Annotated in this window: 50 protein-coding genes, 1 tRNA gene, 1 pseudogene and 1 CRISPR repeat array (1 of these 53 running past the window's edge); of the genes and pseudogenes, 31 read left to right on the plus strand and 21 right to left on the minus strand. The window is 69.3% G+C overall.

Annotated features, from left to right (window positions below; all coding sequences use genetic code 11):
• Positions 1-236 precede the first annotated feature (236 nt).
• Positions 237-5,454: direct repeats of the CRISPR family, unit length 31 nt; unit sequence GTTTCAATCCACGCCCCCGTGAAGGGGCGAC.
• A gap of 189 nt (positions 5,455-5,643) precedes the next feature.
• From cas2 to DK368_RS06545, 8 genes are read right to left on the minus strand one after another with little or no spacing between them, the layout of a single operon-like run.
• Positions 5,644-5,934, minus strand: coding sequence for a CRISPR-associated endonuclease Cas2 (cas2, locus tag DK368_RS06510; RefSeq protein ID WP_114393141.1), 291 nt, complete (start codon positions 5,932-5,934; stop codon positions 5,644-5,646).
• A gap of 12 nt (positions 5,935-5,946) precedes the next feature.
• Positions 5,947-6,987, minus strand: coding sequence for a type I-C CRISPR-associated endonuclease Cas1c (gene cas1c / locus DK368_RS06515; protein WP_114393142.1), 1,041 nt, complete (start codon positions 6,985-6,987; stop codon positions 5,947-5,949).
• Between the two features lie 4 nt (positions 6,988-6,991).
• A complete protein-coding gene (gene cas4, locus DK368_RS06520) occupies positions 6,992-7,609 on the minus strand; it encodes a CRISPR-associated protein Cas4 (protein ID WP_114393143.1) in 618 nt (205 codons plus the stop codon).
• Positions 7,606-9,861 (minus strand): CRISPR-associated helicase/endonuclease Cas3, encoded by a 2,256-nt coding sequence (locus tag DK368_RS06525; RefSeq protein WP_155524499.1) that lies wholly within the window; start codon positions 9,859-9,861, stop codon positions 7,606-7,608. The genes cas4 and DK368_RS06525 overlap by 4 nt, the downstream gene beginning before the upstream one ends.
• Positions 9,858-10,739: a type I CRISPR-associated protein Cas7 gene (locus DK368_RS06530; RefSeq protein ID WP_114393145.1), complete on the minus strand. Its 882-nt coding sequence runs from the start codon at positions 10,737-10,739 to the stop codon at positions 9,858-9,860. Before DK368_RS06530 ends, DK368_RS06525 begins: the two co-directional genes overlap by 4 nt.
• A 3-nt stretch (positions 10,740-10,742) precedes the next feature.
• On the minus strand, positions 10,743-12,749 hold the full coding sequence (locus tag DK368_RS06535; RefSeq protein WP_114393146.1) for a hypothetical protein: 2,007 nt from the start codon (positions 12,747-12,749) through the stop codon (positions 10,743-10,745).
• Entirely contained in the window at positions 12,739-13,383 is a 645-nt protein-coding gene (gene cas5 / locus DK368_RS06540) for a CRISPR-associated protein Cas5 (RefSeq protein WP_114393147.1), read from the minus strand. Before cas5 ends, DK368_RS06535 begins: the two co-directional genes overlap by 11 nt.
• Positions 13,380-14,621 (minus strand): CRISPR-associated endonuclease Cas3'', encoded by a 1,242-nt coding sequence (locus tag DK368_RS06545; RefSeq protein ID WP_114393148.1) that lies wholly within the window; start codon positions 14,619-14,621, stop codon positions 13,380-13,382. The genes cas5 and DK368_RS06545 overlap by 4 nt, the downstream gene beginning before the upstream one ends.
• Positions 14,622-14,915: 294 nt before the next feature.
• On the opposite strand from DK368_RS06545, the gene DK368_RS06550 reads away from it, so the two are divergent.
• Complete coding sequence (locus DK368_RS06550; protein WP_114393149.1) at positions 14,916-15,620, plus strand: hypothetical protein; 705 nt, start codon at positions 14,916-14,918, stop codon at positions 15,618-15,620.
• 21 nt (positions 15,621-15,641) lie between these two features.
• The gene (locus DK368_RS06555) at positions 15,642-16,007 is read left to right on the plus strand and encodes a hypothetical protein (protein ID WP_114393150.1); all 366 of its coding nucleotides are present in this window, start codon (positions 15,642-15,644) and stop codon (positions 16,005-16,007) included.
• Between the two features lie 159 nt (positions 16,008-16,166).
• Here DK368_RS06555 and DK368_RS06565 read toward each other — a convergent pair whose 3' ends face one another.
• The 3 genes and pseudogenes from DK368_RS06565 to DK368_RS06575 all read right to left on the minus strand — a co-directional run bounded on the left by DK368_RS06565 (position 16,167) and on the right by DK368_RS06575 (position 17,103).
• Positions 16,167-16,376 (minus strand): type 2 periplasmic-binding domain-containing protein, encoded by a 210-nt coding sequence (locus DK368_RS06565; RefSeq protein WP_114393152.1) that lies wholly within the window; start codon positions 16,374-16,376, stop codon positions 16,167-16,169.
• 218 nt (positions 16,377-16,594) lie between these two features.
• Positions 16,595-16,747: pseudogene (locus tag DK368_RS22380) on the minus strand (LysR family transcriptional regulator); the annotation flags it as partial.
• Between the two features lie 279 nt (positions 16,748-17,026).
• A tRNA-Arg gene (locus tag DK368_RS06575) sits at positions 17,027-17,103 on the minus strand.
• A 475-nt stretch (positions 17,104-17,578) separates the two neighbouring features.
• Here DK368_RS06575 and DK368_RS06580 point away from each other — a divergent pair.
• Positions 17,579-18,436: a hypothetical protein gene (locus tag DK368_RS06580; RefSeq protein WP_114393153.1), complete on the plus strand. Its 858-nt coding sequence runs from the start codon at positions 17,579-17,581 to the stop codon at positions 18,434-18,436.
• 55 nt (positions 18,437-18,491) lie between these two features.
• Here the strand turns inward: DK368_RS06580 and DK368_RS06585 are convergent, their stop codons facing one another.
• Positions 18,492-19,019 (minus strand): GNAT family N-acetyltransferase, encoded by a 528-nt coding sequence (locus DK368_RS06585; protein ID WP_162305916.1) that lies wholly within the window; start codon positions 19,017-19,019, stop codon positions 18,492-18,494.
• Between the two features lie 64 nt (positions 19,020-19,083).
• On the minus strand, positions 19,084-19,755 hold the full coding sequence (gene mtgA / locus DK368_RS06590; protein WP_114393155.1) for a monofunctional biosynthetic peptidoglycan transglycosylase: 672 nt from the start codon (positions 19,753-19,755) through the stop codon (positions 19,084-19,086).
• 222 nt (positions 19,756-19,977) lie between these two features.
• On the opposite strand from mtgA, the gene DK368_RS06595 reads away from it, so the two are divergent.
• On the plus strand, positions 19,978-22,776 hold the full coding sequence (locus DK368_RS06595) for an ATP-dependent DNA helicase (RefSeq protein ID WP_114393156.1): 2,799 nt from the start codon (positions 19,978-19,980) through the stop codon (positions 22,774-22,776).
• Positions 22,777-22,792: 16 nt separating this feature from the next.
• Here the strand turns inward: DK368_RS06595 and DK368_RS06600 are convergent, their stop codons facing one another.
• Positions 22,793-23,758 (minus strand): AEC family transporter, encoded by a 966-nt coding sequence (locus tag DK368_RS06600; RefSeq protein ID WP_114393157.1) that lies wholly within the window; start codon positions 23,756-23,758, stop codon positions 22,793-22,795.
• Between the two features lie 233 nt (positions 23,759-23,991).
• Between DK368_RS06600 and DK368_RS06605 the strand changes: the two genes are divergently transcribed.
• Complete coding sequence (locus DK368_RS06605; protein ID WP_240002369.1) at positions 23,992-24,420, plus strand: tellurite resistance TerB family protein; 429 nt, start codon at positions 23,992-23,994, stop codon at positions 24,418-24,420.
• Between the two features lie 171 nt (positions 24,421-24,591).
• Here the strand turns inward: DK368_RS06605 and DK368_RS06610 are convergent, their stop codons facing one another.
• Positions 24,592-25,239, minus strand: a complete 648-nt coding sequence (locus DK368_RS06610; RefSeq protein WP_114393158.1) for a S24 family peptidase — start codon at positions 25,237-25,239, stop codon at positions 24,592-24,594.
• Positions 25,240-25,371: 132 nt separating this feature from the next.
• Between DK368_RS06610 and DK368_RS06615 the strand changes: the two genes are divergently transcribed.
• The 8 genes from DK368_RS06615 (at position 25,372) to DK368_RS06650 (ending at position 30,321) form a co-directional block, all read left to right on the plus strand.
• Complete coding sequence (locus tag DK368_RS06615; protein ID WP_114393159.1) at positions 25,372-25,737, plus strand: hypothetical protein; 366 nt, start codon at positions 25,372-25,374, stop codon at positions 25,735-25,737.
• Positions 25,734-26,144 carry a hypothetical protein gene (locus DK368_RS06620; RefSeq protein ID WP_114393160.1) on the plus strand — a complete coding sequence of 137 codons (411 nt, stop codon included), beginning with the start codon at positions 25,734-25,736 and terminating at the stop codon, positions 26,142-26,144. Before DK368_RS06615 ends, DK368_RS06620 begins: the two co-directional genes overlap by 4 nt.
• A gap of 56 nt (positions 26,145-26,200) precedes the next feature.
• Complete coding sequence (locus DK368_RS06625; protein ID WP_114393161.1) at positions 26,201-26,464, plus strand: hypothetical protein; 264 nt, start codon at positions 26,201-26,203, stop codon at positions 26,462-26,464.
• 3 nt (positions 26,465-26,467) lie between these two features.
• Entirely contained in the window at positions 26,468-27,928 is a 1,461-nt protein-coding gene (locus DK368_RS06630) for a portal protein (RefSeq protein WP_114393162.1), read from the plus strand.
• Positions 27,921-28,175: a Bbp19 family protein gene (locus DK368_RS06635; protein WP_114393163.1), complete on the plus strand. Its 255-nt coding sequence runs from the start codon at positions 27,921-27,923 to the stop codon at positions 28,173-28,175. The genes DK368_RS06630 and DK368_RS06635 overlap by 8 nt, the downstream gene beginning before the upstream one ends.
• 45 nt (positions 28,176-28,220) lie before the next feature.
• Positions 28,221-28,991 carry a capsid assembly protein gene (locus DK368_RS06640; RefSeq protein ID WP_114393164.1) on the plus strand — a complete coding sequence of 257 codons (771 nt, stop codon included), beginning with the start codon at positions 28,221-28,223 and terminating at the stop codon, positions 28,989-28,991.
• A 240-nt stretch (positions 28,992-29,231) separates the two neighbouring features.
• Positions 29,232-29,585, plus strand: coding sequence for an MbcA/ParS/Xre antitoxin family protein (locus tag DK368_RS06645; RefSeq protein ID WP_114393165.1), 354 nt, complete (start codon positions 29,232-29,234; stop codon positions 29,583-29,585).
• Positions 29,586-29,616: 31 nt separating this feature from the next.
• A complete protein-coding gene (locus tag DK368_RS06650; RefSeq protein WP_240002370.1) occupies positions 29,617-30,321 on the plus strand; it encodes an RES family NAD+ phosphorylase in 705 nt (234 codons plus the stop codon).
• Here DK368_RS06650 and DK368_RS06655 read toward each other — a convergent pair.
• On the minus strand, positions 30,263-30,982 hold the full coding sequence (locus DK368_RS06655) for a helix-turn-helix transcriptional regulator (protein ID WP_114393166.1): 720 nt from the start codon (positions 30,980-30,982) through the stop codon (positions 30,263-30,265). The genes DK368_RS06650 and DK368_RS06655 overlap by 59 nt on opposite strands.
• A 70-nt stretch (positions 30,983-31,052) precedes the next feature.
• Between DK368_RS06655 and DK368_RS06660 the strand changes: the two genes are divergently transcribed.
• Entirely contained in the window at positions 31,053-31,790 is a 738-nt protein-coding gene (locus DK368_RS06660; RefSeq protein ID WP_162305918.1) for a glutathione S-transferase family protein, read from the plus strand.
• A 54-nt stretch (positions 31,791-31,844) separates the two neighbouring features.
• On the opposite strand, the gene DK368_RS06665 is transcribed toward DK368_RS06660, so the two are convergent.
• Positions 31,845-32,642 (minus strand): hypothetical protein, encoded by a 798-nt coding sequence (locus DK368_RS06665; RefSeq protein WP_240002371.1) that lies wholly within the window; start codon positions 32,640-32,642, stop codon positions 31,845-31,847.
• 366 nt (positions 32,643-33,008) lie between these two features.
• Between DK368_RS06665 and DK368_RS06670 the strand changes: the two genes are divergently transcribed.
• The 8 genes from DK368_RS06670 to DK368_RS06705 all read left to right on the plus strand — a co-directional run bounded on the left by DK368_RS06670 (position 33,009) and on the right by DK368_RS06705 (position 41,643).
• A complete protein-coding gene (locus tag DK368_RS06670; protein WP_114393168.1) occupies positions 33,009-33,824 on the plus strand; it encodes a phage capsid protein in 816 nt (271 codons plus the stop codon).
• 49 nt (positions 33,825-33,873) lie between these two features.
• Complete coding sequence (locus DK368_RS06675) at positions 33,874-34,146, plus strand: hypothetical protein (RefSeq protein ID WP_114393169.1); 273 nt, start codon at positions 33,874-33,876, stop codon at positions 34,144-34,146.
• A gap of 105 nt (positions 34,147-34,251) precedes the next feature.
• Positions 34,252-34,824, plus strand: coding sequence for a phage connector family protein (locus tag DK368_RS06680; protein ID WP_114393170.1), 573 nt, complete (start codon positions 34,252-34,254; stop codon positions 34,822-34,824).
• Entirely contained in the window at positions 34,821-36,716 is a 1,896-nt protein-coding gene (locus tag DK368_RS06685) for a phage tail protein (protein WP_114393171.1), read from the plus strand. The genes DK368_RS06680 and DK368_RS06685 overlap by 4 nt, the downstream gene beginning before the upstream one ends.
• A complete protein-coding gene (locus DK368_RS06690) occupies positions 36,716-37,237 on the plus strand; it encodes a hypothetical protein (RefSeq protein WP_114393172.1) in 522 nt (173 codons plus the stop codon). The genes DK368_RS06685 and DK368_RS06690 overlap by 1 nt, the downstream gene beginning before the upstream one ends.
• Positions 37,238-37,326: 89 nt before the next feature.
• Complete coding sequence (locus DK368_RS06695) at positions 37,327-39,702, plus strand: glycosyl hydrolase family 28-related protein (RefSeq protein WP_114393173.1); 2,376 nt, start codon at positions 37,327-37,329, stop codon at positions 39,700-39,702.
• A 5-nt stretch (positions 39,703-39,707) separates the two neighbouring features.
• A complete protein-coding gene (gene terL, locus DK368_RS06700) occupies positions 39,708-41,186 on the plus strand; it encodes a phage terminase large subunit (RefSeq protein WP_114393174.1) in 1,479 nt (492 codons plus the stop codon).
• Positions 41,187-41,244: 58 nt separating this feature from the next.
• Positions 41,245-41,643, plus strand: a complete 399-nt coding sequence (locus tag DK368_RS06705; RefSeq protein WP_114393175.1) for a cell wall hydrolase — start codon at positions 41,245-41,247, stop codon at positions 41,641-41,643.
• Positions 41,644-41,659: 16 nt separating this feature from the next.
• Here the strand turns inward: DK368_RS06705 and DK368_RS06710 are convergent, their stop codons facing one another.
• The gene (locus DK368_RS06710) at positions 41,660-41,878 is read right to left on the minus strand and encodes a hypothetical protein (RefSeq protein ID WP_155524500.1); all 219 of its coding nucleotides are present in this window, start codon (positions 41,876-41,878) and stop codon (positions 41,660-41,662) included.
• Between the two features lie 197 nt (positions 41,879-42,075).
• On the opposite strand from DK368_RS06710, the gene DK368_RS06715 reads away from it, so the two are divergent.
• The 3 genes from DK368_RS06715 to DK368_RS06725 all read left to right on the plus strand — a co-directional run bounded on the left by DK368_RS06715 (position 42,076) and on the right by DK368_RS06725 (position 44,537).
• Positions 42,076-42,483 (plus strand): DUF952 domain-containing protein, encoded by a 408-nt coding sequence (locus tag DK368_RS06715; RefSeq protein ID WP_114393177.1) that lies wholly within the window; start codon positions 42,076-42,078, stop codon positions 42,481-42,483.
• The gene (locus DK368_RS06720) at positions 42,480-43,544 is read left to right on the plus strand and encodes a quinone-dependent dihydroorotate dehydrogenase (RefSeq protein ID WP_114393178.1); all 1,065 of its coding nucleotides are present in this window, start codon (positions 42,480-42,482) and stop codon (positions 43,542-43,544) included. The genes DK368_RS06715 and DK368_RS06720 overlap by 4 nt, the downstream gene beginning before the upstream one ends.
• Before the next feature lie 111 nt (positions 43,545-43,655).
• Entirely contained in the window at positions 43,656-44,537 is an 882-nt protein-coding gene (locus tag DK368_RS06725) for a TIGR01459 family HAD-type hydrolase (protein WP_114393179.1), read from the plus strand.
• Positions 44,538-44,601: 64 nt separating this feature from the next.
• On the opposite strand, the gene DK368_RS06730 is transcribed toward DK368_RS06725, so the two are convergent.
• Positions 44,602-45,000 carry a ribbon-helix-helix domain-containing protein gene (locus DK368_RS06730; protein WP_338045693.1) on the minus strand — a complete coding sequence of 133 codons (399 nt, stop codon included), beginning with the start codon at positions 44,998-45,000 and terminating at the stop codon, positions 44,602-44,604.
• A 280-nt stretch (positions 45,001-45,280) separates the two neighbouring features.
• Between DK368_RS06730 and DK368_RS06735 the strand changes: the two genes are divergently transcribed.
• From DK368_RS06735 to DK368_RS06750, 4 genes are all read left to right on the plus strand, one after another.
• Positions 45,281-46,441, plus strand: coding sequence for a hypothetical protein (locus DK368_RS06735; RefSeq protein WP_114393181.1), 1,161 nt, complete (start codon positions 45,281-45,283; stop codon positions 46,439-46,441).
• Positions 46,442-46,625: 184 nt separating this feature from the next.
• Positions 46,626-47,270, plus strand: coding sequence for an RNA polymerase sigma factor (locus DK368_RS06740; RefSeq protein ID WP_114393182.1), 645 nt, complete (start codon positions 46,626-46,628; stop codon positions 47,268-47,270).
• Positions 47,267-47,764 carry a hypothetical protein gene (locus DK368_RS06745; RefSeq protein WP_155524501.1) on the plus strand — a complete coding sequence of 166 codons (498 nt, stop codon included), beginning with the start codon at positions 47,267-47,269 and terminating at the stop codon, positions 47,762-47,764. The genes DK368_RS06740 and DK368_RS06745 overlap by 4 nt, the downstream gene beginning before the upstream one ends.
• On the plus strand, positions 47,761-48,414 hold the full coding sequence (locus DK368_RS06750) for a periplasmic heavy metal sensor (RefSeq protein WP_114393184.1): 654 nt from the start codon (positions 47,761-47,763) through the stop codon (positions 48,412-48,414). The genes DK368_RS06745 and DK368_RS06750 overlap by 4 nt, the downstream gene beginning before the upstream one ends.
• A 94-nt stretch (positions 48,415-48,508) precedes the next feature.
• Here the strand turns inward: DK368_RS06750 and DK368_RS06755 are convergent, their stop codons facing one another.
• The gene (locus DK368_RS06755; protein ID WP_114393185.1) at positions 48,509-50,662 is read right to left on the minus strand and encodes an ATP-binding protein; all 2,154 of its coding nucleotides are present in this window, start codon (positions 50,660-50,662) and stop codon (positions 48,509-48,511) included.
• A 141-nt stretch (positions 50,663-50,803) separates the two neighbouring features.
• Positions 50,804-53,440: an EAL domain-containing protein gene (locus DK368_RS06760; RefSeq protein WP_114393186.1), complete on the minus strand. Its 2,637-nt coding sequence runs from the start codon at positions 53,438-53,440 to the stop codon at positions 50,804-50,806.
• Positions 53,441-53,912: 472 nt separating this feature from the next.
• On the opposite strand from DK368_RS06760, the gene DK368_RS06765 reads away from it, so the two are divergent.
• A complete protein-coding gene (locus DK368_RS06765; protein WP_114393187.1) occupies positions 53,913-54,671 on the plus strand; it encodes a hypothetical protein in 759 nt (252 codons plus the stop codon).
• Positions 54,668-55,847: the 5' portion of a hypothetical protein gene (locus DK368_RS06770; RefSeq protein WP_114393188.1), read on the plus strand. The gene runs 101 nt beyond the window's last position; only the first 1,180 of its 1,281 coding nucleotides appear in the window; its start codon is at positions 54,668-54,670; the stop codon falls past the right edge of the window. Before DK368_RS06765 ends, DK368_RS06770 begins: the two co-directional genes overlap by 4 nt.

Below are 55,847 nucleotides of genomic sequence, written 5' to 3' on the forward strand. Positions count from 1 at the left end.
CACCAGCGGATCGCGGTCGACGGCGCGATCCCGAACCGGGACGCAGCGCCCCGGCAACTCATTCCCTCGTCCAGCACCGCCGCAACCACCCGACGGCGCAGATCCATCGAAAGCCCAAGACCCATGCAGGCTGGCCTCCATACCCAGCCAGCAGCATGAATCACAAAATCAGGCCCCTGGGAATCCCTAACGACTCCTGTCGCCCGGAAACCGCTCTAAAGGGGCGCGGTGTCAAAGTTTCAATCCACGCCCCCGTGAAGGGGCGACACGCCGGTCAGGTAATGGCGCAGCGTGCCTTCGCGGTTTCAATCCACGCCCCCGTGAAGGGGCGACATGACCAAAGCCCAAGAGGCCAAATACGCAAAGCTGTTTCAATCCACGCCCCCGTGAAGGGGCGACCTGGGCGGGGAAAGCGACACGGTGAGAGTCGTCCGTGTTTCAATCCACGCCTCCGTGAAGGGGCGACGCAAGCGCTAGCTACCGGGAGCGCGAATCTGTCCGTTTCAATCCACGCCCCCGTGAAGGGGCGACTTGGCTGCTACCACGCAGAGTTTTGCTCCCACCCTGTTTCAATCCACGCCCCCGTGAAGGGGCGACTTAGCGCAGGGCGATGCCGGTGCGGCGGACCGTGCGTTTCAATCCACGCCCCCGTGAAGGGGCGACCGTCGCATCCCAATAGCGGGCAAGAGACAGCGTGTTTCAATCCACGCCCCCGTGAAGGGGCGACTCGTTGACTTGCTGACAACGCGCAACGCTGCGGGGGTTTCAATCCACGCCCCCGTGAAGGGGCGACATGGTGACGTGCATAGTTGGTTCCCTTCGATGGGGGTTTCAATCCACGCCCCCGTGAAGGGGCGACACATAGATGCGTTCCTCCAGTTCCTGGTGGGACAGGTTTCAATCCACGCCCCCGTGAAGGGGCGACCTTCGCGGTCGCCATGGGCCGGGTGCTGGACGTGGTGTTTCAATCCACGCCCCCGTGAAGGGGCGACCCAGACCACGGCGGATGGTCTGGTCACCGTGGCCGTTTCAATCCACGCCCCCGTGAAGGGGCGACTTCTCGGTATCGCTGTCCTGCGGCGTAGACCGGGTTGTTTCAATCCACGCCCCCGTGAAGGGGCGACGCGCCACCCACCCCGGCGTCAAGCGCCCGTCGCCGTTTCAATCCACGCCCCCGTGAAGGGGCGACTATGCTTGCCGTTGCCCGCGCATCGCAGGAGGGGGTTTCAATCCACGCCCCCGTGAAGGGGCGACCAGGGTGGCGCTGTGGCAGAGGTATTGGCCGGCGTTTCAATCCACGCCCCCGTGAAGGGGCGACGCGCTGGCTTTCCCATGGTCAGCGCTCCACTTTGTTTCAATCCACGCCCCCGTGAAGGGGCGACCTTGCCCAAGGGGCGGACAGGGCAGTCATCGGGCAGTTTCAATCCACGCCCCCGTGAAGGGGCGACGCGTGGGGCTGGCCGGATAACCGCATCGGCGCCGTTTCAATCCACGCCCCCGTGAAGGGGCGACGCAGCGCGTCCGTCGGCGCCGCCAGAGCGTCGGTGTTTCAATCCACGCCCCCGTGAAGGGGCGACCCCAGCGCGTAGCGGCCGCCGAGGGCCGGCAGCTTGTTTCAATCCACGCCCCCGTGAAGGGGCGACCCCAGATGCGCTTCACCATCCTGCTTTTTTCGCAGTTTCAATCCACGCCCCCGTGAAGGGGCGACCGAGGCGACGCCCGTTACCCCGCCGGATGAGATTGTTTCAATCCACGCCCCCGTGAAGGGGCGACCGTCCGTTATAGGCCGTTTTCAGTTCGTCCCAGTCGTTTCAATCCACGCCCCCGTGAAGGGGCGACCGCTGTCGCGGTGCGTGATTTTCCGCACATGCTCCTGTTTCAATCCACGCCCCCGTGAAGGGGCGACCCCTGACTGAGGAGGGGGACGAGCTGCGCGGCGAGGTTTCAATCCACGCCCCCGTGAAGGGGCGACCTTCGGCTGCGGCTGCGGGGTCACCGCCCGCGCAGGTGTTTCAATCCACGCCCCCGTGAAGGGGCGACCAGGACAGCGCCTTGCTGTAGGCCTGCCAGACGTGGTTTCAATCCACGCCCCCGTGAAGGGGCGACCCCTGTACCCCAACCGCTCCGGGCAGGGCCGCAGAGTTTCAATCCACGCCCCCGTGAAGGGGCGACCGGGTGCAGACCACGGCGGACGGCATGCAGCTGCTGTTTCAATCCACGCCCCCGTGAAGGGGCGACCTCCGACGCTCTGCGGGAGGATATCAACAAGCTGGTTTCAATCCACGCCCCCGTGAAGGGGCGACCCGTCTCGCTCCCGCATCAGGCGGTTGACGTCCTGGTTTCAATCCACGCCCCCGTGAAGGGGCGACCTCAGCATCCACCACATCAGAAGCTCACCTCCATGGTTTCAATCCACGCCCCCGTGAAGGGGCGACCGTGACGCGGCTGACCGGCCAGTGGGACCCGATGGAGTTTCAATCCACGCCCCCGTGAAGGGGCGACCTTTCGCGGCGGTACAGACGCGGGTGACCAATACGGTTTCAATCCACGCCCCCGTGAAGGGGCGACCCGAGGCGATCCTACGCACGGCCCTGATGGCGGAAGTTTCAATCCACGCCCCCGTGAAGGGGCGACCCCCAGCAGGGCCGCGCCCAGATCGACACCCCATGGTTTCAATCCACGCCCCCGTGAAGGGGCGACCAGTTGGGCGGCGCCCACGTGGTGCCGGTGGCGCTGTTTCAATCCACGCCCCCGTGAAGGGGCGACGCAGTTCACAAAGCAAGCCACGCAGCTTGCGCAGGTTTCAATCCACGCCCCCGTGAAGGGGCGACCTGGGAGGATGGCGCATTCAACGACTGCTGGGAAAGTTTCAATCCACGCCCCCGTGAAGGGGCGACATCAGCCTGCGCCCAGCCAAGCTGGCCTTGCTGTTGTTTCAATCCACGCCCCCGTGAAGGGGCGACGAGGACGGCATGCAGCTGCTGCGCGGCCAACAGGTTTCAATCCACGCCCCCGTGAAGGGGCGACGGGTGGTACGGCGTAGTGGTGCGGTCCGTGGCACAGTTTCAATCCACGCCCCCGTGAAGGGGCGACCCGGCAAGATCGTCATCATGGGCCGCACGATCTGGTTTCAATCCACGCCCCCGTGAAGGGGCGACCTGTCGACCTGATCCGGCCGATGCTGGCCGGCATGTTTCAATCCACGCCCCCGTGAAGGGGCGACGCCGCCCCCCCTCCCCGCCGATGTCGGCCCAATGGTTTCAATCCACGCCCCCGTGAAGGGGCGACCCGTCGCCTTGTCGATGACGCTGATGACGGCCTGGTTTCAATCCACGCCCCCGTGAAGGGGCGACGTAGCCGGCCTGGCTGTTGTCGATCTCTGCGTAGTTTCAATCCACGCCCCCGTGAAGGGGCGACCCCGACCTGGCGTGTGCATGTCCAGATCTCGGCAGTTTCAATCCACGCCCCCGTGAAGGGGCGACAATGCGTTTGCTGCCCATGCCGCGAACATAGGCGGTTTCAATCCACGCCCCCGTGAAGGGGCGACGCGCCGCTATTGTAATCACAACAAACGGTGTTGCCGTTTCAATCCACGCCCCCGTGAAGGGGCGACGTGCTGGCTGACATGTCGTGCAGGGGCGGACCGGTTTCAATCCACGCCCCCGTGAAGGGGCGACCGCAGCTTTTCCCTGCTGTGACTGCTGTTCCGAGGGTTTCAATCCACGCCCCCGTGAAGGGGCGACCCAAACAGGAGGCCGCGTCCAAGGCTGCCGAGACGGTTTCAATCCACGCCCCCGTGAAGGGGCGACAGCATTGCTTGCAGATCACCAACGACGCGAGACAGTTTCAATCCACGCCCCCGTGAAGGGGCGACTACCGGCGCCATCATCGACGAGGCCGGCTATGACGTTTCAATCCACGCCCCCGTGAAGGGGCGACCAGGACGGGGCCGGTGAGGTCCTTTTTAATGGCAGTTTCAATCCACGCCCCCGTGAAGGGGCGACCGATCTTGGCGTTAATCTCCGTCTCCTGACGGAGGTTTCAATCCACGCCCCCGTGAAGGGGCGACCAGTGGCCGGCCCAGGGCCGGCCCAGATCATGGAAGTTTCAATCCACGCCCCCGTGAAGGGGCGACATGCACCATCCGCACTAGCGCGATTGCAGGGGTCGTTTCAATCCACGCCCCCGTGAAGGGGCGACGACGGGTCAGCAGGCGACGCAGCTGAGCTATCAGTTGTTTCAATCCACGCCCCCGTGAAGGGGCGACTTGGATGGCCCGCCTGGCAAGGCGCCGATCAGACGTTTCAATCCACGCCCCCGTGAAGGGGCGACTCTCTGGCCGTCGATGTCCGAAAGGGCCGCGAAAAGGTTTCAATCCACGCCCCCGTGAAGGGGCGACCCGCGAACGTCGTTCGCCGCCCACCGACGCGGGGTTTCAATCCACGCCCCCGTGAAGGGGCGACGTTGACGGTAGACACCGGATCGGGCGCGCTCAAGTTTCAATCCACGCCCCCGTGAAGGGGCGACGCTGGCTATGAGTCCGCCACGGCTCTGGTGCAGATGTTTCAATCCACGCCCCCGTGAAGGGGCGACCGCCGCGCAGGTGGCGGGGCATCAGGGTGTTGGTGGCGTTTCAATCCACGCCCCCGTGAAGGGGCGACATAACGATCTCTTCGCCGACCACACGGACAATCGGTTTCAATCCACGCCCCCGTGAAGGGGCGACGACCGCCTGCTGTCCAAGCTGGCCCTGGTGGATGCAGTTTCAATCCACGCCCCCGTGAAGGGGCGACTCCGTGTGGTCGGCGAAGAGATCGTTATCGACAGGTTTCAATCCACGCCCCCGTGAAGGGGCGACCGTGTCGTTCCAGATCCATGCCTTGTGCGCTTTGGTTTCAATCCACGCCCCCGTGAAGGGGCGACAATGGCGATGACGCTGCGGACCCGCTGGATCGAAGTGTTTCAATCCACGCCCCCGTGAAGGGGCGACGGCACGAACAACGACCCGACCTTCGTCCAGTCGCTGTTTCAATCCACGCCCCCGTGAAGGGGCGACGATCCAGCACCGCAAGGTTCTCAATGCCGGAAGCGTTTCAATCCACGCCCCCGTGAAGGGGCGACTCGTCGGATCAGGCCCGCGCTTGTACATGGTGGTGTTTCAATCCACGCCCCCGTGAAGGGGCGACCGGGCCGGCCGCGCTGGCTGTAGGCGTATTTAGCGTGTTTCAATCCACGCCCCCGTGAAGGGGCGACTGCGGCTATGTCTGCGCCCAGTATCTGGCCAGCGAGGTTTCAATCCACGCCCCCGTGAAGGGGCGACTCCCGTGGCGAGGGGACCTGCTGCGCCGCCATCGTGTTTCAATCCACGCCCCCGTGAAGGGGCGACAAGGCGCTGCGGCGCAGCAATGCCTGGACGGCATCGTGTTTCAATCCACGCCCCCGTGAAGGGGCGACTGCCTCAACATATACACTTGTCCAAGAATGCAAAACCGCCTGTCTGGCGCGACCTGCCGTCGGCGGGCAGCAAGGGTGGCCGCTGGGGCTGGGGGCTTTAAATAGGGGATTGTTCCTTAAGGATAATTCCCGGCGCGAACCGCATGGCATTTTCCTGCCCGCTTGGGGTTCGCGACCGGGTGGGATGGTTTAGAAGATCAGCGGGGCCTCGAAATCCTGGGCCGGTTTGGCGCCCACATGTTCAATACGCCGGGCCGCGTTGGCGCCCAGGTGATAGAAGCGCAGGCTGTCCACCGCCGGATCTATCTCCCCGATCAGGCGCGCGCGCAGGGCGATCCATTGGGCCGGATCGACCTCGCATTCGAAGACGGAGAACTGCACCCGTTGGCCGAAATCCTGGCATGCCCGTGCCACACGGCGCAAGCGGCGGCGGCCGGCGGAGTCCTCGGTCTTCACATCGTATGTGATCAGCATCAGCATTGCAGCCGATCCCTATTTCCAGAGAAAGGGCGGATAGCGGTCCAGATCGCCGCGCAGATGCCGGGCCAGAAGGCGGGCCTGGATATGGGCGATCAGCCCAACCGTCACCTTTTCCTCAAGGAACGGATGGGTCAGGTCCTCCCTTTTCCGGTCCTGATAGGCGGTCAGCACCGTTTTGCGCGCATCCTCGCGCAGCAGCACGGCCCCGCCTTCATGCTGTTCAAAATCCCGCCCGGTCAGTTGTCCCCGGTTCAGCAGGCTGAGTGCCACACGGTCGGCCAGCAGGGGGCGCAGTTCTTCCATCAGGTCCAGGGCCAGACCGGCGCGGCCGGGGCGGTCGCGGTGCAGGAAGCCCACCTGCGGGTCCAGCCCCACCACCTCCAGCGCCGCCCGGCAATCATGCCCCAGAATGGCGTACAGGAAGGAGAGCAAGGCGTTGGGCGCATCCAGCGGCGGCCGGCGGCTGCGGCCGCGGAAGGCAAGGCCGGGGTCCGCCGACCGGATCAGGTGGTTGAACACGCCGAAATAGGCATTGGCCCCCTCCCCTTCCAATCCGCGCACCCGGTCCAGGTCGTCGGCCTCGGCAGCGTGGCGGGCGGCATCGCCGAGCCGGCGTTGGGCATCATCAAGGGCGGCCACCCTGTCGGGGGCCAGCCCGTCGCCATGATCCCGCAGGGCACGGCGCAGAACGGCCCGCTGGTTGGCCAGCTTCCCCGCCGCCATGGCACCGCCAATTCTGGCGGATGCGGCGGGGTCGTCGGCCTGCCGGTACTGGCGGCGGCGCAGCAGCACATTGCCGCTTTGTGCGCCCTCCACCCGCGCGACGAATCGTCCATGTTCCGTCAGGAAGCTGACACCGATCCCCTGTTCGGCGCAAAAGCCCATCAGCGCCGGCGACATGCCGACCCGGCCGAAACAGACCACGCCCCCCATCATGTGGGCGGGCACGCGACCGCGTTCCTGGCCCTCCACCTCCACCACCATATTGGCGCCATCCTTGCGCAGCCAGGCGCCCTCCGTGGTGACAAACAGGGTGTTCAGGTGCTGGCGCATGGGGTCAATCCCGTAAGTGCCGGCGTAGCCAGCCGGCCACATCGTGATGGGTGGAAAGCGGGCGGGGCTGGCACAGGTCCGCCAGGGAACATTGCCCGCACAGCCGCGCAGCGTAAGCGGGCGGTGGGGTGACACCACCCGCCAGCATGGCCGCGACCTCTGCGGCCACCCGTTCGGTCAGCGCGCGCAGATCGGCATCGAAGGCGATGTCGGTGCGCCGCCGCGTCTCGCCATAAAACAGGGCGCCATCGGGGACGGGCTGGCCGAACATCTCCTCCAGGCACAGGGCCTGGGCGCAAAGCTGCACCTCGTCGGCGCGGTGGGATTTGGGACGGCCCCGCTTATATTCCACCGGAAAGGGGATGCCGCCCCGCATCTCCACCACATCGGCGATGCCGGCCAGGTTGAGGCGGCGGCAAAAAAGCGGCAGGGCGCGCAGCGTGCGCACCGGCCCCCGCCGGGCTTTGCCCGGCTGGTCCGCGCGTTCATGCAGGATACGGCCTTCCGCCGTGGCCGCATTCTCCGCCCATTGCCGCTCCAGATGGATCAGCGCGCATTGCCGGGGACAATAGAGCCAGTGCTGAAGGGCCGATAGCGGGATCGGTTCGTCATCGCCGCTCATAAGAAGCAGGCTCCGGTCATCTCAATATCGAGATGGTCAAGCACACCCTTCATATAGCCAAAAATCTCGGGATCATAGGCGTAATGCCACTGGTATATTCCAGGACGGGTACGGATTTCCTGTAACCTATTAAGAAATATCTTGTTTGCCCACATCTGGACGCTGCCGTCGAGCAGATCGCGGAAGTTGACCTTTTCAAAATTTTCGAGTTTGCCAAGCAGCTCCTTGTCGACCACCACCAGCCGGGTATCCGCGGCGATGACACGGCCATATTGGGCGACGGCGGGATAATCATAGCTGCGTTCCGCCTTGACCAGCGCGTCAGCGGATCCTTTTAGTGTCGTGGGATTTTCACGCAGTTCCTGCTCCATCGCTTGCGTCACCAGATCGGCCGGCAGGCGGTCGATCTGGTCGAAGGAGCCTCGACACAACAGCTTGCGCAGAACCGGGGCGGAGCCGGCGGCGGCCGGATGGCGGAGAATGCCGTCGCCGGCGGGGATGGCAAAATCGACGACGTGCCCACCGCCGACGGCATTGAATTCGCCGTGGCGATTGACCCGTCCGGCCACCTGCAACAGGCTGGATGTCGAAAAGCGCTCCCGAAAGCCGGTGCGAAAAGAGATGTCCACCCCCGCTTCAACACAACTGGTGGCAACCAACACCCACTCTTCGATGCCCATATCCAGCCGCCCCTTCACCTTGTCGAGGCTCACGGCGCGGTCGCGCGGGCACAGGGCGGTGGACAGGTGCAGCGTGTCGAGGCCGGCCTGTTGCATCGCGCGGGCGACCACCGCCGCGCTCTGCACGGTATTGAGAATGACCAGACGCGGTCCTGGTTCATTGCCAACGCGATCCACCAGTGCTTTCACCGAGGATAGATCACCGGCCTGAACAAAACGGACGCGCCGTCGCTCGGCGGCATTTGCAAGGTGGGCCAGCGTGTCCGGCATCAGTTGAGGGATGGTGGTGCAGACCTCCTCAACCACCTCCTTCTTTTCCCAGAACCGCGCCAGCGAACCACTGGCCAGCACGAAGCGGCATCCCCACTTTTCTGCCAGTTCGCGGACCCATGCCCAGTTCTGCCACCACAGGGCCACCGGCAGCGCGGCGTGGGCCTCATCAATGCATATCGCTGAGCCGGGAACCCGGTGCAGCTTGCGTAAACTGCCGGGGTCACAGGCGGCCAGCGTCTCAAAGAACTGCACCGCGGTGGTGACGATGATCGGTGCCTGCCAACTGGCGGCAAGATCACGACTGGCCCGGGCGGAGAAATCGGCGCGGTGGTGATGTTCGATAACGACATCGTCGGGATCTTCGCCCGGCAAGGTCAGCGCCTCACGCAGGACTGCAGCGGTCTGGGAGACGATATTGGTGAAGGGCGCCACCAGGATGAGGCGGCGCAGTTCTTTGCGGCTTGCCACCTGCAGCAGATAGGCGGCAATGCCGGTGGTCTTGCCGATGCCAACGGAGCCCTCGCAGGCAACGATAGGCGCGTCAACGGGGGAAGCCCGGCAGGCATTAAAGAAGTCGCTGCGCAGTCGGTTGCGCGCCGGATCACCCTTCGCTTCCGTCGATTTTCTTGCGACATACGCCTCAAGGCTTGCCAGACGTTCCGGCCAGCGCGGTGCCGGCGGGTCGGGCAACGGCTCGCCGCGGTCGAAGGCGGCGGTGTCCGTATGATCGGCATCCACCAGACAGGACAACGCCAGGCGCAAGGCAAGACCGTGGAACTCTTTGACCGGCGGCACCTCGATTTTGCCAAGCAACGCCGCGTGCAGGCTCAGATAGCCGTCGAGCTTGCCGTCGGTACGGGCTACTTGCTTTTCGTTGGGTAACTCCAGATCGGTGCGCCGGCCCCGCAGCTTAGCCCCCAGATCATCCCGATTAAAATGGTCCTGGTATCTCGGCAGACCTGGCGCATGGTGGGCCCGCACGAGAAACGCCCCCGGTCGATTGCCACTGGCCACCAGATGGGCGCAGCCGGCATCGATATGGTCCCAGGTGAGACTGGCGGAACGGCCTTGGCGGAACGCCTTCTGGATGTCGGGATCGAGCTTGCCGAGATCGTGGAAATAGGCCCCCATCCGGACGGCGTGGAGAAAACCATCCGGCGGGGCCGCCGCATGGCGAAGGACCGCCGCAGCGTTGGCCGTGGCGTCCTCGACGACCCCCTGGACGTGCTCGGCGAATAACTGACCGGAACTCCGCCCTTTCGGGGCGGAGTGGGCCAGGTACGCGTTCGGATCGATCATCCCCAGTCCTTGAGGCACAGATCCTCGAAAGATCCCAGCCGGCCGGAAATCTCGCCCGGCAGGTCGACCGGGATCTGGTAATCGTCGATGGAGTTGGACGGCGTCTCCTTGTCTCCATCCTTCTTAATCGGCGTCATCGCTTCGATGATCAGGTAATCGGGGCAGGAGCCTAACGGGTCTTTGTGCTCGGCGTACCAGGCGTGGCGGATATCGACAAACGGCCGTACTGCCGAGGCGGTCGCCCGATAGGCATGCGGGATCAGGAACTTCAGCAAGTCAATGTCACTGGCCGAACATCCGGTCTTGCGGGCGGCGCTGGGGTTGACGAAGAACGGCATCGCATACAGGCCGTGCCGGACGACCCGCCAGCCGAGGGGGGCCATGCCGCGATCCTTGTCCTCTTCGACTCCGGCCTTGTTGGTCATGGTCAGCCGCTCGACGTCGATGGCGGCGATGCTGACGCCGGGGCCGAATTGCACGACACCGGTGTTGATGAAGTGAGCGCGGGAAGTCTTTTTAGAGTCCTTCATTGATTCCAGAAAGGTGTTGCCGAAGACGCGGGCATCCCAGTATTCGTGCTGAAAGGTGCTGGCGTCGAGCCTGCCGATCTCCTCACGGTTGCGGCCGCGGCTTTCCAGGATCTTGTGCTTCTGCGCGGTGCCGATCAGGCGTGGCGTGGACGCGGCCTTCTGCCAGACCGGTCCCTCGTGATCCTCGACAATGTCGCGCAGCTTGCGTTTGAACGACACCGGCGAAATCAGCCCACGGCGGTCGGCAGCAAAGGTGCGCGGATCGCTTTCCTGATCCGGGTCGCCATTCGGGTTGGAGCAGCGCGCTTCGATGATCAGCAGACCGGTGCCGCGATTGAAATCGACCATGTTTTATTCCCCTTGCGTCGTGGACGGATCGTTGTGGCTGGCATTGTTGCTTTGGACCGGCTCCAATCCGGCGATGTAGCCGAGCAGCAGTTCGGCACGGAACGCGTCGTCGGCACTGTGCATCGTCAGAATGCCCTTCAAATCTTCGACCAGATGCTTGGCGCGCCGGACCTGGGAAACTGCCGTACGGATCGCCAGCCCCTTTTGTGATTTCCGATCGCGGGCAAGTAGATCATCGGCCAGTTTCGCCGTTTGTGGCAGTTGCGCCCATGAGGCGTAGGGCTTCCAGCGCTGACACAGCAATGCCAAGGCCCGCAGCGGGTTGGCCTGTGCCATCGCCAATACCGAACTGCCCAGCAGGGTCGGCGGGGTGGCGCCACCGCGCACATCCTCGCAATACCCAAGGTGCAACCGATCGGCGACGCTGAGGAACTGACCCAGTTTGAAGGCAGCATCCTTCATGTATTCTTCCCCTTCGGATCGAATGATTTTCAGCAGGATGCCGAACAGGGTGAGCCCCTGCAGGGCCGCAATCCGATGCTTTTCAATTGCCTTGGCCGCGTCGCTCCCATCCTGTCGACGCGAATGGTCGCGACGCAGCGAATGGGCAATTCCGCCAATGAGCGGACCGTAGCGCGCCAGCACCAGACGCAGGATGCCGACGGCACGGAGACGATTGTTTCCGTCACCAAGAAACAGCGCCAATGCTTCCGCCGCCGGGACACCAACGATGTCGGCGCGCCCCTTACCTCCGCGAATGAAAGCGACCCGGGTCAGGCGTGGCAGATCAAGTGGGTCAATGTGGGGCGGTTTCTGGGCGAGTGGCGGCTGTCTGGCTTTTTGCCAGACCGGCAGGCTCAGCCAGTGCGGAAGGTTGCCTTCCCCGGCGGCCCAACGGTCGCGGGCATCCTTCAGATTCCGGACCGTGACGGCGCGGTGGAGGACCGTCTTGTGATTGCCGGGATCGACCTTGCGCAATACGCAGACCTGGACGGGTGTCCTGGAAAAGTCGACGCCGGGTTTACCCGCCAGAGCCTCGAAAATGCGGTCGGTTCGCCGGAGATAGTCGGCCTCCTCCATCGGTTCATCACCATCGGGGGCCAGCACCGGGACGATGGGTTGATCGGGGGCGGCAGTGACAAACGCGATCAACAGGTCGGACTGCTTCGGCTTTTCTCCGGGGATGGGGTGCCAGGTCTTGCCCTGGCGCCAGTCGGCGGTAATCGTCTCGATGGCGCCTTGCAACCGTCCAATGGTATCGCGGCCGACCGGCATGGCGAAGGCATCCGTCAGGCCATAACGGTTGACCGCCGGCAGGTCGGAATTCTTTGAAAATAAATATGTCTGACCGAGGATCGGCAAATTCGGCTGGGGAAACTTGTCGGCCAGTTCCATCTCGCCGCCGGTCAAAGCACAGACGCCCCGGCGGTTTGTTTTTTCGGCGGCAAACAGGGCGGCACTGATGGCTGGAGCCTGGTCGAGACTGCGGGCATCGCGGTTGAAACCATCCTCGGCCACGTCGAAATACAGCGTGCCGCCTTCATTGATCAGCTTGTCTGCGGTGCTGTTGTCGGCATTGCCAGCCGTCACCAGCCCAGCGACGGCGTCGGCGATTTGCCGCCACAGCGCCTCGGGGTCTTCCGTCGCGGTCAGGAAGCGGCTGAAGGTGGCCGGCACCGATGCCGTATCGGGACTGTCGGCGAGTACGGCCAGCATATCCCGCCGCTCGCCGACCCGCCGCCGCAGCGTTTCACTGCACCAGTCCGCCCCTTTGGCACCGGTGCGTTTTACCGCCGGAAAGCTGTTCTGCTGGCCGTCGCGCAGGGTCCACAACGCCGCGATTTCCTCGGGCGGCAGGAAGGCGACGCCGGCGACCGATCCGGTTTCGGTCAGGCGAACCCGCAGGACGATGCCTTTTCCCACGCCCTTGATGTCGGGATGGCGGCCATCGCCGGTGGCAATGCTGGAGATGGCAAGGCCGCGCTCAATGGCGCGCAATTCATTCAGCATACCGCAATACTCCCTCGACAACCTGGGCATCCTGGACAAAGCGCGGCGCAAGCGCTCCGCATTGCGGCGCGTCCCACATGTCGATCAACATTGACGGGATGGTGATATTGAGGGCGGTGTCGACCTCATAGCGCTCGGGGCGGAACGGACCCCAATAGGTGCAGGTAAATTCCTTCCAGCCCAGTGCCGGGGTCTGATGACAACGCCCCTGACGAAGCCGGCGATAAAACAAATCATGCAGATAATGGGCGGGGTTGGTTCCGCCGCCGGCGCGGCCGCGCACCTCGGCGTAAATACGGTAGCAGACATCGGCCAGCACAGTGGCGAAGAACTGGAAACCAGACCCGCTGGCCCGCTGATTTCCCTTGCGCAACGGGCCACCATAGTTGGTGGCATAACCTTGGTACTGGACCGCACCGCCGGTGGTGCCCACCGGCCGGCAAATTTCCACATGAGTCGGGCAAATGATGGCGCCTTGGTCGAGATAAGCAATGGCTTCCAGCACCCCCTTAGCCGCCGACCGGGTCGGCGCCGGATAACTCGTCGGGGCCGCCCCACCGTCAGGACGGGCAAACATCGCAAGTGGAGCGCTGACCTCCATACATATGGAATATGATTGTATGTGGTTTTTCATTGATGTTCCTTTGCGATTGAGTACCGACGTCGTTGTCGCGATATGTAGGATGACGCTGTGTCGGGGCGCAGCAGCGGCTGTGGCAGGGTCTGTGCCTCATCCAGGATGATGACGCTGCCGGCAATGTTATGCAGCTTGCGGCATTTGCCCGGCCGGTTGGAAAACAGGCTTTCGAAGAACTGCACTGCCGTGGTCACCACCACCGGCCGGTCCCAGTTTTCCGCCGCCAGACGCGCCTTGGCCGCGCCATCCGGACCCTCGGCATCGTTTGTGCCGGTTGCCGTTTTGGCGCTCGGCGCAGCGGCGTCAAAGCCGCTGTGATGTTCAAGGATGGCGTCATCCTCCCCCAGTGCCCGGCGGAACACATCGGCCGTCTGTTCCACGATGCTGGTGAAGGGAATGACATAGATGACCCGCCGCTTGCCCCAATGGACAGCATGGTTCAGCGCGAAGGCCAGGGATGCCAGCGTCTTCCCCCCGCCAGTAGGCACTGTCAGGCTGAACAGGCCCGGTTCCCGGTCTGCCTGGGCCAGCACATGCGTCAGAACGCGGGCGCGCAGATCATTGACGGGGCCGAGCGACGGGTCGGCCTCCACGTCCGCCCGCGCCTTGGCGGCGACCGCGTCCAGATGGGCCGTCAGGCGGTCGCGCAACAGGGGAAGGCCGATGTCGCAGCCGCGCTCGACCGTTTGACCGTTCAGGTCTGTATAGAAGGCCTCCGTTGCCAGCCGGTCGGCATCGATCAGGGCAGAGAACAGCATCCGGCCGAGCAAGGAGCGACGGAAGCCGTTCAGATGCTTCATGGAGGTGCGCACCAGCGCCGGATCGGGCAATGCCACCCCATCCGGCAGCGCCGGCACGTTTTTGACCCGCGCCAACCTATCTTCCAGGCTTGTCAGCCCGTCTTTCAGGCCACTTCCTTCCCCGTCGGCCAGCCCCGCATGGTGTCCGGCGATGCAGGCCGCCAGCAGCGTACCCCAGTGCTTCCCATACCGCTCCCGGGCGATTACGGCCCCTGCGGTGGAATGGTCGGGACTGGGTCCCTTCTTCTGGATATAGAGTTGATAAGCGTCGGTTGCCTTGCCGGCATCATGCAGCAGACCCAGCACCCGGCCCACAATCGGCTGGTCGAACCGGCTGGCCAGCCCGCCGGCCCGGTCTGCAACCTCCTGGAGGTGCTTGGCCAGCAATTCCCACGTCGCAAAATCGCCATCTTTGCCGGAATGGGCATAGAACATGCTTTGCCTATTGCGATATCAACGCATGAATGATTTATACTCGGAAATCGCGGCCGCCAATATATGGTTGCGCAGAATTGAGACAACTCAATTTTATTGGCATCTCGCAGCCCCTGACCTCGCCCCTTCAAACGTTTCCGGCCTGAGCGCGAGGTGCCCGGATAAGGGCCGCGGCTCACGCCTACAGGTCAAGAATCACGGCTTTAAGGACTTCTACGCCCCATCACACCTCCTGCCCGGTGAAGGTACTTAGCTTCTGCCGTAGCATGGGCGCCCAGGCACCGGGGGGCGGTCATGCTGGACTTTTCGGTCTGGGACGACGGGTTTGACGCGCTGTCGCGGCATTTGCCGTGGGACTGTCTGGTGGCGCCCGATGTGGTGCTGCTGGCCGAGGATGCCGCCCTTCTGGCGGTGGTGGAGTATCGCGGCCCGGACCCCGGGACGGCCGGTGTGGAAGCACAGGCCCGGGCCGCGGCGGGGGTGGCGACCATCCTGCAGGCCTTCACCGGTGGCTGGTGCCTGCATTTCGAGCTGCAACGGCGCTGGGCCGCGGACTACCCGCCCAGCACAGGCCCCCATGCGGCCAGTCTGCTGATCGATGCGGAACGTCGCGACCGGTTGGGCGCGGCCAGGGCCGGGCTGGAAAGCCGCACCTTCATCGCCATCACCTGGACGCCGGCCACGGCGCCGGTGCGGCGCACGGTGGCCTGGTTCACCCGCGGCGATCCGGGCCGGCAGGTGGCGGATGTGTACCGGGACCATGTGGAGCCGTTCCGCCGGCTGGTTGAACAATTCGCCTCGCTGCTGGGACGCGTCCTGGGCACGGCTTGGGTGCTGACGAGGGAGGCCCTGTTGGGCTTCCTGCATGCGTGCGTCTCCCCACGGCCGCTGGACCGCGTGGCGGTGCCGCTGGTGCCCGGCTTTCCCATTCCGGCTTGCCTGACCGATACCGGCTTCGTCCCGGGGTCCTTCCCCTGCTGGACCAACGGCACTGCCTGATGGCCGATCCGGCTTGTCGGTGTGCTGGGCTATCCCTCCCACGCCCATCCGGGGCTGCTGGATGGGCTGTTGGCGCTGCCTTTTCCCTTCCGCTGGTTGCTGCGCTTCGAATGCATGGACCAGATCCAGGCCCGGGGCGTGTTCGCCGCCCTGTGGCGCCGGCATGATGACAGCGCTTACGACTGGCGCTCGGTGTTGCTGCGCGCTGTGGGCGGGGTGCAGGCGTTGCGCCATGACGCTGTCGGCGTGCTGGAGGCCATGGAAGCCGAGGCCGCGCGGCTGGATGCGGCCCAGGCCGGCGCCTCGGCCGGCTGGCGGTGCCCTGGCTGGAAACCGGGGTTCTGGTGGCCGCCAGCACCGCCGTGGATGTCGGTGTGGCCGCCCTGACCGACGGCGGGTCGCTGCTGGGTGCCCTGCTGGGCCGGAATGCCGAGCGGCCTCTGGACCGGGCGGCCCGGGATCAGTTGGAGCGGCTGCCGGCGATCACGCTGGAACCGGGCGCGCCATTGTTGCTGTTGCTGGCCACGCCGTTGACCACCAGTCCGGTCACGAGCCGCGCCGCTGCAGCTGCACCCGGCTGAAGCTGAGGAAGCGACGCAGGACCGGGTTCGGATTGGACGGGACCCAAGCGGCGGCCAGTTGCAGCAGCGACTCCGGCCCGGCCATGGGGCGGAAGACGATGCCGGGGAAGGCGATGGCGGTGCTGGCGGCGGACGTGATACCGATGCCGAAGCCGGCTGCCACCAGCCCCAGCATGGCTTCGCGGCTGATGTCCTGTGTCTGCAGGCGGGCGGCGGTATCGCCATTGCCGAGCCGGGCCGCGACCCAGCTGTAGAACAGCCGGTCGGCCGGGCAGCCCGCACGGTCTCATCCGCCTCGGCGATGATGCGGTGCGCGTGCTGCAGCAGATGCGCACCGGCCGTAGTCAGGCGCACGCCGCCACGGTGGCGTTCGAACAGACTGACACCCAGTTCCTCTTCCAGGCGATAGAGGGCGGTGCTGAGCGAAGGCTGCGAGATCCCGATTGTGCGGGCGGCCCGACCGATATTCAGCTGCTCTGCGGCAGTGACGAACAGTCGAAGTTGGCGCAGCTCCATCACCGCTCCCCGACATTGCCGGTCGAGCATAGGTCGGGATCCGCCGCCTGCTAACCCCTTCGATCGAGCGCGGGCGTTTGGCTCGCAACGCTGGACCGGATTGATCCCGGCGATAGGCGGCGATCCTGTCGGAGGGGCCGGCCATTCCAGGCGGGGTGCTGGCGGGTCGGGGGTGATGTGGCGAAATGGAGGGAGATTACCCCCTCGGGCATCGTCATAGCCCTGTGGACAGTTGCTTACAGGGTGCTTACATGGCGCCAAACCAGGGGCACGGGCCTATGAAAAAGCTCTATAAGTCTTTGGAAAGATTGGCGGACCCGATACGATTCGAACGTACGACCTCTGCCTTCGGAGGGCAGCGCTCTATCCAGCTGAGCTACGGGTCCAGCGCAGCGTCGTCGGCCGGGGCCGACGCGATTGGTGCCGGACCATAGCGCAAGGTTCCGGCGGATGCAAATGGTCTGGTGAGGATGAGTGCGGGTTCCGCTTGGGGGAGGCGTCGGCGGGGAACCGTCCCCCAATCCACCCGGCCAGCCGCCGCCGGAGGTCGTATCAGGGGACGGGATTATTCCGGTCGGGCCGGCCACGCAACCGCATATCCGCCACAGTGGGCGGTTAGGGGTCGGGGGAGCCGGCCGTTGCCCCTGGCCCGATCGGCGGGTCGGACGGCAGGCCACACAGCGGCAGGCCACACAGCAGGCTACACAGCCGGCCAGCACAGCTGCCCCGCACAGCCGGCGCGCGCTATTGTCGGTGCCGCCGAGCCGTGCCGGCCGCGGGGCGACCCGGCCTTGTACGGTCCGGCCGTTTACGCTCCCGTTCGTTCATCCCGGTCTCCCCCTGTTCAGGATCGTTCCGCCCATGTCCGTTTTCGCGCGTTTTCCGGCCTTGCGCACCCGTACCGCCGCCACCTTGCTGCTGCTGCTGGCCGCCCTGGCGGGCGGGCTGGGGCTGTTCGACCGGATCGAGCGCGGCGTGCTGCCGGTCACCCTGGCGGGCAAGGCCGAACAGGCGCTGGAGACCAATCTGACGCGGGCGGCGGCACTGTTCGCCTCGGCCCGGGCGCTGAACGCCGTGATCTCCGTGGCCCAGTCGACCCAGGTCTCGGCCGGGGTCGGGGTGCAGGGCACGCTGGGGCCGGGGCAGGTTCTGGACCCGCTCAACGATCTGGTCGAGCGCTTCTCCGCCGTCATGCTGACGGCCACGGTGGCCCTGGGCGGCAGCGTGCTGCTGGTCCAGGCCGGCGACCTGTTCGGATTGGGCACGCTGCTGCCGGCCGGGCTGGTGCTGGTGACCCTGGCCCAATGGCTGCCCGGCAGCGTGGGTGGCGGGGCGCGGCGGGCCGGGCTGATCCTGCTGGTGGCGGCGCTGGTGGCCAAGCTGGGCCTGCCGCTGACGGTGCTGGCCACCGAGAGCGTGGCCGAGCGGCTGGTGGAACCGCAGATCGCCGCGGCGGAGACGCGGCTGCAGGGGCTGGAGGTGCCGGCGGCACCGGGGCTGGGTCCCGATGCCGGCTGGGCCGAGCGGCTGAAGGCGGCGGGGGACATCACCGCCCAGATCGAGCGGCTGGCGTCGGCCGCCGGCGGGCTGGCCGATACGGTCATCGACCTGACCGTGGCCTATGCGCTGAAGATCGTGGTGCTGCCGCTGATCACCCTGTGGCTGGTGGCGCGGCTGGCGGAGGTGCTGATCGCCGGGCTGGTGCCGCGGCGGGAATGAGGGCGGCGGGAATGAGGGCGACCGGGGCGGGCGGCGGTCCCCGCCGGCCCCCGCTTCAGTCCAGGTCGCGGCGCATGACGATGCGGCGCTGCATCGGCAGACCGGCGTCGGCCTGGCGCTGCCATTCCGCCCGATGCTCCGGCCCCAGGCCGGCCAGGTCCACCGGCGCGAAGCCCAGCTTGGCGTAATAAGGGGCGTTCCAGGGCACGTCGGCGAAGGTGATCAGGGTCATGGCCGGCAGCTGCGCCGCCCGGGCCCAGGCCAGCCCGGCCTCCAGCAGCGCCGCCCCCAGGCGGCGGCCGCGATGGGCCGGATCCACATCCATCTCCCGCAGATGGGCCAGCCCGTCCAGGCGCTGGAACAGGGCGAAGCCGACGGCGAAGCCCTGGCGGTCCTGCACCACCTGAAGCCGGCCCTCCTGCGCCGCCTCCACCAGCACGGCGGGATCGGTCGGTTCGCCGGCCGCGATCTCCGGCATGCCCAGCTGGGCGAAGCTGCCGGCCGCGGCCCATTCGATGGCGCGAAGCACCTTGGCCTCATCCGGCCGTCCGGGGCGGACGCTGTAGCTGGGGGCAGAAGTCATGATCGGATCTTGCTCGCAACGGGCCTTTGTAACGGAACGGTGGTCGCAGCCGTTTGTGATAGCACTACAGGCAATCGGCCAGCCCGTCACGCCGCATGATCCCCATGCGACGTTCCAGGATGCCGGCCCGGAGAGAGACATATCGGCCGGGCGGGTCGGCTTTCCAGCGCAACGGGCTGGGAATGATGGCGGCCAGCAGCACCGCCTCGCGCCGGGTCAGGGCTGCGGCCGGCTTGCCGAACCAGTGGCGGGCGGCGGCCTCGGCCCCATAGACGCCGGGACCCCATTCGATGCTGTTGAGATAGACCTCCAGGATGCGGCGTTTTGGCCAGAGCAGTTCCATCAGGCCGGTGAAATACAGCTCCACCCCCTTGCGCAGCCAGGTGCGGCCAGGCCAGAGGAAGGCGTTCTTGGCCGTCTGCTGGCTGATGGTGCTGCCGCCGCGCAGGCGCCCGCCCTCCCCGTTCTCCTCCATCGCGGCCTCCACCGCATCCCAGTCCACGCCGTCATGGGCGCAGAAACGGGTGTCCTCGCCAGCCATCGCCGCCAGCGGCAGGTCGGGGACGATGCGGGCCAGGGGAACCCAGTCGTGCGACACGCCATAGCCCTGGGCCAGACGGATCAGCATCAGCGGCGTGCCGGGCACCGGCAACAGGCGGTAGGCCAGGACCCAGGCGGTGCTGACGGCCAGGAAACCGGCCAGCCCGATCCCGCCCCAGCGCAGGGCCTTGCGCATCCTGGATCGTCCATCCGTCATCGGCAGGCCCTTCATCCGCGGGCGTCCTTCCCGCCAGGGGAGGGGGCGGGGCGGGGCGCCCGCCGCAGCGTGTCCCATGTACACGCTGCGCGCCGTGCCCGGCAATGACGGTCTGCCGCGGCGGGAAGGCCGGGGCGTTCCGTGCCGTGTTCGTGCTTTGTCTATGGGCGGGGGCCGGAGTCGTCCCTATACTCCGCCGCCATGACCGGACCCCTCGCCCCCGCCCGCCCGGCCGCGCCGACGCTTGCGCGCATCCGGCTGCCCGACGCCCCCGCCATCGTGGTGGGCGCGCGCGCCGTCACCTGGCTGACGCCTGACGGCGAGGTGGAGGTGCTGGACAAGGATGAGGCAGCCTTCCGGCTGAAGCGCGGCCCGGCCCTGCTCTGCCATGGGCGGGCCGTGGCGCGGCGGCTGGGGCTGGAGCGGCTGGCCGACGGCTTCGACCTGCTGGAGCTGTACGCCTTCGTGCGGCCGGCGAAGTTCTGCCTGCCGACGCCGCGCGGGCTGGCCGAGGCGCTGGGTCTGCGCCCGCCGCGCGACCCGGAGGCCGCCTGCCTGACCCTGGTGGACGCCGCCCGGCTGCTGCTGGAGGAACTGGCCGACCAGGACCGGCCCAAGGACAGGCAGGAGAAGTCCGATCCGGTGGGCGTCGCCGCCGCCATGGGCGAGGCCGGCTGGAACTGGGCGCCGGGCGTGCTGTCGGCCCTGGGGGGCATGGCCGGGCCGGAGAAGGCGCGGCGCGCCCTGATGGTCTGGAACGGGCTGAAGGAGTGGCAGGCCGAGGCGCCGGAGCCGCCGCCGGGCCAGATCCCGGTGGAGCCGCAGGAGGCCCGCACCCGGCTGGCCGAGCTGGTGGCCCAGGGCCGCAAGGCCGAGCCGCGGCCGCAGCAGAGCGACTATGCCAGCGCCGTCAGCATCGCCTTCACCCCGCGCGACGTGCCGGGGACCCCCAATCTGGTGCTGGCCGAGGCGGGCACCGGTGTGGGCAAGACTCTGGGCTATCTGGCCCCGGCCACCCTGTGGGCGGAGAAGAACAACGGCCCGGTCTGGATCTCCACCTATACCCGCCAGCTGCAGCACCAGATCGACAAGGAGCTGGACCGGCTGCACCCGGACCCGCTGGTCAAGGCGCGCAAGGTGGTGGTGCGCAAGGGGCGCGAGAATTACCTCTGCCTGCTGAACCTGGAGGAGGCCGTCAACATCGCCCACACCCAGCCGGCCTTCATGACGGCGGTGGGGCTGATGGCGCGCTGGGCCGCGGTCACGCGCGACGGCGACATGGCCGGCGGCGATTTTCCGGGCTGGCTGGTCGATGTGCTGGGCAAGGGCCGCACCCTGGCCCTGGCCGACCGGCGCGGCGAATGCGTCTACAGCGCCTGTCCGCATTACCAGAAATGTTTCATCGAGAAGTCGGTGCGCCGGGCGCGCCGCGCCGACATCGTGGTGGCCAACCATGCGCTGGTGATGATCACCGCGGCGCTGGGCGGCGGTGACGACGCCTATGTGCCCAGCCGCTATGTCTTCGACGAGGGACACCATGTCTTCGATGCCGCCGACAACGCCTTCGCCGGCCATCTGACGGCGGTGGAGACGGCGGAGCTGCGCCGCTGGCTGCTGGGGGCCGAGGTCCAGGGGCGCAGCCGCGCCCGCGGCCTGCGCCGCCGGGTGGAGGATCTGGTCGGCGGCGACAAGGAAAGCCTGGATCTGCTGCAGGAGATCGCCCAGGCGGCCAAGGCCCTGCCGGGGGAAGCCTGGGCCCAGCGCATCCATGGCGGCGGCACCGTGGGGCCGGTTGAGGCCTTCCTGGCCGTGGTGCGGACCCAGGTCTATGCCCGTGCCCACGGCCAGGACAATCCCTACAGCCTGGAGACGGAGACGCGGCCGCCCGTGGACGGGCTGCTGGAGGCGGCGGCCGATCTGGACATGGCGCTGCTGAAGCTGGCTTCACCGCTGGAGAAGCTGGCCGATCGGCTGAAGGCCATGCTGGACGAGGAATCGGACGAGCTGGAAGCGGAGACGCGCCGGCGCATGGACGCCATCGCCCGCAGCCTGAAGCGGCGGGCACAGCAGGAGATCAACGCCTGGCGGCAGATGCTGCAGCAGCTGCCGGAGGAGACGCCGAAGAAGTTTGTGGACTGGTTCGGCATCGAGCGCATCGAGGGGCGCGACTTCGACGTGGGCATGTACCGGCACTGGGTGGACCCGACCATGCCCTTCGCCGACACGGTGGGCAGCGTGGCCCACGGGCTGGTGGTGACCAGCGCCACCCTGACCGACGGCACCGGCGTGGTGGAGCAGGACTGGCAGGCCGCGCTGCAGCGCACCGGGGCCATGCATATGGGCACCGCGCCCCTGCGTGCCGCCGTGCCCAGCCCCTTCGACTATGCCGAGCAGACGCGGGTGCTGGTGGTCACCGATGTGCGCAAGGACGATCTGGTGCAGGTGGCGGCGGCCTATCGCGAGCTGTTCCTGGCCGCCGGCGGCGGCGGGCTGGGCCTGTTCACCGCCATCAGCCGGCTGCGCGCCGTGCATGAACGCATCGCCGCCCCGCTGGAGGAGGCGGGCATCCCGCTGCTGGCCCAGCATCTGGACGGCATGGACGTGCCGACGCTGGTGGACATCTTCCGCGGCGAGGAGGATGCCTGCCTGCTGGGCACCGATGCCGTGCGCGACGGGGTGGACGTGCCCGGACGATCCCTGCGTCTGATCGTGTTCGACCGCGTGCCCTGGCCGCGGCCCGACATCCTGCACAAGGCCCGCCGGGCCTATTTCGGCCAGCGCCGCTTCGACGACATGATCACCCGGCTGCGGTTGCGTCAGGCCTTCGGGCGGCTGGTGCGCCGGGCCGACGATACCGGCGTGTTCGTGCTGCTGGACCCGATGATGCCCACCCGCCTGCTGGGCGCCTTCCCCGAGGGGGTGACGGTGGAGCGGGTGGGGCTGGCCGAGGCGGTGCGGGTGACGAAGGCGTTTTTAGGGGAGACGGACAAGCCGGCCTGATGCCGGAGCGTCCCGCTTACGGCGGTGGCAGCGGCAGCAGGGTGGCCAGCAGGGCCGACAGGGTGGCGACCGAGAGCACGGTGCTGACCAGGATGATGGTGGAGGTGCGCTCCACCGCCGTGCCGTAGCGCTGGGCGACGACGAAGGTCAGCGCCCCCGTCGGCAAGGCCGAGAGGATGATGCAGGCCCCGGCCCAGAAGGGCGGCAGCGGGAAGACCCAGCGGGTCAGCGCCCAGGCCAGGGCCGGCTGCACCAGCAGCTTCAGCAGGCAGGCGAGGGCGATGCCGGCGCTGCGTCCGCGCTCTTGGCCCAGGGCCAGGGGCTGGCCGGCCAGGAACAGGCCGATGGCGAACAGGGCGCAGGGGCCGGCGGCGCTGCCCATGAGGTCGCCGAAGGTCTGCACCGGTGCCGGCAGGGGCAATCCGGCGGCGGAGATGATCCCGCCCAGCACCGGGGCCATGACCAGCGGATTGCGCAACAGCGCCCGGCCGACGCGGGCCAGGGCGCAGGCCATGCCCTCGCCCTTGGCCAGCGACAGCTCGATGGCGATGACGGCCACGCCGATGACCACGCTGGACACCAGCACCGTGGCCAGGATGGCCGGGGCCAGCCCCTGGGGGCCGAAGGCGGCCAGGAACAGCGGCACCCCCATATAGCCGGTGTTGCTGAAGCCGGCGTTGAGCGCGTGCTGGGTCAGGGCCACCGGCGAGGTGCGCGGTTCCAGCAGGAACGCCGCCAGCACCGCCAGCAGGCCGCTGGCGGTCAGGGCCAGCAGGAAGGTGGCGATGAAGGGGATGTTCAGCACCTCGGCCGGCGGGTTGCGGGCGATGCCCAGGAACAGCACCGGCGGCAGGGCGAACCAGTAGACGAAGGTGTTGAGGGCACCCGCCGCCTCCGCCCCCAGCAGCCGGACACGCCCGGCCAGCCAGCCGCAGAGCATGATGGCGAAGACGGGCAGGGCGACATCGATGACGGCGGACATGGCTTCCCGCGGGCTATGGAGCGGAGACCGCGGGCGCCGCGGCAGGGGCCGGTTCAGGGCCGGTGCGGGTTCGGGGCGGAACCCCGCAGCCCCGCTTCTAGAACAGCCCGCCGCCCGCCGCCAGACCGGGTGGGGGAAGGGCAGCCATTCGCGGGACGGCTGCGCCAAAGCGCAGCAGAACGGGTTTTCTAGCTGCCATCCCCATCGACACGCTATGCTGAGGGCGCAAAACAATGAACGACCGCCAGGGACTGGACATGATCGACCACCATCGCGCGCTGATTTACACCATGGTTCTCGCCTCCGCCTCGGATGGTGATATGACCGATGCCGAGCTGCACACGATCAGCGAGAATGTGCGCTTCCTGCCGGCCTTCCGCGGCTTCAATGTGGAGGAGCTGACCGAGGTCGCCAGCGAATGCACCGAGCTGCTGGCCGATCCGGAAGGGCTGGAAAAGACCATCGCCGCCATCAAGATGTCGCTGCCCAAGCCCCTGCGCGAGACGGCCTACATGCTGGCCTGCGAAGTGGTGGCCAGCGACAAGCGGGCCAGCCAGGAGGAACTGCGCATGCTGGAGATCATCCGGCACGGGCTGGATGTGGACCGGCTGACGGCGGCGGCGCTGGAGCGCGGCGCCCGCGCCCGCCACGTCACGGGCTGATCCCCTGGGCTCCGCTTGGCCCATCGGCTCTCCGGTGGGGCAAGCGGGGACTGCGTGCCGAGGGACAAATGTCCTAGGACGTTTTGCGCGGGATCTGCGACTCGGAACCTTGGCTCCGACTCGGGTCGCATCCGCCGATCGGGTGTCAAATCGGCCGCCGCCGGAGGGCGCTTACTGGCTGGCCCAGATGATGCGGGCCATCCAGGCCACGTCCGACAGGTTGAAGCTGCGGTCGGGGTGGGCCTTGTTCAGCGACACCAGATCGACCTTGTTGGCGGTCTGGCGTGACAGCTGTTTGGCCATGACTTCCCCCGCTTTGGTGCGCAGCACCACACGGTCGCCGCGGCGCAGGCTGGCCGCCGGGGAGACGATGATGATGTCGCCGTCGCGGTAGACCGGCTCCATGCTGTCGCCCGACACCTCCAGCGCATAGGCGTTGGGGTCGGAGACATGGGGGAATTCCAGCTCGTCCCAGCCGCTGCCGACGGGGAAGCCGGCATCGTCGAAAAAGCCCTCATTGCCGGCCTGGGCGTAGCCGATCACCGGCACCCGGTGGATGGCGGGGGCCGTGCCGCCGCTGCCGGGAATGCCGTCGGCCGTCAACGACACGAATTCCGAGAAGCTGCTGCCCGTCGCCTCCAGCACCTTGGCGATGCTTTCGGTCGAGGGCCAGCGCAGCTTGCCGTCGGGCGTGGTCCGCTTCGACTTGTTGAAGGTCGTCGGGTCCAGCCCGCCGCGCTTGGCAAGGCCGGACGCCGACAGGCCGTGGCGCTGCGCCAACCGGTCGATGGCCCGCCAGATATCCGTGTGCTTGAGCATGGGAGACTTATCCCAGAAAGCCACGGACCTGTCCCTAGGATCATTTTCTTATTTTCATTGACATAGGAATTTTGGCATGACATCAAAAGGGGTGTTCCGCATTTGTTCCAAACCGGAGCGAGAAAGCCCCCTATGTCCAGGACCCGATTCACCCCCATTCGTGTCAGCGCCGTCACCCCCGTTCCCTTTGCCAGCAGCGAGGAAGCCTGGTTCTGGTTCGTCCAGGCCCAGGAGGCGCGGCTGGCCGGCGCCCGCATCCGTGCCGGCCAGGGCGATGTGCCGCGGCCCTGCGAGCCGCTGGATGTGGTCCGGGTCGTCGACCGGCTGTACCGGCAGCGCCAGTTGCTGCGCGACCATCTGGCCGTGCTGGTGCATTACGGCCGCCGCTGTCTGGCCCCCGACCCGGAGCGCGGGCGCGAGCAGCGGGCCTGCACCCTGTGGCGGGAAGCGCTGACCCGGCTGGAGCCGGTGCTGCGCCACAAGGGCATCGTGCAATGAGCGCCGGGGCGCCGGCGGTGGTGCCCGTGGCGGCCGAGGGCCGGCGGGCGCTGGTCGTCTTCTGCGACAGCGAGGCGGGCGGGCTGTGGTGGCTGCGGCTGCTGAAGCCGGGGTTCCGCCATGTGTTCGTGGCCCTGGAGGACGGGGCGCACTGGATCACCGTCGATCCGCTGTCGCCGCACACCGATGTGGCGGTGCAGCCGGTGCCGGCCGGATTCGATCTGGCCGGCTGGTTCCGGCGGCAGGGCATGACCGTGGTGCAGACGCGCCTGTGCCGCCCGCCCGCCCGGCCGCTGCCCCCCGCCCCCTTCACCTGTGTCGAGGCGGTGAAGCGCATCCTCGGCCTGTGGGCGCCGGCCGTGCTGACGCCCTGGCAGCTGCACCGCCATCTGGTCCGGGCCGGATGATTGGCCCGGCCCGCCTATCCGGCCCGTTTTCCCGCATCCGCCCCGGAGGTCCCGCCATGGCCCGACTCGTCGCGTCGAAGACGCCCCGCCTGTCCCTGCCCGCCACCGTCGCGCCGGTACCGGCGGCCCCGGTCCCGCTGCCCGCGGCGCCCGCCCTGTCCAGCCCCGCCGCGGGCGGCGCCGCCGAGGCCGCCCTGGACGCCGACAGCGGCCTGCTGCGCCGCGGCGAGGGGCGCAGCAGCACCGTGCTGACCGGCTGGACCGGGCTGCTGACACCGGGATTCTGGGTGCCGCGGCGCAAGAGCCTGCTGGGGGAATGAGCCATGGACCACCCCGCAGCCGACGCCGGGCCCCCCTTCCAGGCTCCAGCCCTCCAGGCCAGGGCGCTGCTCGACCGGCATGCCGCCGCCCTGGCCCGGCGCCGCCCCTGGGAGGCGCTGTGGCAGGATTGCTATGCCCATGTGCTGCCGCAGCATGCGCCCTTCGCCGCCGGCCCGGCCGAGCGCCGCGGCGACCGGCTGTATGACGCCACCGCCGCCGATGCCGCCGACCAGCTGGCCGCCAGCCTGCTGGCGCAGCTGACACCGCCCTGGTCGCGCTGGGCCGGGCTGACGCCGGGTCCTGCCCTGGAGCCGGGGACCGAGGCCCGGCTGGCGCCGCTGCTGGAGCAGGCCGGCGCCGCGCTGCAGACCCAGATCGACCGCTCCAACTTCGCCGTGGAGGCGCATCAGGCCTTTCTCGACGTGGTCATCGCCGGCACCGGCTGCCTGCTGGTGGAGGAGGCGCCGCCCGGTGCCGCCTCGGCCCTGCGCTTCACCGCCGTGCCCCTGGCCGAGCTGGTGCTGGAGGAGGGGCCGGAGGGGCGGCTGGACACGGTGTTCCGCCGCAGCGGCCTGTCGGTGGCGGTGCTGCGGCGCCGCTTCGGCGACCGCCTGCCGACGGTGCTGGAGGAGGAGGGCGCGCTGCCGGTGCTGGAGGCCGTGGTGCCGGACGGCACGGGCTGGCGCTGGTCGGTGGTGCTGGAGCAGCCGGAGCCGGTCCTGCTGGCCGAGGGCCGGTTCGCCGAGCCGCCCTTCGTCGCCTTCCGCTGGATGAAGGCGCCGGGGGAGGTCTATGGCCGCGGCCCGGTGATGAAGGCGCTGCCCGATATCCGCACCGCCAACAAGGTGGTGGAGCTTGTCCTGAAGAATGCCAGCATCGCCGTCACCGGCATCTGGCAGGCCGATGATGACGGGGTGCTGAACCCGGCCGCCATCCGGCTGGTGCCCGGCACCATCATCCCCAAGGCCGTGGGCTCGGCCGGGCTGACGCCGCTGGCCAGCCCCGGCCGCTTCGATGTCAGCCAGCTGGTGCTGGAGGATCTGCGCGGCCGCATCCGCCGCGCGCTGCTGGCCGACAGGCTGGGGCCGGTGGAGGGGCCGCGCATGACCGCCACCGAGGTGCTGGAGCGCAGCGCCGAAATGGCCCGCCTGCTGGGCGCCACCTTCGGTCGGCTGCAATCGGAACTGCTGGTGCCGCTGGTGCGGCGCTGCCTGGCCATCCTGCGCCGGCGCGGCGAAGTGCCGGACCTGGTGGCCGACGGGCGGCTGGTGGCGGTGCAGATCCTGTCGCCGCTGGCCCGCGCCCAGGCCCGGCGCGATGCCGAAACCACGCTGCGCTGGCTTGAAAGCGTGGCGGCGCTGGGACCCGAGGCCCTGGCCGCCGTGGATCTGGCCGCCTGCGCCCGTTTCCTGGCCGATGCCGCCGGCGTGCCGGCGGGGCTGGTGCGGGGCGCCCATGGCTGACCCCGGCTGGCCCTGGCCCGACCCCGCCGCACCCGCCGGCGGCGACGGACCGCCCGACCTGGCCCGCGCCGCCGCCCGGCTGCTGGACAGCGCCGATGGCCGCCGGCTGCTGGCGCATCTGCGCCGGCTGACGCTGGAACGCGCCCTGGGGCCGGAGGCGCCGGAGCCGGTCCTGCGCCATCTGGAAGGCCAGCGCGCCCTGGTCCTGTCCCTGGAAGCCCTGGCCGCCCGCGGCCGCAGCCCGTGAGGGCTTTCTCCCGTCCACCGCCCGCCCCCATCACTGGAGACCGCCATGGATCCGACCGCCGTTACCGAACCCGTCCCGTGCCCGCCGGGCGTGCCGGAGAAATTCTGGGATGCCGGCAGCGGCACGCTGCGGGTGGAGGCGCTGCTGAAATCCTATCTTGAGCTGGAGAAGCGCCTGTCCGCCGGGCCGGTTGCCGGTCCGGTTGCCGGTCCGCCCGCCCGGCCGTCGCTGCTGGCCGACCCGGAGACCGCGCCGTCCGCCGGGATCGCCACCGGAATCGCCGCCGGGGCTGGAGTCGGCCCGGGTCCGGACCGGCCCGACACGCCGGACGGCTATTGTATCGCCTGCGACCACGGGCTGTTCCGGCCGGACCCGGCGGTCAACGCCCGGCTGCATGCCGCCGGTCTGGACCAGTCGCAGGCGCAGCTGGTCTATGATCTGGCGGCGGAGGTGCTGCTGCCGGCCCTGCGCGAGCTGGCCACCGAGATGGAAGCCGAGCGCGAGATGGAGCGGCTGGTGCAGCAGTTCGGCGGACCAGAGGCCTGGCGCGGCGTGTCCCGCCAGATCCTGGCCTGGGCCCGGCGCAACCTGCCGGCCCCGGTGGTGGAGGCCCTGTCCGGCACCGCCGAGGGGGTGATGGCCCTGCACCGGCTGATGCAGGGGGCCGAGCCCGGCCCGCTGAAGACCGGCGGGGCCGAAGCCCTGGGCGAGGGCGACTTGCACCGCATGGTCCGCGACCCCCGCTACTGGCGCGACCGCGACCCGGCCTTCATCGCCAGCGTCACCGAGGGTTTCCGGCAGATCTATGGCCGGTGACAGGGATTGTCAGGTGTCCATCTCGGGTGCCGAACAGCCGTGGAATGTCGATCCACGGCTGTTCGACCAAGACGGAGCCGCGGGAATGGATCAGTCGTGAGATAGTGGCAAAGCGCTGGTCAGACCTTGACCGGGCAGCGGAGAGGAGTGATATTTCCACAGACACGAACAGCGCTTGTTCTTTCTGGAGAAAGCGCCATGAACAGCCCGCCCGTCCCTAGTGCCGTGCCGGAATCCGCCATGAACCGGCAGGAGCGTGTTTTAAGCACCGCCGTGGTCCGTGCCGCCGACCTGCTCGATCTGTCGAATACGGAACTTGCTGCCATTCTTGGCCTTTCGGAAGCCAGCATCTCCCGCCTGCGCCGCGGCAGTTTCCGTTTGCAGCGTGGCAGCAAGCCTTTTGAACTCGGGCAGATCCTGGTCCGGCTGTTCCGCAGTCTGGACAGCATCACCGGCGGGGACGATGCCGCGTCAAACTCCTGGCTGCGCAGTCACAATCTTGCCCTCGACGCGGTGCCGCTGGAGCGGCTCCGGTCCGTAACTGGCCTGGTGGATACGGTTGCCTATCTGGACGCCCGACGCGGTTGGCTCTGAGGCCCGGCCTTACCGCCATGACCTCTGGCGGGTGGTGGAGGCGCAGCACCGCGTCTCCACCATGCGGCTGGCCGAGCCGGATGATCAGGCCCTTCTGGAGGACTTGATCGAGGAGGTGAAACCGCCGATGCCGGCAGCCTGCAAGGGGTTGCACTTCCTGTTGGCGACGCCGTTTCGCTATGCACCCTATCCCCATGGCTCGCGTTTCCGTCGGGCCGGCCAGCGCGAGGGTGCATTCTATGCCGCAGAGGCAGTGCAGACCGCACTGCATGAACTGGCCTTCTATCGCCTGCTGTTCTTTGCGGAGTCGCCGGGAACGGTGCTCCCCAGCCTTCCCAAGGAATTCACAGCTTTCTCCGTGGCTGTATCCGTCGCGCGGTTGATCGATCTGACTGCCGCGCCCTTCGCCGAAGACAGCGCCGTTTGGATTCATCCCACCGATTACGAGGGGTGCCAGTCTCTGGCCGATGCCGCACGGGCCGCGGAAGTCGAGGCCGTGCGCTATCAGTCCGTGCGTGATCCCGACGCCGGCTGCAATGTGGCCCTGCTGACCCCGGCGGGATTCGCCTCGCATCAGCCAAAGCGGATCGAGACCTGGGCCTTGTTCCTGCGTTCCGACGGAGTCCAGGCCCGCCGGGAATTTCCGCGGCTGGATCTGCATATGCCCTTGCCACTGTTCAGCGCCGACCCGCGCTTGGCCCCTCTGCTGCCGGCTCCGCCCGCATCCGCGCGATGAAATCCACCAGCCGTCGGCCCTGGATCTGGGGATAGCGCTCCTCCAGGAAGTCGGCGGCGCCGACCCGGTCCAGGCGGAAGCTGCGGAAATCCTGGCGCAGCTCGCACCAGCCGACCAGCAGCCAGACCGGCGGGAAGAAGGCCAGGGCCTGGGGCCAGAGAATGCGTGCGGTCTGGACCCCGGCGGCATCGGCATAAGCGATGCGCAGCTTGCGCTGTTCCCGCACCCAGCGGCGCAGCCGGGCCACGTCGAGCCCGGGTGGCGGGGCGGCGCCAGCCGGCGGCGAGAACAGCGACAGCCCGTCGATCTTGGCCCGCAGCGGCGGCGGCACCACGGCGGCGACCTTGGCCAGCAGGTCGCCCGCCGCCCGGCCCAGGCCGGGATCGGCCCAGCTCTGCACGATGCGGGCGCCCAGCACCAGCGCCTCGATCTCATCCTCGGTGAACATCAGGGCCGGCAGGTCGTAGCCGCTGCCCAGCACATAGCCGACGCCGGCCTCGCCGCGGATGGGCACGCGCTGGGCCTGGAGGTCGGCCATGTCGCGGTAGACGGTGCGCACCGTCACCTCCAGCTCGGCGGCCAGGGTGGCCGCCGTCACCGGCCGCCCCCGTTCGCGGCGGAGAATCTGGATCAGCTGGAACAGGCGGTCGGCGCGGCGCATGCTGACAGAATGCTGTCAGCAGGGATCGGGCACAACCCTTGTGTCAGTACGGAACAAAGGGGGAACCGAAATGACCGCACCACAGATCATCCTGCACCAGTTCGTGCCGCCGCCGGGCATGCTGAATTTCAGCCCGTTCTGCCTGAAGCTGGAGGCCTGGCTGAAGCTGGTGGGCCTGCCCTATCAGGTCGTCGCGGTGGGTGATCCGGCCGAAGGGCCGAAGGGCAAGGCGCCCTGGATCGTCGATGCCACGGGACGCAGCGTGGCCGACAGCACGCTGGTCATCGATCATCTCATCCGTCTGCATGGCCACGATCCCGACGCGCGGCTGACGCCGCGGGACCGGGCCGTGGCCACCGCCGTCACCGCCCTGGTGGAGGAGCGGCTCTATTTCGCCCTGCTCTGGTGCCGCTGGATCGATCCGGCCAACTGGCAGGTGCTGAAGCCGGCCTATTTCGGCGACCTGCCGGAGGCCATCCGCGACGCCGTGGCCGACGGGTCCCGCGCCGGTGTCGAGGCCACGCTGAAGGCCCAGGGGCTGGGCCGCCACAGCCCGGAGGAGATCGCCTGGATCGGGGTGCGCGACGTGCAGGCGCTGGCGGCGCTGCTGGCGGACCGGCCCTGGCTGGCCGGCGACCATCCCGGCACGGCCGACTGCACGGCCTGGGCCATGGTCGTCAATCTGCTGACTCCGATGTTCGACCATCCGCTGCGCCGGGCGGCGGAGGCGTCGCCGGACCTGCTGGCCTATCACCGGCGCGGGCTGGAGCGCTGGTTCCCGGATCTGGCCACGGCGCAGGCGGCCTGAGCGGGGCAGGCCAGCCCGTCCGGGGCGGGCCGCCGGAGCAGTGCCGCCCGCGGGTCAGGCGGTCTGTGCCGGCGGCAGCCGCCGCAGGGCGGCGATGCGCAGCTTGTCGGCATAGTCCGGGCGGTCCAGCCCGGCCAGGGGCAGGCCGGTCAGGGCCGCGGCCCGGCGCAAAGTGTCGGCGTCCAGCGCCTCCACCGGTACGCCCAGCCGGTCACGGGCCAGGGCGGCCAGCACCAGCTCCTGCCCCCAGAAATAGATCAGCGGCGCCCCGGTGTTGGCCTGCATCCGCCGCACCTCCTCCACCCGGCCGGGGCCGCTGTACAGCGGCAGCCAGATGTCCGGCATCAGGAAATCCACCGGCTGGTCAGGCGTCCAGTCCAGGGCGTCGCCTTCGACCACGCGCAGCTTGTCCCGCGCCGCCGCCGGCAGCTGCTCGAACAGGCAAAGCCGCTGGTGCAGATCGAGCACGGCCCGGTCCATCTCCACCACGGTCACCGCCGTCACCGCCGGGTTCATGGCCGCCGCCGCTGCGGCCCAGCCCAGGCCAAGGCCCATGACCACCGTATGGCCCCGCGCCTCCAGGCAGCCGATCTCCTGGCTTTCCAGCTCCATCGGCGACATCGACATCCAGCTGTCGTGGCCGCCATCCGGGCGGGTGCGGGTCAGAACGGCCATGTCGGTGGCCACCGACGTGTCGCTCCAGTAGCCGCGGACGATGATCAGCGGCACCAGCTGCAACTGCCAGTCCTGCGCCTGCATCGGCGTGTAGCGCGGCTGGAACAGCGGTGGTTCGAACCGGGGTGTCCCCCCGGTGGTCAGCCAGGTCAGGGCCTGCTGGTGATCGATGTCCACGCCGTCCTCCCCCGGTTGCCGCAGGGTGATCCTGCTTCATCTGCCCGCCTCGCGTCCAGGCTGCACAAAAGGGCTTGACAGTAAAAGGAATAAAAACCTAGAAATGAACTGTCGGGGCCACACCCTTGTCCGCAGCCCTGCGGAGGGTCCGGGTCTCGACGGGACGGCTCCCCTTCCAGACTGACGCGCCCCGCCGGGGCAACCGCCAGGCCTGCCATCGCGCAGACCTCGGCGGTCCGGGCGGGACGCGCCTTTTTGTGACCGGCTGTCCGCATCCGACAGGAAAGGCCGCCGCCCCCGGCCAGGGTGGCGCCAACCGATCCGACCGGATCCCTTCCCGACCGCTATCAGGAAAGAGATCCTGCCATGTCCACGACCATCGAACAGGCCTTCGTCAAACAGTTCGAGCGAGAGGTCCACGAAGCCTATCAGCGCATGGGGTCCAAGCTGCGCGCCACCGTGCGGAGCCGCAACAATGTCCGCGGCTCCTCCGCCGTGTTCCAGAAGGTGGGCCGCGGCAGCGCCAGCACCAAGTCGCGCCACGGCCAGGTGCCGGTGATGAACACCGACCATGCCACGGTGGAATGCGTGCTGGCCGATTATTACGCCGGCGACTGGGTCGACAAGCTGGACGAGCTGAAGACCAACATCGACGAGCGCAGCGTCATCGCCAATGCCGGCGCCTATGCGCTGGGCCGCAAGACCGATGAGCTGATCATCCAGGCCCTGAACGCCGGCACCGCCTTCGCCGGCACGGCCGGTGACGGGCTGACCCGGGACAAGGTGCTGGCCGCCTTCGAAAAGCTGGGGGCGGCCGATGTGCCCGATGACGGACAGCGCACCGCCGTGGTCGGCTGGAAGCAGTGGAGTCAGCTGCTGGCCATCGCGGAATTCGCCGATGCCGATTATGTCGGCACCGACGAGCTGCCCTGGCGCGGCACCCAGGCCAAACGCTGGCTGGGAACCCTGTGGATGCCCCATTCCGGCCTGACCCTCAGCGGCGGGGCGCGGCTCTGCCACTGGTACCATAAGACCGCCATCGGCCATGCCGCCGGGGCCGATGTCAGCACCGACATCACCTGGCATGGCGACCGCGCCGCCCATTTCGTCAACACCATGATGAGCCAGGGCGCCTGCCTGATCGACCCGGCCGGCGTGGTCACGCTGCGCTGCCTGGAATAGGGCGCACGCCCCTTCCCGCTCCCCGTTCCCGTCTGAAAGGATGACCACCATGGCCTTTGCCAAGAGGGACCTGAGCGTGCTGGCCTATGCCAACGGCTTCACGCTTTGGCACTACACCACGCCCGACCCGCACACGGGCGTGCGCGTCAGCGGATATTTCAATGCCGCCGAGTCCATGCTGCGCGTGGGCGACATGATCCTGGCCAACACCGGCACGGCCGGGGCCAGCCCGGCCGCCGGCATCCTGCTGGTCAATGCCAATGCCGCCGGGGTGGTGGATGTGGCCGACCTGACCCCGGTCGGCGCCACCGACACCGATTGAGGCTGGTCCTGGGACCTCCGCCGCCGGGCGCCGCCGTCCGGCGGCTTCCCTCGACCCGTGCCCCCGGCCCCGTCCGGGGGCTTCCCTGACAGAAAGGAGCCGACCATGGCCCTGACCGCCATCGGGCTGTGCGCCCGCGCCCTGTTGAAGATCGGCGCCGCCCCCATCAGCGGCTTCACCGACGGCACCGCCGAGGCGGCGGTGGCGGCCGGCCTGTTCGGCCCCGTGCGCGACGGGCTGCTGTCGGCCCAGGCCTGGAGCTTCGCCACGCGGCAGGCGCCGCTGGCCCGGCTGGCCGCGGTGCCGGCGGCCGATTTCGGCGCCGCCTTCCAGCTGCCGGCCGACTTCCTGCGGGCGCTGTCGGCCGGGACCGGCGGGCGCGGCCGCGGCCTGACCTACCGCATCCAGGGCCGCTGCCTGCTGGCCGATGCGGAGGCCGTGATCCTGACTTATATCGCCCGCCCGGCGGAGGAGGATTTCCCCCCCTTCTTCGATCAGGCCCTGATCGCCCGGCTGGCGGCCGAGTTCTGTGTGCCGCTGACCGAGAACACCGCCCGCGCCGAGGCGCTGTGGCGGCTGGCCGATGCCGAGTTCCGCCGCGCCCGGCTGGTGGACGCCCAACAGGACAGCCAGCCCGGATTCGAGGATTTCACCCTGGTGGAGGCGCGCTGGTCATGACCCGGCTGAAAAGCGTGAAGACCAGCTTCACCGGCGGCGAGCTGTCGCCGGAGCTGCTGGGCCGCGGCGATCTGCGCGCCTATGAGAATGGCGCCGCGCGCCTGCGCAATGTGCTGATCCTGCCCACGGGCGGGGTCGTGCGCCGCCCCGGCACCGCCTATCTGGCGACGCTGCCGGGGCCGGGCCGGCTGGTGGCCTTCACCTTCAACAACGCCCAGCAGCATGTGCTGGCCTTCACCGACCATGCCGTCACCATCGTCCGCGACGGGCTGGTGGAGGGGGTGCTGGCCACGCCCTGGGCCCAGGACCGGCTGTCGGCCCTGCGCTGGGCCCAGAGTGCCGATGTGCTGCTGCTCTGCCATCCCGAGGTGCCGCCGCAGCGCCTGTCGCGGCTGGGCGAGGGGCGCTGGCGGCTGGAGCCCTGGACCTTCGCCGGGACCGGCGGGCGCAGCGGCCTGCCGGTGTTCCGCTTCGCCGATCCCGGCATCACCCTGACCCCGTCCGGCACCAGCGGCCGCGTGCGGCTGACGGCGTCGGCCCCGGTGTTCCAGCCGGGGCATGAGGGCCAGCCCTTCCATGTCCGGCGCAAGGCCGGGCGCATCGCCGCCGTCCGCTCCCCCATCCTGGCCGAGCTGGATCTGGCCGAGGACCTTCCCGACGCCGCTGCGACCGACGACTGGCAGGAGGCGGCGTTCAGCCCGGTGCGCGGCTGGCCCGTCTCCGTCTGCTTCCACCAGGACCGGCTGGTCATCGGCGGCAGCCGCGACCTGCCCAACCGGCTGTGGCTGTCGCGCTCCGGCGCCCTGTTCGATTTCGGGCTGGGCACAGGGGAGGACGATGCCGCCATCGAGTTCGCCATCCTGTCGGACGAGGTCAACCCGATCCGGGCCGTGGTCTCCGGCCGGCATCTGCAGGTCTTCACCACCGGCGGCGAATGGGCCGTGACCGGCCAGCCCCTGACCCCGGCCGAGATCCGGCTGGACCGGCAGACCCGCATCGGCAGCCCGGCCGAACGGCAGGTGCCGCCGCGCGACGTGGACGGGGCCACCCTGTTCGCCGGGGCCGACGGCAGCCTGCGGGAATTCCAATGGGCCGATCTGGACAGCGCCTATCAGGCCAACGACCTGTCGCTGACGGCGCGGCACCTGCTGCCGGGCACGGTGGATCTGGATTACGACCGGCGCCGCCGGCTGGCCCTGGCGGTGCAGCGGGACGGGACCGTCGCCGCCCTGACCCTCTACCGGGCCGAACAGGTCATGGCCTGGACCCGGCTGGAGACAGCGGGGCGGGTGCTGTCGCTGGCCCTGGCCGGCGGTGCCGTCCATTGGCTGGTCGAGCGCGACGGCCGGGTCCTGCTGGAGGTCTGGGATGCCGATCTGGCCGTGGATTGCGGCCTGTCCGGCCGGGCGGAGACGCCGACGCCGCGCTGGGCCGGGCTGGAGCATTTGTCCGGCCGGCGGGTGGCGGTCGTGGCCGACGGGATGGTCCAGCCGGACCAGCGCATCGCCGCCGGCAAGCTGCGGCTGGGCCGGGCGGCGGCCGGCGTGGCCGCGGGCCTGCGCTTCACCCATGTGGTGGAGCCGCTGCCGCCCAACCTGATGGCGGCGGAGGGGCAGGGGCGCTGCCGCCGGCTGCTGGCGGTGACCTTCCGTCTGCAGGACACGCCGGTGCTGCGGGCCGATCTGGGGCAGGGGCCGCAGGAGGTGCCGTTGCGCCGGGCCGCGGGACCGGTGCTGGCGGAGATTCCGGCACCGCCCTTCACCGGTGACCGCCGTCTGGCCACGCTGGGCTGGAGCCTGACCCAGACCCGCCCGCACTGGCGCATCGAGGAGGACCGGCCGCTGCCCTTCACCCTGCTGGCGGCCCTGCACGAGCTGAAGGTGAATGACTGATGGCCGGACTTGCCACCCCCGCCCTGGCGACCCTTTCCACCCTCAACACGCTGCGCGGCGGCGTGCGCGGCGTGCGCCGGCTGACCGGCGGCGGCGACGGCGACGATGACGCCGAGGCGATCCTGGCGGCCGGGCAGGCCCAGGATCTGGCCCAGCTCCAGGCCGGGCAGGCGGAGGATCTGGCGGCGTTGCAGGCCGGGAACCGCATCGAGGCCGAGCGCATCGCCGCCCAGGCGGCGGACACGGAGCGGCAGCGCCGCAACGCCCTGCGCCGGGCCGTGGGCCGCAGCCGGGCCAGGCTGGGCGGCCAGGGCCTCTCCAGCGCGGACGGGTCCGGCGAGGCCATCCTGCTGGGGCTGATCGACGACAGCGCCGCCGAGGCCGGAAGCAGCCAGCGCCTGGACAGCCTGCGCCTGCGCACCCTGGCCGAGCGGGAGCAGGCCGCCAACCGCCGCAACCTGCTGGAACTGTCGCAGTTGCAGGAGCGCCAGCGGCTGGAGCGGGCCGTGCGGGGCTATTGAGCGGCTGCATCCGGCCTGCCGGGAGCGCGCCCCCAACCCCGGCACCTCCGCGTCTCCCCCCATCCCCGCCCCATGACAGGACCCAGCCCATGACCGACACCGGTGCGGTGCCGGCGGTGACGCCGCGCATCCAGTATCTGGCCGACGGGACCACCACCCGCTTCGGCTTTCCCTTCCCCCTGTTCAGCCCTGCCGACCTGGCGGTGCGCCTGGACGCGGCCCCGATGGAGGCCGGCTTCAGCGTGGAGATGGCGCCGCCCGGCGGGGCCGTCCGGTTCGACACCGCGCCCGCGGCCGGGTGCGTGCTGACCCTGGAACGGCGGCTGCGGCTGGAGCGGACGGGGGAGTTCCTGGAAAGCGGGCCTTTGTCCGCCCGCGCCCTCAACGACAGTCTCGACCGGCTGACAGCGGGCCTGCAGGACCTGCACGCCCGGCAGGAGCGCATGTTGCGCTGGCCGGCGGATGACCTGCCGGCCCTGGGCGAGCTGCCGGGCCGCGCCGCCCGCGCCGGCCGGCTGCTGGGGTTCGATCCCGATGGCAATCCGGTGGCCCTGGACCCTGCCGCCCTGGTGCAGGGCGGGGGTGGCGAAGGGCCGGTCAGCCAGATCGGTGCCGGCGCCGTGCCGCGGCCGGTCTCGGCCAAGCTGCGCGATCAGGTCTCGGTCAAGGATTTCGGCGCCGTGGGCGACGGCATCGGCGACGACACCCTGGCCATCCGGGCGGCGCTGGCGGCCCACCGGGCGGTGTTCCTGCCGCCCGGCACCTACCGCACCAGCGGTCCCATCACGCTGGGCCAGGGGCAGACCCTGTACGGGCTGGGGGAGGGCAGCGTCATCCAGGCCCGGCCGCAGCCTTTCGATGCCGCGGCGCTGCCGGATTATCCCAGCGGCTTCAATGCGGTGGAGCTGGTGGACGGCTATGCCACCCTGCGCGACCTGCGCATCGTCGGCGGGGCCAGCGGCGTCAAGCTCTATGGCCGCGACGGGCCATGCGTGAAGAACGTGGTGGAGAATGTCTCCATCTGGGACGCGCAGATCGGCCTTGTCCTGGACGGCCACGACGATCCGGACCGGCCCTGCTACTGGAACCATATCGCCCGCGTTCTGGTGGCGCGGCCGCGTCTGCACGGGGTGCTGGCCACGGTGTCGGGGGCGGGCGATACGCCCAACGCCAACAAGCTGCATGATGTGCGGGTCTACAGCCTGTCGGCGCCGCTCGGCGGCTGCGGCTTCTTCCTGTCGGCGGCACGCTTCAACACCAGCCTGATCGACTGCGAGGCCAATCTGCATGAAGGCGGCGAGGCCTGCCTGCGGCTGGGGGCCGCCACCGACCAGACGCTGGTCGTCAATTTCTATGCCGAGAGCCTGGGGGCGCTGCCGGGCATCCGCATCGACAACGGCTCCGCCAACACCAGCATCGTCAACCTGTTCAGCGCCACCGGCGGGGCGCCGCTGTGGGATACCAGCGGGGCGCGGGCCTATACGGCCGTCAATGCCGGCCATCCCGTGCGCAACCTGCTGAAACAGACCCAGATCACCGACCTGCGGGTGGAGGGGTTCAGCCTGGACACCGAATATGTGGAGCCGGAAAAGGGCGGGCTGGTGGAGCTGACCCTGGCCAGCACCACCTATCTGGTCTCCGCCTTCGGCGGGCCGGTGGAGCTGCGCCTGCCCGACGCGGACAGCGCCAATGGCCGTATCGTCACGCTGAAGAAGACCGACGCCAGTGACAATGCCGTCCGCGTGACCGAACCCGGCGGCGGCGGGCCGGACGGGCAGCCCTGGCTGCTGGCCAGCCGCCATGACAGCGTGTCCCTGGTCTCCAACGGGTCGGGCTGGTGGGTCACCGCCGCCAGCCGCCGCCCCGGCACGGCCCAGTTCCATGAGACGGCGGGCCTGTTCGAGCCGGATCTGGCCAAGGATCTGTATCTGATCTCCGCTGCCGCCGGCGCTGTGGAGGTGCGGCTGCCGGCGCCGTCCGACCCGCGGGCCGTGGGCCGCAGCCTGACCATCAAGAAGTCCGACAGCGGCGACGGGGTGGTGACGGTGACCCAGGCCGGGGGCGGGGTGGGGCCGGAGGGACGGGTCTGGCCGCTGGGCCGGCGCTATGATTTCGTCAGCCTGTTCTCTGACGGGGCGGGCTGGTGGGTGACGGCCAGCCGCCCGGCCCTGCTGACCACCCGTGTGCATGAGGCGGCGGGGCTGCTGCTGCCCGACCTGACGGCCGACGCCTATCTGGTCAGCGGCTTCGCCGGGGCGGTGGAGGTGCGGCTGCCGGCCCCGGCCGCCGCCAATGCCGGCCGGCGCGTGCTGGTGAAGAAGACCGACGCCACGGCCAATGCCGTGACCGTCACCGCCGCCGCCGGTGGCGGGCCGGACGGGGCGGCGCTGGTGCTGGGCGTCAAGGGGGCGGCGGCCAGCCTGCTGTCCGATGGGGCGGCGTGGCACCTGCTGGGCCGGATCTGACCGGCATGGCGGACCCGGACTGGACGGAGGCGGGGGACGAGTTCGCGACCTTTCCCGCCTTCCTGGCGGCCTGGAATGCCGCCTATGACCTGGCCACCCCCGACATCCATCAGGAGATGGCGGACTGGCTGCAGGATCAATGGCAGGCGCGGCGGCGCGACCTGTTGCTGCTGGCCTTCCGCGACAGCGGCAAGTCCACCATCGTCGGCCTGTTCTGCGCCTGGCGGCTGATCCGGGAGCCGGATACCCGCATCCTGGTGCTGGCGGCCGAACAGGGGCTGGCCAAGCGCATGGTGCGCACGGTCAAGCGCGTGCTGGAACAGCTCCGCCCCGGCCTGAAGCCGGCGCGGGTGGAGCTGTGGGGGGCGGAGGAGTTCACCGTCGTGCGCCGCCGGGTGCAGCGCGATCCCAGCATGGTGGCCAAGGGCATCGGCGCCAATGTCACGGGCTGCCATGCCGATCTGGTGATCTGCGACGATGTGGAGGTGCCCAACAGCTGCGGCACGGCGGCCAAGCGCACCGAGCTGCGCCGGCGCCTCAACGAGCTGGCCCATGTGCTGTCGCCGGGCGGGGTGCTGCTCTATATCGGCACGCCGCACACTTATTACAGCATCTATGCCGCCCAGCCGCGCCCGGAACTGGGGGAGGAGGAACCGTTCCTGGCCGGCTTCGCCCGCCGGCAGCTTCCGATTGAAAAGCCGGACGGGACCACCTGGTGGGCGGATCGTTTCACCCCCGAAACGCTGGAGCGCATCCGCCGCCGCAGCGGCGAGGCCAAATTTCAGAGCCAGATGCTGCTGCTGCCCCGGCGCGACAGCGACGGGCGGCTGGACCCGGCGCGGCTGCGCCGCTATGCCGGCGAGATCGAGATCACCGCGGCCAACGGCAGCATCAGCCACCGGCTGGAGGGGCGCCGGCTGCTGAACGGGCGCGCCTTCTGGGACCCGGCGCTGGGTCTGGACCCCAAGCAGGGCGGCGACGGCAGCGTGGTCGCCATCCTGTTCACCGACAGCGCCGGGCTGGCCTGGCTGCACCGGGTGGTCTATCTGCGCGTGCCGCCGGAAACGGAAGCCGCGCAGGATCAGTGCCGACAGGTGGCGGCCCTGTGCGCCCGTTTCGCCCTGCCCTGCATCCATGTGGAGAGCAACGGGCTGGGCGGCTTCCTGCCCCGCATTCTGCGCGACACCATCCAGCGGTCCGGGGGGACCACCGCGGTCCAGCCGTTCCGGGCCGACCGGGCCAAGCATCTGCGCATCCTGGAAGCCTGGGAGCCACGGCTGCTGGCCGGGCACCTGTATGCCCATGACAGCGTCTTCGCCACCCGCCTGCTGCAGGAGATGGAGGAGTGGCGGCCCCTGGGCGGCGGTGCCGATGACGGCCTGGACGCCGTGGCCGGCGCTCTGCTGGCCGGCGGCTTGCGCGCCGCGTCCCGGTGGTCCGGCGACGGGTCGCCCTTCCTGGCCCAGATGGATTTCCAGGCCTGACCGGCTGCGGCCGGCCCGCCCTGATGCTGTGCCTCAATGAGGATCAAAGGAGACGACGATGCACACGCCCCGACCCGCGCCCCGACCGGCCCTGCGCCCCGATACCGGCCCGGCGCCGGGCGCCATCCAGGTCAGCGCGCCGGGGCCGGCGGAATGCCTGGCCCGCGTCCTGCTGCGGCAGGCCGATGGGGTGGCGGCCATGGAGGCCCTGGCCGCCATGCTCATCAATGCAGGGGAGGCCGGCCGGCTGCCGCTATCGGAGGCCGAGGGGGCGGCCGGGCTGGAGGGGGATCCGCGTCTGGCGGCGGCCCGCCGCATCGCCCGCCGTGCCCTGGCGGGCCAGATCGCCGATCCCACCGGCGGGGCCGTGCGCTTCCACCGGGTGGATGCGGCGCCCGCCTGGTCGCAGGATCAGGCGCCGACCTTCATGGTCGGGCGCCTGCTGTTTTATCGGTAAATATTGCGGGGATGGCTCAGTCGGCCGCTTCGAGCATTGCCGCATAGACGCGCATGACCGTGTCGATGGTCACTTTGCCGGCACGGGCACCGGCCGTCAGCATTTCCTGGCTGGGTTTCAGGGGCACCGTGGTCAAGCCACGGCTCGCCATGCGTTCCACTTCGGCCAGGGCCGCCCGCATCGGGCCGCTCAGCTCTTTTGTCTCAATCTTTATTTCGGTGCCGAACCCGTTCATTTCGACCTCCCCGTCGACGCTGCAAAATAACTGCGCGTGGATAAGAAGTATCATTGCGGCGGACGCGAAGTTATCTATGCGTCGGGATAGTCCTTGCCTTTGTATGCTTCTGGATAGAATTTTCTGACTCCGGCCATGCTGCCGGGGCCGCCGCGATGCCCTGGTCAGGTCCGGTCTTTCGGATTAGGGTGCGCGCCATGACCACGACCCTGATCTTCCATATGTGCCGCGCCGATGAATGGGACGCGGCGCTGATCGCCGGTGCCTATGCCGGGTCCTCCCAGGATCTGGCCGACGGCTTCATCCATTTTTCCGACGCCCGGCAATTGCCGGGCAGCGCCGCCAAGCACCGGGCCGGGCAGACCGGGCTGCTGCTGCTGACGGTGGCGGCAGAGGGGCTGGGGCCGGCCCTGAAATGGGAAGCGTCCCGCGGCGGCCAGCGTTTCCCCCATCTCCATGGCGCGCTGCTGCCGTCGCAGGTGCTGCGGGTGGACCCGCTGCCCCTGGGGCCGGACGGTCTGCATGTGCTCCCGCCGCATGTGGCCGGCGGGACGACGGAGTCCGTTTCCGGTCGCGACCGTGCCGACGACCGAGGCCCGGCATGATCGACCTCTACCCGCTGCTGCGGCCGCTGATCATGGCCGCCGACCCGGAACGCGCCCACACCCTGACGGTGCTGGCCCTGCGCCTGGGGCTGGTTCCCGGCGACCCGCGGCCCGATCCGGCCAGCCTGGCGACGACGGTGTTCGGCCTGCGCTTCCCCAACCCCGTGGGCATGGCCGCCGGCTTCGACAAGAATGCCGAGGTGCCGGCCGCCGTGCTGAAGCTGGGCTTCGGCTTCGCCGAGCCGGGCACGGTGACGCCCCGGCCCCAGCCGGGCAATCCGCGCCCGCGCCTGTTCCGGGTGCCGACGGCGCAGGCGGTGATCAACCGCTATGGTTTCAACAACCGCGGGCTGGAGGAATTCGCCCGCCGGCTGGAGGATCTGCGCGGCATCGGCTGGCCCGGGATCGTCGGTGCCAATGTGGGCAAGAACAAGGAGCAGGAGGATGCGGCGGCCGATTATGCCGCCGGCATCCGCCGGCTGGCGCCGCTGGCCGACTATCTGGTGGTCAATGTCTCCAGCCCCAATACGCCGGGCCTGCGCACCCTGCAGTCGCGGGACGCCCTGGCCGCGCTGCTGGACGCCTGCCTCGCCGCCCGCACGGCCACCGGCACGAAGACGCCGCTGCTGGTGAAGGTGGCCCCCGACCTGACCGACGAGGACAAGCAGGACATCGCCGCCGTGGTGCTGGACAGCGGCATCGACGGGATGGTGATCTCCAACACCACCCTGGCCCGCCCGGCAGAGATTCCGGCCGATCTGGCGGCCCAGGCCGGCGGCCTGTCGGGCCGGCCATTGATGGGACCGTCCACCCGGGTGCTGGGCGAGTTCTACCGCCATCTGGGCGGCCGTGTGCCGCTGGTCGGCGTCGGCGGCATCGCCAGCGGGGCCGATGCCTATGCCAAGATCCGCGCCGGCGCCAGTCTGGTGCAGTTCTACTCGGCCATGGTCTATGGCGGACCGGCCATGGTGGGTCGGGTCAAGCAGGAACTGGCGGCCTGTCTCGCCCGCGACGGCTTCGCCAGCGTGGCCGACGCGGTCGGCGCCGACCACCGCGCCTGAGCGGCGCGCGACACTGCGTTCGGGACATGCCGCGGCTGTCCGGCGCGGGCTTGGCCGGGCGCGGGGAAGCGGTTAGATCTGGGGCCGTCTTCCCTGTCCCCCGGAGCCTGGATGTCGACCCCGTTGCCGCTGCTGCATGGCCTGTCCGAGATCGCCGACCGTTACGACGGCTTCATCCTCGACCTCTGGGGGGTGATCCATGACGGGGTGGAGCTTTATCCCGGCGTGGTGCCCTGTCTCCAGGCGCTGAAACAGCGGGGCAAGCGCATCTGCCTGTTGTCCAATGCGCCACGGCGGGTGCCGGCCGCCAGGGCCAAGCTGGACCGGCTGGGCCTCGACCCGGCCCTGTACGACGCCCTCCACACCTCCGGCGAGGCCAGTTTCGAGGCGCTGCGCGACCGGCCCGATCCCTGGCATGCCGCCCTGGGGCCACGGCTGTTCCATATCGGCCCGCCGCGCGACAACGACGTCTATGACGGGCTGGCCGATCGGGTCCGGGTGTTCGACCCGGCCGAGGCCGACTTCGTCGTTAATACAGGCATCGACGATTTCGACGAGACCCTGGCCGATTACGAGCCGGTGTTGCAGGCCTGTGCCGCCCGCGGCCTGCCCATGCTCTGTGCCAATCCCGATCTGGTGGTGGTGGTCGGTGGCCGCATGGTGATCTGTGCCGGCGAGCTGGCCCGGCGCTATGCCGAGTTGGGCGGCGATGTGCGCTATCATGGCAAGCCGCACGCGCCGGTCTATGCCCGCTGCTTCCAGCTGCTGGGCGGCATTCCGGCGGGTCGCATCCTGGCCGTGGGCGACAGCCTGCGCACCGACGTGGCCGGCGCCAACGCCGCCGGCATCGACAGCCTGCTGATCACCGGCGGCATCCACCGGGAGGAATTGGGCAGCGCCTGGGGCAGCCATCCCGACCCGGTTCGGCTCGGCGCGCTGGTCGCGGCCGGCGGCCACCGGCCCACGGCGGCCATTCCCAGCCTGCGCTGGTGAGAGGCGGGGACCGCCCCGGTCCTGCCCGCCTCTTCCCGCCGGTCCGCCCTCGGCCCTTCCTTCTTCAGCCCTCGTCGTCGGCGAAGATGGTCAGGGCCCGCTTGAACACCTGCGACTGGGGCCGGCCCGGCGGCAGCAGTTCCGACGGCTCTTCCGCCAGCCCCATATGCAGCCGCGCCGTCGGCACCGGAACTTGTGCCGCGGCGTGGCGGAAATAGCTGAGAATGAAGATGCGCAGGGCCGCCGTCAGGGCGCTGTCGCCACGCCGGGCATCGACCAGCGCCACCACGTCATTGGTGGCACGGCCCTCGCGCCGGCAAATCTCCCCTAAGCTCTCCCACAGCAAAGGTTCCATGCGGATGCTGGTCCGGCGACCGGAGACGACGACGTTCCGGCAAATCGCCCGCATGGATTCAGGCGCGGTATCGTCGGGGACCATTGGGGGACGCCGCTTCGCCGCCATTAGCAACCATCCGCATATGTTCAGGACTAGACCCAGGTTGCACGCAATCTATTGAGTCTACTTGTATGACACAATAGGGTTAAATCCGTATCCGACGATTGGCGCGAGCCGGCCGGTCAAACCGCAACGCCAGCGGGCCATGGCAAGCGATCATTGATCCAGGCGGACTGGTGTAACACGCCCCGGAAAATTGTAACGCCGCTGCAACTGCCGCAGACAGCGGCCCGGAATGCATTATCCTGGGTCAATCGTCGGAGAGGACCTGCCCGGGAACCCTGCCATGGATGCCAGCCCCTATGTCCGCCCCCGTCTGACCCCTGGGATTCCGCGTGGCGGCATCGCCGCCATTGCCGTGACTCTGTTTGCCATCGGCTGGGGACTGGCGACCGGCACGCCGGACGAGCCGGCCGCCCTGCCGGACAGCGCGGCGCTGGCCCCCCTCCCGCCCCTGCCCCCGCTGGTGCCTGCGGCTCCGTTGCCGCCAACCAGCCTGATCGACATCGGCGCCATCGCCAAATCGGTGAAGACGGCGGCGGATCTGGCGGCCAAGGCGGCCACCGCCCGCTCCGATGCCATGGACGGGCAGTCCGGCAAGATCCGTTACCTCGACCGTCAGACGGCGGCGGATGGCAGCAACCGTCTGGCTGCCGTGGCACCGGCACCGGCCGGGCTGCGGCTGGCCGACATCAATGGCACCGTGCATATCCGGGTGGAGGAGGGGGCCCGCGAGGTCCTGTTCACCCTGGTCAACAGCCGCAAGCGCTACACGCTGGAGGTGGAGCATGGGCTGCTCTGGGTGACGGGCCCCGGCCCGGACAGCGCACCGCCGACGGAACTGGCCTTCACCGTACCCAAGGGCACGCCGCTGCTGGTCAACAACATGACCGGCGATCTGGTGGTGGAGGGCGATCTGGCCGCACCGGTGCGGGTCGAACTGGCGCGCGGCAGCCTGGATCTGGGCCATGTCACCTCGGCCCGGGTGCGCATCACCCAGAGCGGCACGGTCCGGCTGGCCGCTGTGGACGGGTTGCTGGCGGTGCAGATGCCGGCGGCCGGGTCCGTCGCCGTCGGCAGCGCCGGTCAGGCCTTCGTCGATATGGCGGGATCGGGACAGGCGGATATCGGTGTGGTGCGCGAGGGGCTGACGGTCAGCCTGCCCGGCAGCGGCGCCGCCGGCATCGGGCGCCAGGATGGTCCCGTGGCCCTGGCCCTGCCGGGTACCGGCCGCATCACGATCCGCGAGGGGGAGGCCAGCAGTTTCGTCGCCGCGGTCATCGGCCCCGGCGCGGTGAGCCATGGTGGTACGGCGGCCTCGCCCCAGCTGCTGCTGACCGGCCCCGGCCGCATCAGCCTTGCCCACCACACCGGCACGCCGGCCATCCAGCGGGTCGGGCCAGGGACCCTCAGTCTTGGCGACCAGACCTCCGCCGCTCTCCCCTAGAGTGCCGCCGCCGGCGCAAGATTGCTGTCGTCAGGCCGGAGCCGATGCAGGCGGAGTTGGCGCGCGCCTGTCTGTATGCCAGGGCCTCATCCCCTGCGGATGGGGGACCCCATGGGGATGAAATCCTGGTAAAAAAATGTCGCGCGGGCCGACAGGCCGGCGGAGGACCTGGCGTGAAAGGGGCATGTTCGCGCTGAACCAGACCTTGGAACCGAACGGGTTCGCCCCGTCCGTTCTTTCTGATCCGCCGGTTCCCGCTGTTGCGGCGGAGCCGGGGGACGACCAGCTGCTTGCCCGCATCGCCGAGGGCGACCGGGCCGCCTTTGCCCGGCTGGCCCGCCGGCATACGCCCAAGGCCCTGTCGGTGGCCCAGCGTATCCTGGGCAGTGCGGCCGAGGCCGACGAGGTCGTGCAGGAGGCCTGGATCAGGGTCTGGACCCGCGCGGGGACATGGCGGCCCGACGGAACGGCCCGGTTTTCCACCTGGCTGCACCGGATCGTGGTCAATCTCTGCCTTGACCGGCGGCGGCGTCCCGCCTTCGCCGGGATGGAGGAGGCGCCGGATCTGCCGGACCCGTCGCCCGATGCTCCCGCCCTGCTGGACCAGGCCCAACAGGCCCGGCTGGTGGGCGAGGCCTTGCGGGATCTGCCCGACCGCCAGCGGGCTGCCCTGTCGTTGTGCTATTACGAGGATCTGTCGGCCGCCGAGGCCGGCCGGGTCCTGGGTTTATCGGTCTCTGCCGTGGAGTCGCTGCTTGCCCGTGCCCGGCGCGCCCTGCGCGCCCGTCTCGGGGACCTTGGTCTCGGCAGGGGTGAGGGGGGAAAATGACTGGAACCACGATGACGCTGGATCATTTCCGCGTCCTGCTGGAAACGCATGGTGCCGAGGCATCCCGCTGGCCGGATGGCGTGGGGGACGCCGCCGTGATCCTGCTGGCGCGCTCGCCCGAGGCCAGGGCCGTCCTCGATCGGGCCAAGGCGCTGGAGCGGCTGCTGGACCTGGCGGACGGTCCGGCCGTCTCCGCTGACCGGGTGGACCGGGTCGTCACGGCGGCCTTGGCCGCCCTGCCGGAACGGCGGTCCGTCTGGACCGCCCTGGCCGATCTGCTGCGCAGCACGGCAACGGGTCTGTGGCCCCAGGCCGCCGGGCTGGCCGTCTGCGCCCTGGCAGGGATCGTTGTCGGCCTGACCGCGCCCCGGTCGGTCTCATCCGCCGGCATGACCTCAAGCATTGCCGCCGCGGCGAGCGCCGCGACGGTGGAGCAGCGCGGCGTTGCTGTGGCCGCTTTCGCTCCGTCGACCATTGAAAGCCTGTTCGAATGATGTCTGCCACCACCGCCACACGGCTGGCCCTGCTGGGGTCGGTCGGCCTGAACCTGTTCCTGATCGGCACCCTTGTGCCCGGTTGGCTGCATCCCCGGCCCGACCACCCGCCGGTGATGGCGGAGCGGCTGCCACCCGGCATGGAAGGTCCCCTGTCCGCCGTGCGGCGGCTGGCCGAGGAACTGTCTCCCGAGGATGCCGCCATCCTGCGCCAGGCCTTCAGCCCGGACCAGGAGAAGTTCCGCACGATGATCGAGGCCATCCGGACCGGCATCGATTCCACGCGGGAGATCCTGAAGGCCGAGCCGTTCGACGAAGCCGCCTTCCGCAAGGCTCTGGCGGATGTCAATGCCGTGCGGGACCGCTTCGAGGCCAACCAGCAGGAGATCCTGGCCACGGCCGTGGCCCAGCTCTCGCCCGAGGGGCGCAAGCGCATGGCGGAATGGAAGATCCCGGTGCCGGGCGGCGCCGGCCGCATGGGGCCGCAGGGTGGCCGTCTGCTGGAGGGGGGCGGGCCGGGCGGCATTCCCTTCGATCATGACCGCGCCCCGCTCTCCGGACCCGGCCCCAGGCCCGATGGGCCGCCCGGCCCGGGTCCGGCGGGGGGGGCGGGGCCGCAGGGCCCGGACGAGCCGCCGCCGCGGCCATGAGCGCGCGCCGCCGGCGATTCCGCCATCTTTGACATTCCGCGGCCTGCCGCCCCTGCGGGGGAGCAGGCCGCTTTTGGCTCTGTGTCCGCTGCCGTCAGATCGGCGCGGGCAGGGGGCGCCAGCGCTCCAGCTCGGTCAGGGACCGGGCCAGGGTCTCCGGAAGTGTCCGGTACAGACGCTCGGCTCCGTCCCAGTCCTGCTGTTGCAGGGCTGCATGGAAGCATCGCGCCTCTTCCGCCAGCTGCGGCAATCCGAAATTGGCTGCGGTTCCCGTCAGCATATGCGCCGCTCGCCGCAGCGCCGCGGCATCCCGGGCCGGCCAGGCCGCCATCAGATCCAGTCCGGCCTGCCGCAGCGCGGTGCCGGACAGGTCCAGCAGTTCAGCCAGCTCCGCCGGCGGCAGGTGCAGCGAGGCCAGCACATCCTCCATCGTCTCCGGCAGCGGCAGCACGGTCTGCACCGGGTCGGTCCCGGCACGGCCGCGTGTCCAGACGGCCAGGATTTCCGCAAACAGCTGGCTGGGGCGCACGGGCTTCGGCACGAATCCGTCCATGCCGGCCGCCCGGCAGTGATCGACATCTGCGGCCATCACCCCGGCCGTTGTGGCAATGATCGGCACCGCGGCCCGCGCCGGGTCCGGCAGGGCGCGGATGGCACGGGCGGCATCCAGCCCGTCGCTGCCCTCCAGATGCAGATCCATCAGGACCAGATCGACATCCCCCCGCTCCACGGCCGCCACGGCGGCAGGCCCGCTGGATACGCAGGTGACCCGGTGTCCGGCCCCTTCCAGCAGGGCTGTCAGGACCATGCGGTTGGCGGCCACATCCTCGGCCACCAGCACCGACAGGGCCGGCAGGGGCGGCAGCACCTCCAGGCACTCGCCGTCGGTCTCCGCGGCCTGCGCCAGCGTGACGGTGAACCAGAAATCGCTGCCCTGGTCGGGGCTGCTGTGGAATCCCATCTCGCCGCCCATGGCCTGGATCAGGCGCTGGCAGATGGTCAGTCCCAGCCCGCTGCCGCCATAGCGGCGCGCAATGCCGGGATCGGCCTGGGCAAAGGCGGTGAACAACCGCCCCTGCGCGGCCTTGGCAATGCCGATGCCGGTATCGCTGACCATGATGCCCAGCCGGGTCCGGTCCCCGTCGGCCGGTTCCGCCCGCAGCGTGATGGTCACGCCGCCCGTTTCGGTGAACTTCACGGCATTGGCCACCAGATTGGTCAGGACCTGACGCAGCCGCAAGGCATCACCGATCAGGCGCAGGGGCAAGGATCCGGTCATATCGGCAGTGAGATACAGACCCTTCTCCTCGGCCCGGGCCGACATCAGCCGCACCACCCCCTCCACCAGCGACCGGGGATCGAAGGCGGCCGCCTCCAGGTCCAGCCGGCCGGCTTCGACCTTGGACAGGTCCAGCACCTCGTTCAGCAGGGCCAGCAGGCCCTCGCCGCTGTCATGGACGGTACGCAGATAGTCGCGCTGCCGCGCGGTCAGGTCGGACTCCAACAGAACCCTGGTCAGGCCCAGGATCCCGGTCATGGGGGTGCGGATCTCATGGCTGAGCGTGGCCAGGAACCGGCTTTTGGCATCGTTGGCGGTTTCGGCTGCCGCCGTTGCGTCCTGCAGGTCGAACTGCAGCCGCAGCATCTCCCGCATGCGGCCGGCGGTCCGCAGCCCGACGCGGCCCAGGACGGCGGCATAGACCACCGCCACCACGGCCATCCCGCCATAGACCGGCTCGGCCGTCGACAGGCAGAGCGCCAGCAATGCCAGCAGCGGCGGCAGCATCTGCATGACCAGCGCCTTGGCGAAGGCGGTGCTGCCGGCCGTGCGCAGGGCCATGGCACAGCTCAACACCAGCAGCAGCACATTGCGCGCGGGATCGGAGGCGCCGGGCCAGGCGAACAGGATCAGCGAGGACCACAGGCTGGCGGTGCCCAGGCGCAGCCACAGCATGCGCCGCTGCCAGGGACGTGGATCGTCCAGCCGGCCGACCGTGGCGATCAGGGCCGAATAATCGCGGTGCGACAGGATCAGGGCAGAGGAGAACAGGAGCCACCAGACCAGCATCGGCACCGGGCCGGCCCAACTGGCGGCGACCACGGCAATCACCGTGGCCACGAGAGGCACGGTCCAGACGTCCAGACGATGATTCTGGGCGAACTCGTGCAGCAGCCCGATCTCGATCAGCGTTTCGCGCGGAACCGAGCCTGACCGTTTATGAAGAAGGGCCGCAATCTCCGTCCGCACGGGAAACCGCACTGCAAAAGGGGGGAACGCGCGGGATGATGGGCGTTATGCCCCCGCAGGCCGAGAACTCTAGCCGGCCTGCCGGTGGAGTCCAGGTCCGCCCTGCCCCGGTCGCAAAAAGATTAGACATACTTCTTTTGGTTAGGTCGGGTCGGTGCCGCCCTCCGCCAGCCAGGGCCGGTCCCCCGATACCAGGGGCAGGATGGCCTCGGCGGCCAGGGCCGGTGCGAACAGATAGCCCTGGCCGTAGGGGCAGCCCAGCTCCTGCAACAGGTTCAGCTGCTCGCGGGTCTCGATCCCCTCCGCCACGGCCCCCAGCCCCATGGCCTGGGCCAGATGCAGGATGGTGCGCACCAACTCCAGGGCCTTGGTCGAGTCGGTCATGGCCGAGACGAAGCTGGCGTCGATCTTGATGGTATCGATGGGCAGGCGCTGCAGATAGGACAGCGAGGAATACCCCGTTCCGAAATCGTCGATGGCCAACCCCACCCCCAGCCGCCGCAGATCGTGCAGGGCGTCGATGGCCGTTCCGCTGTTGGCGATCAGACCGCTCTCCGTGATCTCCAGCCGCAGCCAGGACGGGTCGGCGCCGGTGATCTCCAACGTCCCGGCCACCCAGCGCACGATGTCCAGCCGGCCCGATTGCAACTGGTGCGGCGACAGGTTCACCGCCACCATGATCGGGTCCTGCGGGCGCAGCTTGTTCCAGCGGACGGCCTGACGGCAGGACTGCATCAGGATCTGGTTGCCCAGCGGCACGATCAGGCCGGTCTCCTCGGCCACGGGGATGAACTCCTTGGGCGAAATCACGCCCTTGTCCGTGTCGGTCCAGCGTGCCAGGGCTTCGGCTCCGATAAGCCGTGTGTCGCGGAGATCGACGATGGGCTGGAAGCGCGGCTCGATGGAACGGCCGAAATAGATGGCGCGGCGCAGCCTGTCATACAGCTCATAGCGGTCGATCAGCCGTTCCAGCATGCCCTGGTTGAAGGCGCGGGCTCCTCCGCCGGCCTGTTCCGCCTCGGCGGCGGCGATCTCCGCATTGCGCAACGCCTCCGCCGCCAGCCCGTGCGGGCTGGCCGCCGCCACCAGCCCCAGGCTGGCGGTGACATAGATGTCGCGTCCGTCCAGCGATACCGGCGCCCGCATCGCTTCGCGCACGGACTGGGACAGCGTCGCCGCCCGTTCGGCGCCGTCGGGATCGGGCAGCAGGGCGGCGAAGACACCGCCATCGATGCGGGCCAGCAGATCTCCTGCGGCCAGCCCGGACTCCAGCCGGCGGCCGATGGCTGTGAGCAGGCGATCGGCCAGGGCGTCTCCCAGGGACCCCCGGACCTGCCGGAACCGGTCCAGCACGACCACCAGCAGGGCGGCGTCGGACCCGCTGGCCAGGATGCGCTGCAATTCCTGCAGCAGCTGCCCGCGATTGGGCAGGCCGGTGACGCTGTCGTAATTGGCCAGCCGGTGCAGTTCCCGTTCCGCCTGAATCCGGATCAGATCGGCATGCCGCTCGGCCAGATGGGCGTGCAGGATGCGCGCGGCCTCCAGTTCCAGGGAGGACCAGGGGCGCGGGGTCTGGCGCAGAAGCAGCAGCGAATTGCCGGCGGCGATGTCGATGCGCAGGGCGGCACCGGCGGGGTCGCCGCTGGACACGCCATGGCTGATGCCATCGCGGCAGGTTCCATCCAGCAGGCTTGCCCAGGCGACCACCGGCCCGACCAGGCCGTGCCGGTGGATGCTGCCATCGACACTGATCAGCACCCCGTCGGCCCCGAACAGGATCGTCAGATCCTCCTGCCGCTGAACCAGGGTATCGACCAGACTGCCATGGCGCAGGGCCGTGGCCAGGCGGTCCAGCAAGCGGGTCGCGGCTTCGCGCCGCGCGGCGGCGGCCCGGTCTTCGGCCTGGGCGATCTGCGCCCCTGCCACCTCGGCCAGTCCCTCGCACAGGGCACGCGCCGGCGGAGTCAGCCGCAGGGGCTGGCTGCTGCTGCCCCATAACAGCCCCCACAGCCGGCCATGCACGGTCAGGGACACGGCCAGTACGCTGCGGCTGCCCGTGGGAAGCGGCCCCTGGGGCGCGCGCAGCAGTGCCCGGGCCATGTCGGCGGCGCCATCGGTCAGCGGATTAACCGGCGGCAGCAGCGGCACGGCGGCCTCATGCGCATCCGCCACCAGATGCAGGGGCGTGATGGACAGCAGGGCCGGCGATCCGCCCAGCAGCCTGTCCAGCGTCGGCGGCGCCATGTCCGGCTCCGTTCCCGCCGCGGCCAGGACCTGCGGACCCTCCTCGTCCAGGCGCAGCAGCAGCAGCCGCTCCAGCCCGCTGATCTGCTGGGCGAATCGCACCACCAGCCGGGCGAGATGCGCCATGTCGGGAGCATGGCGCAGTTGCCGCACCATGCAGCCGAAGGCCGCGGCCGGCGTGGCGGCGGCCGGTCCTTCCGGTTCGATCTCCAGGATCAGGCCGCCGGGACTCCAATGGCCCTGGACCCAGACGGTCCGTTCGTCGTCCAGCCGGGACTGGATGGGGGGCAGCAATCCGCTGCCCTGGCGCTCGTCCAGGATCTGCCACAGCGCGTCCGCCACGGTCGGGCCGGTGACGGCTGCCAGCGGCTGGCCCAGAAGCTCCGGTGCGGTGCGTCCCGCCAGCGTCGCGATATTGGCGCTGGCCTGGATGATATGATGCCGGTCGGGGTCGAGGATCAGGACCCAGCCATGGGGCTGGACATGACCGGAAACATCGGAGAGGGCGGCCTCGGAGGGGGAAACACGAGCCATCAGATCTGGACGCCTGCTGCGGACCGGGGATACGGGGACCCCGGGGCGCGCACCTTAGTGAGGGACGGGGGCAAATCGCAACCACGGCAAAGAACATTAGCGAATTATGTTCAAATAAGGTCGCGCCTTTGTCTCCCGCGATTCATCGTGGGGTGGCCGGGCTGCGACGATTGCGATGCCGATTTGCTTCCGGTGCCGAAATTGCATCCGCTGCCCCGGGCGTGGTAACGATAGCGCGAATGTGTCAGCAGGATGGCGCGCCCGTCTGGGTGCGTTGGGGCATGCCTGTCGGGGTGTGTCCGTCGGGGGATGGACCTGCGTCCAGGATGCAGGAGACCGGGAGACCGGGTAGGGGGAATGCGGCGTGTTGGACAGATTGCTTCGGCGGCTGGTCGGCGGTAACGCGGCCGCGCCGGCGGACGCCTCCGCGACTGTGGCAACGGATGAACCGGCGGCGGCAGCACCCGTTTCCATGGATGCCCTCCCCACCGCCGGGCCGGTGGGGGCGGGGCCTGTGTTTTCCTCGCGGGCCGTCCGGGATGCGGCCGTCGTCACGGCGGCCGTGGAGGCGTTGAAGCGCTTCGCCGACGGGATGGAGCCGGTGGATGATCTCGCCTTCCGCCTGGAAGGGCTGTCTACCGATCAGCTGAATTTCCTCCAACTCAGCGTCGAACCGCTGCTGCTGCATCGCTGCGTCGCCCGCGGCGAGGACAGCAAGGGGGCCAAGGCCGCCGCGCTGCGCCGCATGCTGGGGGATCTGGCCGCTGGAACCTCGCCCGCCAGTTTCTCCTGGTCGCGGCCGGAGAAGGCACCCGCGACCCTGGCCGCGGCGCCCGCCCTGGCCCCGGTGGTGCCGCCGGTAACGGCGCCGCCACGCAGCCGCACGCCCCCGGTGCCGTTGCCGCCGCGGCGACCGCCGCCCGCCTTGTCGCCGGCCCTGCGGCCCCTGCCGCCGCGTCAGAGCGTGCCGGGACCTGCGGCGCCGCTGCCGGCCGTGGGATCGGAGCCTGCGGCCGCTGTGGCCGAGATGGACATTCCGCGCATCATCATTCCCGCCCAGACGTCGCCGCCGGCCGAGTCCATTGCCGCGGTGCCGCCGCCGGCGCCGCCGCCCCGGCCGGCCGCCACCGCCGATGTGGCACGCCTGTCGCGGGCCGAGGCCGACCGCCGCCGGATGCGGCTGTTGGACGATCTCACCACCCACCTGTCCTCAAGCGAGGCTGTCCCATGACCATCCAGACCAGTGACACCCGGGACGTCTCCCTGGCCGTGACCGATCCGCCCAAGCCGGCGACGGGGGAACAGCGGACGGCCGAGGTCCAGGATATGGTCGATCCCTTCGACTATGCCGAAACCATCGTGCGCGACCTGGCCCTGCATGTGGGCAGCCGTCTCCGTGACTTCCGCACCGATCTGGCCGCCCTGCACGGAAGCGTGGCGCAGTTGCCGGAGACGCTGAAGATCGGGGTGTTGGGCCAGAGCCTGCAGGAACTGCGCGAGCGCCTGGCCCATCTGACCGGCGTGGTCAGCCAGCAGGTGTCGCGTTATCCCGAGGAGCTGGAGCGGGTCGCCCGCAATGCCGGGGACCTGACCAACCGCGTGGCCGGCCTGGAATCCTGGATCGCCGCCGCCCGCCAGTCGATCGCCCAGGGGGACCAGCCGAACCTGCCGCTGCCCAGCGGCGGGCTGGTCGGCTACGACCAGTTCGACAAGGTCATCGCCCAGGTGCATGAGTCGATCATGCGTGTGGTGGCGGCTGTGCGCGATCTGCAACTGGATCTGCGTGACCTGCGCAGCGACGTGCGGGGGCAGCCCGCCGTCAGCATGCCCGCCCGCGTGGTCGAGGAGGAGCCGCGGCCCGATCCGCTGGCCGATCTCAACCGCATCAACGAGCGTCTGGCCGACCTTGATGCCAAGGTCACCGACGGGCGTGGCCGGCGGGCACAGACCGAACAACTGGCCAGTCTGGTTTTCGGTGCCTGGGGGCGCTTGAGCCAGCCGGCCGGGGCGGAGGCGCTGCGCCAGACCACCGAGCAGGTCCTGGGCTTCATCACCACCCGCGTGGCCCATATGGTGCGGGCACCGCAGGTTCCCAAAGGGTCCGGCATCGTGGCCGTCGGCAGCGGGGATGGTCCCAGCGCCAGCGTCGTCGTGCTGCTGGCGACAGAGGATCTCTGTGGCCGTGTCTGGCAGATGGCCGCCGCCGGCACCGAACTGCGCAGCAATGACGCCGATGCCGCGACCGTCCGCACCCCCTGCTGGCGGGCATTGCTGTCGGCCGCGGGGTTGGTGGAGCAGGCGCAGCCCGGTGCCGTGGTGGTTCCGGTCCTGGTCTATGGTCACGGCATGCTGGACCAGCTGCCCGGCCGCGATGCGGTGGCCGCCTTCGGCCAGTCGGTTGGTGCCG

The organism is Oleisolibacter albus, from assembly GCF_003336875.1.
Taxonomy (GTDB): domain Bacteria; phylum Pseudomonadota; class Alphaproteobacteria; order Azospirillales; family Azospirillaceae; genus Niveispirillum; species Niveispirillum album.

Excerpts from the sequence above, each read along its gene's own strand:
- cas2 (WP_114393141.1), bottom strand. The coding sequence starts at position 5,934 with ATGCTGATGCTGATCACATACGATGTGAAGACCGAGGACTCCGCCGGC.
- cas1c (WP_114393142.1), bottom strand. The coding sequence starts at position 6,987 with ATGCGCCAGCACCTGAACACCCTGTTTGTCACCACGGAGGGCGCCTGG.
- cas4 (WP_114393143.1), bottom strand. The coding sequence starts at position 7,609 with ATGAGCGGCGATGACGAACCGATCCCGCTATCGGCCCTTCAGCACTGG.
- DK368_RS06525 (WP_155524499.1), bottom strand. The coding sequence starts at position 9,861 with ATGATCGATCCGAACGCGTACCTGGCCCACTCCGCCCCGAAAGGGCGG.
- DK368_RS06530 (WP_114393145.1), bottom strand. The coding sequence starts at position 10,739 with ATGGTCGATTTCAATCGCGGCACCGGTCTGCTGATCATCGAAGCGCGC.
- DK368_RS06535 (WP_114393146.1), bottom strand. The coding sequence starts at position 12,749 with ATGCTGAATGAATTGCGCGCCATTGAGCGCGGCCTTGCCATCTCCAGC.
- cas5 (WP_114393147.1), bottom strand. The coding sequence starts at position 13,383 with ATGAAAAACCACATACAATCATATTCCATATGTATGGAGGTCAGCGCT.
- DK368_RS06545 (WP_114393148.1), bottom strand. The coding sequence starts at position 14,621 with ATGTTCTATGCCCATTCCGGCAAAGATGGCGATTTTGCGACGTGGGAA.
- DK368_RS06550 (WP_114393149.1), top strand. The coding sequence starts at position 14,916 with ATGCTGGACTTTTCGGTCTGGGACGACGGGTTTGACGCGCTGTCGCGG.
- DK368_RS06565 (WP_114393152.1), bottom strand. The coding sequence starts at position 16,376 with ATGCTGGGGCTGGTGGCAGCCGGCTTCGGCATCGGTATCACGTCCGCC.
- DK368_RS06580 (WP_114393153.1), top strand. The coding sequence starts at position 17,579 with ATGTCCGTTTTCGCGCGTTTTCCGGCCTTGCGCACCCGTACCGCCGCC.
- DK368_RS06585 (WP_162305916.1), bottom strand. The coding sequence starts at position 19,019 with ATGACTTCTGCCCCCAGCTACAGCGTCCGCCCCGGACGGCCGGATGAG.
- mtgA (WP_114393155.1), bottom strand. The coding sequence starts at position 19,755 with ATGCGCAAGGCCCTGCGCTGGGGCGGGATCGGGCTGGCCGGTTTCCTG.
- DK368_RS06595 (WP_114393156.1), top strand. The coding sequence starts at position 19,978 with ATGACCGGACCCCTCGCCCCCGCCCGCCCGGCCGCGCCGACGCTTGCG.
- DK368_RS06600 (WP_114393157.1), bottom strand. The coding sequence starts at position 23,758 with ATGTCCGCCGTCATCGATGTCGCCCTGCCCGTCTTCGCCATCATGCTC.
- DK368_RS06605 (WP_240002369.1), top strand. The coding sequence starts at position 23,992 with ATGAACGACCGCCAGGGACTGGACATGATCGACCACCATCGCGCGCTG.
- DK368_RS06610 (WP_114393158.1), bottom strand. The coding sequence starts at position 25,239 with ATGCTCAAGCACACGGATATCTGGCGGGCCATCGACCGGTTGGCGCAG.
- DK368_RS06615 (WP_114393159.1), top strand. The coding sequence starts at position 25,372 with ATGTCCAGGACCCGATTCACCCCCATTCGTGTCAGCGCCGTCACCCCC.
- DK368_RS06620 (WP_114393160.1), top strand. The coding sequence starts at position 25,734 with ATGAGCGCCGGGGCGCCGGCGGTGGTGCCCGTGGCGGCCGAGGGCCGG.
- DK368_RS06625 (WP_114393161.1), top strand. The coding sequence starts at position 26,201 with ATGGCCCGACTCGTCGCGTCGAAGACGCCCCGCCTGTCCCTGCCCGCC.
- DK368_RS06630 (WP_114393162.1), top strand. The coding sequence starts at position 26,468 with ATGGACCACCCCGCAGCCGACGCCGGGCCCCCCTTCCAGGCTCCAGCC.
- DK368_RS06635 (WP_114393163.1), top strand. The coding sequence starts at position 27,921 with ATGGCTGACCCCGGCTGGCCCTGGCCCGACCCCGCCGCACCCGCCGGC.
- DK368_RS06640 (WP_114393164.1), top strand. The coding sequence starts at position 28,221 with ATGGATCCGACCGCCGTTACCGAACCCGTCCCGTGCCCGCCGGGCGTG.
- DK368_RS06645 (WP_114393165.1), top strand. The coding sequence starts at position 29,232 with ATGAACCGGCAGGAGCGTGTTTTAAGCACCGCCGTGGTCCGTGCCGCC.
- DK368_RS06655 (WP_114393166.1), bottom strand. The coding sequence starts at position 30,982 with ATGCGCCGCGCCGACCGCCTGTTCCAGCTGATCCAGATTCTCCGCCGC.
- DK368_RS06660 (WP_162305918.1), top strand. The coding sequence starts at position 31,053 with ATGACCGCACCACAGATCATCCTGCACCAGTTCGTGCCGCCGCCGGGC.
- DK368_RS06670 (WP_114393168.1), top strand. The coding sequence starts at position 33,009 with ATGTCCACGACCATCGAACAGGCCTTCGTCAAACAGTTCGAGCGAGAG.
- DK368_RS06675 (WP_114393169.1), top strand. The coding sequence starts at position 33,874 with ATGGCCTTTGCCAAGAGGGACCTGAGCGTGCTGGCCTATGCCAACGGC.
- DK368_RS06680 (WP_114393170.1), top strand. The coding sequence starts at position 34,252 with ATGGCCCTGACCGCCATCGGGCTGTGCGCCCGCGCCCTGTTGAAGATC.
- DK368_RS06685 (WP_114393171.1), top strand. The coding sequence starts at position 34,821 with ATGACCCGGCTGAAAAGCGTGAAGACCAGCTTCACCGGCGGCGAGCTG.
- DK368_RS06690 (WP_114393172.1), top strand. The coding sequence starts at position 36,716 with ATGGCCGGACTTGCCACCCCCGCCCTGGCGACCCTTTCCACCCTCAAC.
- DK368_RS06695 (WP_114393173.1), top strand. The coding sequence starts at position 37,327 with ATGACCGACACCGGTGCGGTGCCGGCGGTGACGCCGCGCATCCAGTAT.
- terL (WP_114393174.1), top strand. The coding sequence starts at position 39,708 with ATGGCGGACCCGGACTGGACGGAGGCGGGGGACGAGTTCGCGACCTTT.
- DK368_RS06705 (WP_114393175.1), top strand. The coding sequence starts at position 41,245 with ATGCACACGCCCCGACCCGCGCCCCGACCGGCCCTGCGCCCCGATACC.
- DK368_RS06710 (WP_155524500.1), bottom strand. The coding sequence starts at position 41,878 with ATGAACGGGTTCGGCACCGAAATAAAGATTGAGACAAAAGAGCTGAGC.
- DK368_RS06715 (WP_114393177.1), top strand. The coding sequence starts at position 42,076 with ATGACCACGACCCTGATCTTCCATATGTGCCGCGCCGATGAATGGGAC.
- DK368_RS06720 (WP_114393178.1), top strand. The coding sequence starts at position 42,480 with ATGATCGACCTCTACCCGCTGCTGCGGCCGCTGATCATGGCCGCCGAC.
- DK368_RS06725 (WP_114393179.1), top strand. The coding sequence starts at position 43,656 with ATGTCGACCCCGTTGCCGCTGCTGCATGGCCTGTCCGAGATCGCCGAC.
- DK368_RS06730 (WP_338045693.1), bottom strand. The coding sequence starts at position 45,000 with ATGGCGGCGAAGCGGCGTCCCCCAATGGTCCCCGACGATACCGCGCCT.
- DK368_RS06735 (WP_114393181.1), top strand. The coding sequence starts at position 45,281 with ATGGATGCCAGCCCCTATGTCCGCCCCCGTCTGACCCCTGGGATTCCG.
- DK368_RS06740 (WP_114393182.1), top strand. The coding sequence starts at position 46,626 with ATGTTCGCGCTGAACCAGACCTTGGAACCGAACGGGTTCGCCCCGTCC.
- DK368_RS06745 (WP_155524501.1), top strand. The coding sequence starts at position 47,267 with ATGACTGGAACCACGATGACGCTGGATCATTTCCGCGTCCTGCTGGAA.
- DK368_RS06750 (WP_114393184.1), top strand. The coding sequence starts at position 47,761 with ATGATGTCTGCCACCACCGCCACACGGCTGGCCCTGCTGGGGTCGGTC.
- DK368_RS06760 (WP_114393186.1), bottom strand. The coding sequence starts at position 53,440 with ATGGCTCGTGTTTCCCCCTCCGAGGCCGCCCTCTCCGATGTTTCCGGT.
- DK368_RS06765 (WP_114393187.1), top strand. The coding sequence starts at position 53,913 with ATGGATGCCCTCCCCACCGCCGGGCCGGTGGGGGCGGGGCCTGTGTTT.